Annotated in this window: 52 protein-coding genes, 2 tRNA genes and 1 pseudogene (1 of these 55 only partly in view); 32 read left to right on the top strand and 23 right to left on the bottom strand. The window is 59.3% G+C overall.

The window, feature by feature from the left end:
• Positions 1-93: 93 nt before the first annotated feature.
• Complete coding sequence (locus tag DI396_RS13925; RefSeq protein WP_110796803.1) at positions 94-615, bottom strand: MarR family winged helix-turn-helix transcriptional regulator; 522 nt, start codon at positions 613-615, stop codon at positions 94-96.
• 126 nt (positions 616-741) lie between these two features.
• Between DI396_RS13925 and DI396_RS13920 the strand changes: the two genes are divergently transcribed.
• The 4 genes from DI396_RS13920 (at position 742) to DI396_RS13905 (ending at position 5400) form a co-directional block, all read left to right on the top strand.
• A complete protein-coding gene (locus DI396_RS13920; RefSeq protein WP_110796802.1) occupies positions 742-1470 on the top strand; it encodes an HAD family hydrolase in 729 nt (242 codons plus the stop codon).
• A 218-nt stretch (positions 1471-1688) separates the two neighbouring features.
• Entirely contained in the window at positions 1689-3629 is a 1941-nt protein-coding gene (locus DI396_RS13915; RefSeq protein WP_162617233.1) for a DUF4153 domain-containing protein, read from the top strand.
• A 135-nt stretch (positions 3630-3764) separates the two neighbouring features.
• Positions 3765-4352 (top strand): heme NO-binding domain-containing protein, encoded by a 588-nt coding sequence (locus DI396_RS13910; RefSeq protein ID WP_110796800.1) that lies wholly within the window; start codon positions 3765-3767, stop codon positions 4350-4352.
• Between the two features lies 1 nt (position 4353).
• On the top strand, positions 4354-5400 hold the full coding sequence (locus DI396_RS13905; protein WP_235851884.1) for a GGDEF domain-containing protein: 1047 nt from the start codon (positions 4354-4356) through the stop codon (positions 5398-5400).
• 385 nt (positions 5401-5785) lie between these two features.
• Here the strand turns inward: DI396_RS13905 and DI396_RS16455 are convergent, their stop codons facing one another.
• The 6 genes from DI396_RS16455 to DI396_RS13880 all read right to left on the bottom strand — a co-directional run bounded on the left by DI396_RS16455 (position 5786) and on the right by DI396_RS13880 (position 10920).
• Entirely contained in the window at positions 5786-6205 is a 420-nt protein-coding gene (locus tag DI396_RS16455; protein ID WP_162617232.1) for a hypothetical protein, read from the bottom strand.
• Positions 6206-6451: 246 nt separating this feature from the next.
• A tRNA-Glu gene (locus DI396_RS13900) sits at positions 6452-6526 on the bottom strand.
• Between the two features lie 143 nt (positions 6527-6669).
• The gene (gene recJ, locus DI396_RS13895; RefSeq protein ID WP_110796799.1) at positions 6670-8418 is read right to left on the bottom strand and encodes a single-stranded-DNA-specific exonuclease RecJ; all 1749 of its coding nucleotides are present in this window, start codon (positions 8416-8418) and stop codon (positions 6670-6672) included.
• A gap of 89 nt (positions 8419-8507) precedes the next feature.
• Positions 8508-9794, bottom strand: a complete 1287-nt coding sequence (locus DI396_RS13890) for a homoserine dehydrogenase (RefSeq protein ID WP_110796833.1) — start codon at positions 9792-9794, stop codon at positions 8508-8510.
• Between the two features lie 119 nt (positions 9795-9913).
• On the bottom strand, positions 9914-10171 hold the full coding sequence (locus DI396_RS13885; RefSeq protein WP_162617231.1) for a hypothetical protein: 258 nt from the start codon (positions 10169-10171) through the stop codon (positions 9914-9916).
• Positions 10172-10311: 140 nt separating this feature from the next.
• Positions 10312-10920 (bottom strand): LysE family translocator, encoded by a 609-nt coding sequence (locus tag DI396_RS13880; RefSeq protein WP_110796797.1) that lies wholly within the window; start codon positions 10918-10920, stop codon positions 10312-10314.
• A 215-nt stretch (positions 10921-11135) separates the two neighbouring features.
• On the opposite strand from DI396_RS13880, the gene DI396_RS13875 reads away from it, so the two are divergent.
• Both DI396_RS13875 and DI396_RS13870 read left to right on the top strand, forming a co-directional pair.
• A complete protein-coding gene (locus DI396_RS13875) occupies positions 11136-11726 on the top strand; it encodes a TetR/AcrR family transcriptional regulator (RefSeq protein ID WP_110796796.1) in 591 nt (196 codons plus the stop codon).
• Positions 11727-12012: 286 nt separating this feature from the next.
• The gene (locus tag DI396_RS13870; RefSeq protein WP_162617230.1) at positions 12013-12546 is read left to right on the top strand and encodes a hypothetical protein; all 534 of its coding nucleotides are present in this window, start codon (positions 12013-12015) and stop codon (positions 12544-12546) included.
• Between the two features lie 550 nt (positions 12547-13096).
• Here the strand turns inward: DI396_RS13870 and DI396_RS13865 are convergent.
• From DI396_RS13865 to DI396_RS13855, 3 genes are read right to left on the bottom strand one after another with little or no spacing between them, the layout of a single operon-like run.
• Positions 13097-13675 (bottom strand): TadE/TadG family type IV pilus assembly protein, encoded by a 579-nt coding sequence (locus tag DI396_RS13865; protein WP_110796794.1) that lies wholly within the window; start codon positions 13673-13675, stop codon positions 13097-13099.
• 5 nt (positions 13676-13680) lie between these two features.
• Entirely contained in the window at positions 13681-14205 is a 525-nt protein-coding gene (locus tag DI396_RS13860; protein WP_235851883.1) for a TadE/TadG family type IV pilus assembly protein, read from the bottom strand.
• A gap of 8 nt (positions 14206-14213) precedes the next feature.
• Positions 14214-15680, bottom strand: coding sequence for a TadE/TadG family type IV pilus assembly protein (locus DI396_RS13855; RefSeq protein ID WP_110796792.1), 1467 nt, complete (start codon positions 15678-15680; stop codon positions 14214-14216).
• A gap of 432 nt (positions 15681-16112) precedes the next feature.
• On the opposite strand from DI396_RS13855, the gene DI396_RS13850 reads away from it, so the two are divergent.
• The 8 genes and pseudogenes from DI396_RS13850 to ribD all read left to right on the top strand — a co-directional run bounded on the left by DI396_RS13850 (position 16113) and on the right by ribD (position 26378).
• Positions 16113-17567 carry a Glu/Leu/Phe/Val family dehydrogenase gene (locus tag DI396_RS13850; protein ID WP_110796832.1) on the top strand — a complete coding sequence of 485 codons (1455 nt, stop codon included), beginning with the start codon at positions 16113-16115 and terminating at the stop codon, positions 17565-17567.
• Positions 17568-17692: 125 nt separating this feature from the next.
• Positions 17693-19267: pseudogene (dnaG, locus tag DI396_RS13845) on the top strand (DNA primase); the annotation flags it as partial.
• A 1177-nt stretch (positions 19268-20444) separates the two neighbouring features.
• Complete coding sequence (rpoD, locus tag DI396_RS13840) at positions 20445-22457, top strand: RNA polymerase sigma factor RpoD (protein ID WP_110796791.1); 2013 nt, start codon at positions 20445-20447, stop codon at positions 22455-22457.
• A 193-nt stretch (positions 22458-22650) separates the two neighbouring features.
• On the top strand, positions 22651-23202 hold the full coding sequence (locus DI396_RS13835) for a VPLPA-CTERM sorting domain-containing protein (RefSeq protein ID WP_235851882.1): 552 nt from the start codon (positions 22651-22653) through the stop codon (positions 23200-23202).
• Between the two features lie 82 nt (positions 23203-23284).
• Positions 23285-24274, top strand: coding sequence for a capsular polysaccharide export protein, LipB/KpsS family (locus DI396_RS13830; protein ID WP_110796790.1), 990 nt, complete (start codon positions 23285-23287; stop codon positions 24272-24274).
• Positions 24271-24693 (top strand): secondary thiamine-phosphate synthase enzyme YjbQ, encoded by a 423-nt coding sequence (locus DI396_RS13825; protein ID WP_110796789.1) that lies wholly within the window; start codon positions 24271-24273, stop codon positions 24691-24693. The genes DI396_RS13830 and DI396_RS13825 overlap by 4 nt, the downstream gene beginning before the upstream one ends.
• Positions 24694-24813: 120 nt before the next feature.
• Positions 24814-25281, top strand: a complete 468-nt coding sequence (gene nrdR, locus DI396_RS13820; RefSeq protein ID WP_110796788.1) for a transcriptional regulator NrdR — start codon at positions 24814-24816, stop codon at positions 25279-25281.
• Positions 25278-26378, top strand: a complete 1101-nt coding sequence (gene ribD / locus DI396_RS13815; protein ID WP_268876852.1) for a bifunctional diaminohydroxyphosphoribosylaminopyrimidine deaminase/5-amino-6-(5-phosphoribosylamino)uracil reductase RibD — start codon at positions 25278-25280, stop codon at positions 26376-26378. Before nrdR ends, ribD begins: the two co-directional genes overlap by 4 nt.
• Position 26379: 1 nt before the next feature.
• On the opposite strand, the gene DI396_RS13810 is transcribed toward ribD, so the two are convergent.
• The 3 genes from DI396_RS13810 to DI396_RS13800 all read right to left on the bottom strand — a co-directional run bounded on the left by DI396_RS13810 (position 26380) and on the right by DI396_RS13800 (position 31506).
• Positions 26380-28425 (bottom strand): capsular polysaccharide biosynthesis protein, encoded by a 2046-nt coding sequence (locus DI396_RS13810; RefSeq protein ID WP_235851881.1) that lies wholly within the window; start codon positions 28423-28425, stop codon positions 26380-26382.
• A gap of 19 nt (positions 28426-28444) precedes the next feature.
• On the bottom strand, positions 28445-29578 hold the full coding sequence (locus DI396_RS13805) for a polysaccharide biosynthesis/export family protein (RefSeq protein ID WP_235851880.1): 1134 nt from the start codon (positions 29576-29578) through the stop codon (positions 28445-28447).
• A 620-nt stretch (positions 29579-30198) separates the two neighbouring features.
• Complete coding sequence (locus DI396_RS13800) at positions 30199-31506, bottom strand: capsule biosynthesis protein (protein WP_110796829.1); 1308 nt, start codon at positions 31504-31506, stop codon at positions 30199-30201.
• Positions 31507-31687: 181 nt separating this feature from the next.
• Between DI396_RS13800 and DI396_RS13795 the strand changes: the two genes are divergently transcribed.
• The 7 genes from DI396_RS13795 (at position 31688) to DI396_RS13765 (ending at position 37210) form a co-directional block, all read left to right on the top strand.
• Positions 31688-32275: a riboflavin synthase gene (locus tag DI396_RS13795; RefSeq protein WP_110796785.1), complete on the top strand. Its 588-nt coding sequence runs from the start codon at positions 31688-31690 to the stop codon at positions 32273-32275.
• A 216-nt stretch (positions 32276-32491) separates the two neighbouring features.
• A complete protein-coding gene (locus DI396_RS13790) occupies positions 32492-33466 on the top strand; it encodes an MBL fold metallo-hydrolase (protein ID WP_110796784.1) in 975 nt (324 codons plus the stop codon).
• A 151-nt stretch (positions 33467-33617) separates the two neighbouring features.
• Positions 33618-34751, top strand: coding sequence for a 3,4-dihydroxy-2-butanone-4-phosphate synthase (gene ribB / locus DI396_RS13785; protein ID WP_110796783.1), 1134 nt, complete (start codon positions 33618-33620; stop codon positions 34749-34751).
• Positions 34751-35302, top strand: coding sequence for a 6,7-dimethyl-8-ribityllumazine synthase (locus DI396_RS13780; RefSeq protein ID WP_110796828.1), 552 nt, complete (start codon positions 34751-34753; stop codon positions 35300-35302). Before ribB ends, DI396_RS13780 begins: the two co-directional genes overlap by 1 nt.
• Positions 35299-35814 carry a transcription antitermination factor NusB gene (gene nusB / locus DI396_RS13775; RefSeq protein WP_110796782.1) on the top strand — a complete coding sequence of 172 codons (516 nt, stop codon included), beginning with the start codon at positions 35299-35301 and terminating at the stop codon, positions 35812-35814. The genes DI396_RS13780 and nusB overlap by 4 nt, the downstream gene beginning before the upstream one ends.
• Positions 35815-36067: 253 nt before the next feature.
• Positions 36068-36400: a hypothetical protein gene (locus tag DI396_RS13770; protein WP_110796781.1), complete on the top strand. Its 333-nt coding sequence runs from the start codon at positions 36068-36070 to the stop codon at positions 36398-36400.
• 378 nt (positions 36401-36778) lie between these two features.
• Positions 36779-37210, top strand: a complete 432-nt coding sequence (locus tag DI396_RS13765; RefSeq protein ID WP_110796780.1) for an MmcB family DNA repair protein — start codon at positions 36779-36781, stop codon at positions 37208-37210.
• Between the two features lie 20 nt (positions 37211-37230).
• Here DI396_RS13765 and DI396_RS13760 read toward each other — a convergent pair whose 3' ends face one another.
• Complete coding sequence (locus tag DI396_RS13760) at positions 37231-37416, bottom strand: DUF6324 family protein (protein ID WP_110796779.1); 186 nt, start codon at positions 37414-37416, stop codon at positions 37231-37233.
• Between the two features lie 171 nt (positions 37417-37587).
• Here DI396_RS13760 and DI396_RS13755 point away from each other — a divergent pair.
• Positions 37588-37664 (top strand) — tRNA-His (locus tag DI396_RS13755).
• Positions 37665-37703: 39 nt separating this feature from the next.
• Here DI396_RS13755 and DI396_RS13750 read toward each other — a convergent pair.
• A complete protein-coding gene (locus DI396_RS13750; RefSeq protein WP_110796778.1) occupies positions 37704-38015 on the bottom strand; it encodes a DUF6476 family protein in 312 nt (103 codons plus the stop codon).
• On the opposite strand from DI396_RS13750, the gene DI396_RS13745 reads away from it, so the two are divergent.
• The 3 genes from DI396_RS13745 to DI396_RS13735 all read left to right on the top strand — a co-directional run bounded on the left by DI396_RS13745 (position 38014) and on the right by DI396_RS13735 (position 40551).
• A complete protein-coding gene (locus DI396_RS13745; RefSeq protein ID WP_110796777.1) occupies positions 38014-39048 on the top strand; it encodes an RluA family pseudouridine synthase in 1035 nt (344 codons plus the stop codon). The two genes, DI396_RS13750 and DI396_RS13745, sit on opposite strands and share 2 nt — an antisense overlap.
• A 204-nt stretch (positions 39049-39252) precedes the next feature.
• A complete protein-coding gene (gene rpoH / locus DI396_RS13740) occupies positions 39253-40149 on the top strand; it encodes an RNA polymerase sigma factor RpoH (RefSeq protein ID WP_110796776.1) in 897 nt (298 codons plus the stop codon).
• Positions 40150-40242: 93 nt separating this feature from the next.
• Positions 40243-40551, top strand: coding sequence for a DUF4389 domain-containing protein (locus tag DI396_RS13735; protein ID WP_328588348.1), 309 nt, complete (start codon positions 40243-40245; stop codon positions 40549-40551).
• A gap of 80 nt (positions 40552-40631) precedes the next feature.
• Here the strand turns inward: DI396_RS13735 and DI396_RS13730 are convergent, their stop codons facing one another.
• The 3 genes from DI396_RS13730 to DI396_RS13720 form a co-directional block, all read right to left on the bottom strand.
• On the bottom strand, positions 40632-41804 hold the full coding sequence (locus tag DI396_RS13730; protein WP_110796775.1) for a dipeptidase: 1173 nt from the start codon (positions 41802-41804) through the stop codon (positions 40632-40634).
• Between the two features lie 135 nt (positions 41805-41939).
• A complete protein-coding gene (locus DI396_RS13725; RefSeq protein WP_235851879.1) occupies positions 41940-42200 on the bottom strand; it encodes a hypothetical protein in 261 nt (86 codons plus the stop codon).
• Complete coding sequence (locus tag DI396_RS13720; protein ID WP_110796774.1) at positions 42175-44025, bottom strand: M3 family oligoendopeptidase; 1851 nt, start codon at positions 44023-44025, stop codon at positions 42175-42177. Before DI396_RS13720 ends, DI396_RS13725 begins: the two co-directional genes overlap by 26 nt.
• Positions 44026-44223: 198 nt before the next feature.
• On the opposite strand from DI396_RS13720, the gene DI396_RS13715 reads away from it, so the two are divergent.
• Positions 44224-45054, top strand: coding sequence for a fumarylacetoacetate hydrolase family protein (locus tag DI396_RS13715; protein ID WP_110796773.1), 831 nt, complete (start codon positions 44224-44226; stop codon positions 45052-45054).
• A 6-nt stretch (positions 45055-45060) separates the two neighbouring features.
• Here DI396_RS13715 and DI396_RS13710 read toward each other — a convergent pair whose 3' ends face one another.
• Positions 45061-46017, bottom strand: a complete 957-nt coding sequence (locus DI396_RS13710; RefSeq protein ID WP_110796772.1) for an alpha/beta hydrolase — start codon at positions 46015-46017, stop codon at positions 45061-45063.
• A gap of 15 nt (positions 46018-46032) precedes the next feature.
• Positions 46033-46323, bottom strand: a complete 291-nt coding sequence (locus tag DI396_RS13705) for an SCP2 sterol-binding domain-containing protein (RefSeq protein WP_110796771.1) — start codon at positions 46321-46323, stop codon at positions 46033-46035.
• A 73-nt stretch (positions 46324-46396) separates the two neighbouring features.
• Here DI396_RS13705 and DI396_RS13700 point away from each other — a divergent pair, with 73 nt between their 5' ends.
• The 5 genes from DI396_RS13700 to DI396_RS13680 all read left to right on the top strand — a co-directional run bounded on the left by DI396_RS13700 (position 46397) and on the right by DI396_RS13680 (position 51553).
• Entirely contained in the window at positions 46397-47005 is a 609-nt protein-coding gene (locus DI396_RS13700) for a tetratricopeptide repeat protein (protein ID WP_110796770.1), read from the top strand.
• Between the two features lie 84 nt (positions 47006-47089).
• A complete protein-coding gene (locus DI396_RS13695; RefSeq protein WP_110796769.1) occupies positions 47090-49936 on the top strand; it encodes a helicase-related protein in 2847 nt (948 codons plus the stop codon).
• Positions 49937-50329 (top strand): RNA-binding S4 domain-containing protein, encoded by a 393-nt coding sequence (locus tag DI396_RS13690; protein ID WP_235851878.1) that lies wholly within the window; start codon positions 49937-49939, stop codon positions 50327-50329.
• A 73-nt stretch (positions 50330-50402) separates the two neighbouring features.
• Complete coding sequence (fdxA, locus tag DI396_RS13685; protein WP_110796768.1) at positions 50403-50741, top strand: ferredoxin FdxA; 339 nt, start codon at positions 50403-50405, stop codon at positions 50739-50741.
• Positions 50742-51043: 302 nt separating this feature from the next.
• Positions 51044-51553 (top strand): CarD family transcriptional regulator, encoded by a 510-nt coding sequence (locus DI396_RS13680; RefSeq protein ID WP_110796767.1) that lies wholly within the window; start codon positions 51044-51046, stop codon positions 51551-51553.
• Between the two features lie 74 nt (positions 51554-51627).
• On the opposite strand, the gene cobS is transcribed toward DI396_RS13680, so the two are convergent.
• Positions 51628-52392 (bottom strand): adenosylcobinamide-GDP ribazoletransferase, encoded by a 765-nt coding sequence (gene cobS, locus DI396_RS13675; RefSeq protein WP_110796766.1) that lies wholly within the window; start codon positions 52390-52392, stop codon positions 51628-51630.
• 89 nt (positions 52393-52481) lie between these two features.
• On the opposite strand from cobS, the gene cobT reads away from it, so the two are divergent.
• Positions 52482-53492: a nicotinate-nucleotide--dimethylbenzimidazole phosphoribosyltransferase gene (cobT, locus tag DI396_RS13670; RefSeq protein WP_110796765.1), complete on the top strand. Its 1011-nt coding sequence runs from the start codon at positions 52482-52484 to the stop codon at positions 53490-53492.
• 22 nt (positions 53493-53514) lie between these two features.
• Here the strand turns inward: cobT and DI396_RS13665 are convergent, their stop codons facing one another.
• Positions 53515-55395, bottom strand: a complete 1881-nt coding sequence (locus DI396_RS13665) for a monovalent cation:proton antiporter-2 (CPA2) family protein (RefSeq protein ID WP_110796764.1) — start codon at positions 55393-55395, stop codon at positions 53515-53517.
• 205 nt (positions 55396-55600) lie between these two features.
• Positions 55601-57145 carry the 3' portion of a hypothetical protein gene (locus DI396_RS13660; protein ID WP_110796763.1) on the bottom strand. 1158 nt of this gene lie beyond the right edge of the window, so only the last 1545 of its 2703 coding nucleotides appear in the window; its start codon lies beyond the right edge, outside the window; its stop codon occupies positions 55601-55603.

Raw genomic sequence — 57145 nt, 5'->3', positions numbered from 1 at the left:
CGCCGATCCCAATGGAACAGGGCGGGATTGGCGGCCTGTCTTGGGGATAGGCGCAATATCCGATGCGCGAAAGGAGCAGGGCGACTGTAGAAATTACAGCCGCGACAAATCCATGTTTTCGCCGCGGGTGAGTTTGCTGAGCAGGCGGATCAATTCGTCCTGTTCGCCATGCGATAGCCGTTGGGCCAGAACCTCGGCATTATGTTCGGCAAAGGGGGTGGCGGTGGCAATCACGTTGCATCCTTTGGCGGTCAGCTCCACATGGCGGGTGCGTTTGTCATCTTCGCCGGAGGAGCGCGCCACCAGCCCATCGTTTTCCATATGCCGCAAAGCGCGCGAGGTCGCGGTGCGGTCGATCCCGACAAATTTTGCGATATCGGATGGCTGTTGCAATCCCTCATTGCCGACGCCCAAGAGAATGCACCATGTGGTGCGGGTGAGCCCGAGCGTGCGCAAAGACTCGTCCAGACGGCGTTCTTGCAGGCGCGAGGCAAGCGAGAGGTGGTAGCCGAGAGAGTTGTGCAACCGGTAATTGCCAGATGCGGTAGGCGCTGTGGCGTCTTTTGGAGTATCTGCAGAAGAGAGCGCCGGAGAGGATGTGTCACGTTGTGTCATAGCGGTATAGGCACATAGGCGGCAGGGTGGTGTCAAGGCGACGGACGTGCAAGCGCGTGTTTCACGCTTGATCGTTCGGCGGCGGCGAGGCAGGTTGGCACTGCGGGATCGGGCGAGGGAACGAGGATGGCACCAACAGAACGCGCAGAGCGCGGCGATTTGCCGGTGGATGGGGTGTTGTTCGACAAAGACGGCACGCTTTTCGATTTTCACAAAAGCTGGGCCGATTGGACTGCCGACATGTTGTTGGAGCAGGCAACGCTTTATGGCGCAGTGCCGCAAGAGGTGGCGCGCGCAATCGGTTTTGACCTGCCGCAACGGCAGTTTTTGCCCAGTAGTCCGATCATTTCCGGCACCACGCGCGCGGCGGCGGAAGCTTTGGCCGTGGCCTTGAATGCGGCGGATGTCGACGCGCTGGAACGGCTTTTGGGCATTGCTGCGGCGGATGTGATGCAGGTGCCTGCGGTGCATCTGGAACCGTTTCTGACCGGTTTGGCCGCGCAGGGACTTGCATTAGGCGTGATGACCAATGACAGCGAATATGCTGCCCATGCGCATTTGGCGGCGGCGGGGGTTAAGGGCCATTTCGATTTCATCATAGGCTATGACAGTGGTTTCGGGGCCAAGCCCGCGCCGGAGCCTTTATTGGCTTTTGCCGCGCAGATGCGCATTGCGCCGGCGCGGGTGGCGATGGTTGGGGATAGCCTGCATGATCTAATCGCCGGGCGGGCGGCAGGGATGCGCACCATCGGGGTGCTCACCGGCATGGCGCAGGCGGCGGAGCTTGCGCCCTTTGCGGATGTGGTGTTGCCGCATATCGGGCATATTCCGAAGTGGTTGGCGGGCGGTGACTAAACCGCGCCAAGGCTGTCCACCGGCGTCGAGAACGCTGGCGCAGAACACACCGGCAAAGGCAACTGGCGACGAAGGCAACGGTGGCGGTTCGTGCGGATTTGTCCTCTGGGAGCCTACGGGGGAATGCGATAAAAGACCCAAGAACCAAGTATTTGTTGGGCAATGTGCACGATGGGCCGGATCACGGCGCCCGTGACACGGGAGAGGATGAGAGTGCGATGGGTGACAGCGAAATGACCACGACCCCTGCGAAAAACGGTGCGCAGATCAATCCTGCGGCCCCTTCAGACGCGCGCCAAGATTTTGGCCCGGACGGCGGCGCGTCGCAGTCCCCCGTGATATGGCGCATTGTCCTGACGGTGCTCGGCGGGGCGCTCGGGTATGTGACGTTTCTGGTCGGCGTGGTCTTTGAAGACTTTGCCTTGCTGCCACAGGCGCAATGGGCATTGGGCAGCGCATTGGTGGGCGGGGTGTCGATGGCTTTGGTGCTTGGCGGACCGTTGCCGTTGCGGCGCGCGGCGCTGTTCGCGGTGCTGGCAGCGGCCGTCGCGGCGGTGCTTGGCGGGCTATACGGCGGACGATTTGCGGCGCAGGACAGTTTCCAAACATCGGGGTTCGGCGCGTTGATCCTCGCGGCCTGTCTATTGATTTTTGCACCCTTTGTGATGGCAGGGGCGCCGAGAGGCGGCATGTCGGAAAACGGCGGGGCGAGGTGGCGCGATTATGCGCGGTTGTTTGATCTGTCGTGGGAAATGGTGGTGCGGGCGGCGGCAGCGGTCCTGTTCACCGGCCTGTTTTGGGTGCTGCTGATGGTTGCAGGTGGCCTATTGGAAACGGTGGGCATCCGGTTGGGCCGGTTGCTGCGGGCGTATGATTGGCTGGGGTTTGTTTTGTCGGGGCTGGCCTTTGGTCTGGCGATGGCCGTGGTGCATGAAATGCGCAGCTATATCACGCCCTATCTGTTCGTGCGCTTCGCGCGGATGATGTTGCCCTTGGTTCTGATGGTCACCGGGCTTTATGTCGTGGCTTTTCCATTCAGCACGGCGGAGCAATCCACCTTTGGTCTGTCACCGGTGCTGTCGGTTTTGGTGATGGGGGCGATTGCCATGACGGTGATTTCCGCGGCCGTAGACCGCGACGATGCCGAGGCCACGCAAAGCCGGTTCCTACGCATGGCGACGCGAATTCAAGCGGTGATCCTACCGGCGTTGGCGGTGATCGCGCTCTATGCGATTTGGTTGCGGGTGGCGCAATACGGCTGGACCCCCTCGCGGGTAATGGTGGCGCTGACCTGCGCGTTGGCGGCGGGATATGCGGCCAGCTATGCAGGGGCGGTCCTGTTGGGGTTTCATAGCAATTGGGCGGCGTGGCTGCGGCGGGTTAACCTTTATATGGCCTTGGTGGCGGCGGCGATGCTGTCGCTGTCGCTGACACCTCTGCTCAACGCTCAAGCGATTTCGGCCCGCTCGCAATCTGCACGGATTGTGGCGGCCTATTCTGACGCGACGCCACAGACACCGCAGACGCCACAAGGGGCTTTATATGACCTGAAAACGGGCTACGGCAAAGCCGGACGCCGCGCCTTGGCGGGGTTGGAGCAATATGCCGAGGTCCAAGAATTGGCCGGATTGCAAGAAGACATTGCTCGGGCCCGTAGCGCCAAAAGCCGCAGAGCGTTTGTGAACGGTCAATTTGGAGAACCGACCACAGCGGGGGCTTTGACGGAATTATTCCAAGCGATGCCGATCTATCCCGAAGCTCAGGGTCGACCAGACCACACTGGGACAAATGTGCCGCTTGGCACACTCAACCATTGGCTTAGGTCATGCAGGGCCCGGTTCGAAGATGGGCCAGCCTGCGCGATGCTGATGCTCGATGCGCAGGCCTACGCGGGACGGCAGTTCGTGGTTCTGTTGATCCGGCGGCCGGCGCAGGTCATTACGTTGGAGATCAATGAGGAGGGGACGGTGATGCAAAACGGTGCGACGCTCCGTGCCACCTCTGCCGGCGAAACCGGTGTCAAAATCGCGGATTTGATTGCGGCGGCACGTGATGGTGATTTGAGGTTGGACACGCCAAGTGGTCCCTCTGTGTTTATGGGCGGTCTCGAAATCAATCCGCGACTTTCGAGAGGGCTACGGCCGCGCCTTTTTGAGTGACGAGACCGGCGGCGCGGCAGGTATGTTGACGCGTCGCAACGCCTTGGGGTCACAAGTGCCGACAATTTTATGTGTTGGGCATATATTAACTGTCGTCGTTGCATTCTGCTGTCAGAAATGACCCGAGAGCAGGCGATGCACGGATTAATAAACACGGCTCTTCAAAGTTTTACCCGCGACATCTATGGAGATGATGCATGGGCGCAGGTGATGAATCACGCCGATTTGGGGTTTTCCGAATTCGAGGCGATGTTGATCTATGAAGACGAGCAGACCTGTGCCGTTCTGGGCGGATTGGAATTGGTGCTGCGTAAGCCACGTGAAGAGGTGCTTGAAGATATCGGCACCTATCTCGTGTCCAACCCCAAAGTCGAATCCTTGCGCCGGTTATTGCGTTTTGGCGGGGTGAATTTTATCGAATTTCTGCAATCTTTGGACGATCTGCCGGGGCGCGCACGTTTGGCCGTGTCGGATTTGGATCTGCCCGTGATGGAATTGTCGGAATACTCGGTTGAGCATTACGCCTTGACGCTTGGTGCCTCCAGCGTGGGGTTCGGGCATGTGATGCTGGGCCTGTTGCGGGCAATGGCAGATGATTACGGAGCCTTGGTTATGATGGAATATGGTGAGTTGGCGGCCGGGCGCGAACGGATCGAAATTCGACTGCTTGAGACGGATTTCACCGAGGGGCGCAGCTTTCATTTGGGCGGGAAGGCGGGCTAAAATGACGGTCATTGAAGAACAAGAGTTCCTTGAGGGTGCCAGCGCGGCAATGGATATTTTTTGCCCGATGCATATTTTCGTCAGCGCATCAGGCCATATCGATCATGTCGGGCCGACCATGCTGAAATTGCGTCCGAAAGAAGCGTTTTTAGGTAAGCGATTTTTTGAGGTGTTCGACCTTTGCCGCCCGAGCACGGCGGCGACGATGGAAGGGTTGAAGGCCCTTCATGGGCGCAAGCTGCATTTGCAACTGCGCGACGCCCCGCGCACCGACCTCAAAGGCGTATTGGTGCCGCGTATGCGCGGAGACGGGATTGCGATCAACCTGTCGTTCGGCATTTCGATTGTGGATGCTTTGGCCGAGTATCCGCTGACCAGCCGTGATTTCGCCATCACCGACCCGACGATCGAAATGCTCTACCTGATCGAAGCGAAATCCGCCGCGATGGAAGCCTCGCGCAGTTTGAACCAGCGGCTTCAAGGCGCGATGATTGCCGCAGAGGAGCAAGCCTATACCGATACATTGACGGGGTTGAAGAACCGCCGTGCGATGGATCACATCCTCGGCCGGTTGATTGAGGGTGAGAAGAGCTTTGCCCTGATGCATCTCGACCTGGATTTTTTCAAGGCGGTAAATGACACGATGGGCCATGCGGCCGGCGATACGGTATTGCAAAAAGTGGCACGTATTTTGGTCGAAGAAACCCGTGATGTCGATACGGTGGCGCGGGTCGGGGGCGATGAGTTCGTTTTGATTTTCAATCGCTTGACGGAACGTGATGAGCTTGAGGAAATCGCCCGACGGATGATTTCGCGCCTTGAAGAACCGGTGCCCCATGATGGTCAAATCTGTCGTATCTCGGGTTCGATTGGTACGGTTATATCGACGGATTATGAGGCCCTTGATGCGGTGCGTTTATTGTCGGACGCCGATATTGCCCTCTATGCGTCGAAACATAAGGGGCGGGCGTGTCATACGTTTTACAGCGATGACTTGCTCGAGGATGGACGCAATCTGGCTCCGCCGGTGGGGCGCGAGGCGAGTTAGTGCTCCGTCGGTAAGCCGCGATGGATATCGTTCGTGCGAATTGAGTTTAGCCTGTGCTGAGGATGTGTTGTCGCACGGTGGCATTGAAAAAGGCATGGCGACCGCATAGAAATTGATACGCCTCCGGCGACGGGGGAACGACCATGCCGCCTGTGAAAAATAGCTCGCATTGACGACGTGCTCTAACCCGCTGGGGGCTTCCCAGCCTGTCAGGTTTAGGGTCGCACAAGGCCAGACCCTGCGACAAGCGGCTGTTGCACGGGGCGTTGACCCCGACGCCGACCGCTTGATTGTGGGTATCCCCGCAGCCTGTTTTTAGCGATCATCCTTGGGCCACTTGGAAGCTAACTGCCCGGATTGCGGCGAAGCTCCGGGATCCTTTTTGTCAGTCGCTATTTTTAGAGCAAGCAACGGCTATTTGTTTGTATCTTCCTTGATTTTCATTTGGATACAAAGTTGGCGAGGTATTTTCTACGAATGTTGAAATGAACATCGAAGTGAAATGTGATACTTTTGGAATAATGTAGTGATACGTCGTTGTCCCGTCGGCTCTTTCGAAAATACTTGCACACAATACTGTTTGATCAGTGTCGTTCTTAAAAGTGTCGCATTTCACTTCGAGAATTTCCCGCTGGCCGTTGTATGCTTTATATCCGTATGCCCCTGCGGGACCGTCAACAAACAGTGTTTCGCCAATTCCGTAAGGGTCATCCCCAATCCGCTTGCAACTGATAGCCGCACTTGCTTCCGAAGAAATTGGAATAGCCAAAACTAATGATAAAAAAAATGTGCAGGTATTCGACATCGAAGCTCCTTTCTAAGCCGGTTTACGACTAGGCTATCGATTTGCGGGCATAAGAACAGCCCTACTTCGCTACAAAGGCGGCACCAATCCAAAATCATTGGGCGGATTAGTGCGGTGTTCACGAATATGAGATAGCTTTGCAGGGTTTCGATAGGCTCGAACCGATCATTTTTCGCTATAGTAGTTTTGTAGTAGGATTTCGAGGTTTCAAAAAACACTATAAAATCAAACATGTGCAAGGATAAATGGCAGCCCGTAGGGGAGTCGAACCCCTCTTTTCAGGTTGAAAACCTGACGTCCTAACCGATAGACGAACGGGCCATGCCTTGGCGTGAGGCGGTGTTTAAGCAAACCATGCCCGCCGCGCAAGAGGTAATTTCCGACTTTTTGCAGATTTTTCTCATCGTTTGAAAAACGGCGATTTTACGGGGATTTGGCCCCGATTTCACCGCCATGTTAGGCGCCTATGGGCGGTGTGCCTCTGCCGCATCTTCGAGACGCAGCTGCACCTGTCGGCGCCCCCCCCATTCATTGATCTCCAGACGGCCGGCCAAATGGAATCGCATTCCGTTGTGCTCGAGCAACCGCGGCCCAAGGTCGGTGTCAAAGGCGCCAAAGCAAATCGCGTCGATGCGCGGGCCCATACCATCGGTAAAGCTGATCTTGAGGTGGCTGTCTCCGACGCGTTTGGCGAATTTGATTGCCATGTCGGCAAAGACATAACGCGGAGCGGCGGCCGATGCGCCAAAGGGGCCGGCGGCTTCGATCTGTTCGATAAGCGCCACAGTCGCGGCCCCCGGCATCAACATTCCGTCGAGCTTCAAGTCGGCAGGGCCGGCATTGCCCGCGCCCTGTTTGGCCAGTAACTCGGACAGGCGCGCCATGGCCGGTTCCAATTGATCGCGCGCCACCGACAGGCCCGCCGCCATTTTATGCCCGCCGCCCTTGATCAAAAGTCCTTCCGCCGCAAGCTTTTGGACCGATGCGCCAAGGTCCACACCGGAAATCGAGCGGCCCGATCCCTTGCCTTCGTCGCCGTCCAAACCAATCACCACGACGGGGCGGTTGGTAGCCTCTTTAATGCGGCTGGCGACAATGCCGACAACACCGGGATGCCATCCTTCGCCCGCCGCCCAAACCAAGGGCGCATCAAGCCCGCGCTCTTCGGCCTGTGCCATGGCGGCGGCCCGCACCGAGGTTTCGATATCGCGGCGTTCGGTGTTGAGCATGTCGAGCCGTTCCGCCATGGCTTTGGCTTCATGCATGTTGTCGGTGGACAAAAGTCGTGCGCCAAGGTCGGCCTGCCCGATGCGCCCGCCCGCATTGACGCGGGGGCCCAGCAGAAAACCGAGGTGATAGGACGCGGGCGCGGTGTCCATCCGGCTGACATCTGACAACGCCACAATGCCGGGGCGTGCGCGCCGCGCCATGACCTTCAGGCCTTGACGCACCAATGCGCGATTCACGCCGATCAACGGGGCAACATCTGCCACGGTGGCCAAAGCCACCAGATCGAGCAGCGACATCAGGTCAGGGCCTTTGATCTTGGCCTCGCGCAGCTGTCTGTTGGCCTCGACCAACATCAAGAACACCACACCAGCGGCACATAGATGCGCCAGATCGCCGCTTTCATCCTGACGGTTGGGGTTGACCACCGCGAGAGCGGGGGGGAGGGTCTCGCCGCCCAAGTGGTGGTCCAAAATCACCACATCCGCGCCCGTGGCTGCGGCGACGGGGCCGTGGCTGACGGTGCCGCAGTCAACACAGAGGATCAGATCGTGATCCTTTGCCAATGCTTCCATCGCGGGTTCATTTGGCCCATATCCTTCGTCGATCCGGTCCGGCACATAGAGCGTCGCGGGGTGCCCCATATCGCGCAGCCACCAGATCAACAGCGCCGCAGAGCTGCCGCCATCCACGTCGTAATCGGCGAAAATCGCGATGCGCTCTTTGGCTTTGAGGGCGGCCAAAAACCGCGCTGCGGCTTTTTCCATGTCCTTGAGGCTACGTGGATCGGGCAGCAGGTCGCGCAATTGTGGGGCGAGGAAGGCGTCGGCCTCGGCGGCGGACACACCGCGCCGCGCAAGGGTTTGGCACAGCGGACGGGGCAATCCGGTTTCCTGTGCCATTGCTTCGCCCGCGCGGTCGATTTCGATCCCCGGACCAACCCAGCGCCGCCCCGACAACGAGCGCTCAACATCCAAATAGCTCATGCCTGCTCCTCATGCTTGGCCCGTTCTAACGCGGGGCGCGCGGCGGAGCCAGTGGGATCAAGCCCGCAAAATCAAGCCGGCCTGCCGGATCAGACGGATTCAATGCGCAACGCCACAGGCGTGCCTTGAATATCGTCCAAATTCGTCATCGCCGCCAAGGCCGCATCAAGATCGCGGCGCGAGGTTTTATGCGTCACGATCAGGACCGGCGCATTCTCGGCATCATGGTCGTATTGGCGCATCCGGTGGATCGAAATGCCCGCCTCGCCCAAGGCTTTGGTGACCTTGGCCAAGGCGCCCGGGCGGTCTTGCAAGGTCATGCGCAAATAGTAGGGCGCCGGGGTTGCGGCAACGGCGGCGGGTGCGACGGCGAGGTTTGCGGCCGGCTGGCCGAAGGTGGGGATGCGCAAGCCGCGTGCAATGTCGCAAATATCCCCCAACACCGCAGAGGCCGTCGGCCCCATGCCCGCACCGGCCCCGCGCAGAACGATTTGCCCGACTTCGTCGCCTTCCAGCACCACCATATTGGTGCCGCCATCAAGTTGGCCCAGCGGCGATGTCGCAGGCACAAGACAAGGCGACATGCGCTGCTCCAGACCGCGACCGGTCATCTGGCTGACGCCCAGAAGTTTGATTTTATACCCCATATCAGCGGCTTGGCGGATGTCCTCGATGGTGATGCAGCCGATGCCTTCCAATTCGACCGCGTTGAAATCCACCTTTGTGCCAAACGCGATCGTCGCCAGCAGGGCCAATTTATGCCCTGCGTCCACGCCGCCCACGTCCAAATTCGGGTCGGCCTCCAGATAGCCAAGCGCGTTGGCCTCGTCAAAGACCTCCTGGTAGGTTAATCCGGCATCCTCCATCCGTGTCAGGATGTAGTTACACGAGCCGTTCATCACCCCCATCACACGGGTGATTTCATTGCCGGCAAGCCCTTCGATCAGGGTCTTGATCACCGGAATGCCGCCCGCGACGGCGGCCTCGAACCGGATCACGCGGCCGGCCGCTTCGGCGGTTTCGGCCAAGGTTTGGCCGTGATGCGCAAGCAGGGCCTTGTTGGCGGTGACCACGTCTTTGCCTGCGGCAATCGCGGCTTCGGTCGCGGCTTTGGCCGGTCCGTCCGATCCGCCCATAAGTTCGACAAAGACATCCACATCGTCGCGCTGCGCCAAGGCGACGGGATTGTCTTCCCAGGCATAGCTGGTCAAATTCACGCCGCGATCCTTGCCCTTATTGCGGGCACTGACGGCGGAGATGACTACGGGACGGCCACAGCGCGTTTCCAAAAGGGCGGCTTTTTGACGGATGATTTTGACGACGCCGGCGCCGACCGTGCCCAAACCGGCAATCCCTAAGCGCAAAGGTTGGGTCATGGTGGCCTCCATTCATGAAACAAGGGCGCGGCGCGGGGGCCGCAGTTACTGTCGGGATTTAGCGAAAGCTTTGCTGCTCTGCAACGCGGCATTTGCCGGGCGGGGGGCGGGCAGGGTGTTTAGGCGTCCGGCCCGGTTGTGATGTCGGTGTGCTCTGCCGCACCCACCGGGGTGTGGCGCAGACGCGCGGCGCGGGTCCGCAGGGCGGCAGCACGGGCAAGCAATGCCTCTTCGGTGGTGTCGGTGATCTGTTCGCCTTGCGCCACAAGCAGTCCCTCGACCGGGACCAAAGCCGGATAGGCGGCGTCGCGCTCGGCTTGGGTGATTTGGCGCCCGCCTTCGGGGGGGGCGCCGCAACCCGTTAGCAGCGAAACCACCAAGCCCAGCGAGAGGGCGTGCGTAGCGCGACAGGAAGGACGGGGAAGAGCAGGGCGCATGAAACATTCCGATGCCAATGGCGGGGGCGAGCTTGGCCTTTTTACCGCCCTAGGCGCGCGATGTGCAAGGGCGCGCCTGATCAGGTCGATAAAGCCAGTTTTGCGCCCAGAAAGCCGAAGGTTCCGGCAAAGCTGCGTTTGATCCATTTCATCACCGACGGGCGGTGGATAACATAATCGCGCGCCAGAGAGGCACAGGCTCCGTAAAGCACGAAAACCGCAAAGGTCATTCCCATGAACACCGTGGCCAAGCCGACCAAAGCCGCAGTCGCATCGGGCGCGGAGAGGGCGATGAATTGCGGCAGGAAAGCAAGGAAAAACAGCGAGAGTTTCGGGTTTAAAATATTGAGCAGCGTCGCCGTGGTCAGGATGCGGGTATGGCTGGCGCCCTGTGCGGTGTCGCGGACCTTCATCATCGTGCGATCCTGCAAAACCCGCCAAGCCATATAAAACAAATAGGCCGCGCCGAGATATTTGATCGTGTGGAAAACCATCGCGCTGGTGTGGAGCAGGGCGGCAAGCCCGATGATGCTGGCCGTTGCGGCGGGAAGAATGCCAAGGGTGCAACCCAACGCCGCCGCGACGCTGGCTTTGAACCCCTGTCCGAGGCCGACAGCCACCGTATAGAGCACCCCGGTGCCTGGCAAAAGCACCACAACCAGCGAGGTGAGAAGAAATTCGAATGACATCGCCACAGGCCTCCTTGATCTGGCGTGATCGGGGCCATTCTGGCAGGGATGGGCGAAAGGTCAACGATAGCGCGGCGATATGGATAAGGGGCGGCGCTTCAACCGGCATCATGAGGGCGGATTAAAGGGCATGACCGCGCCGCCATTTTTGGCGGTTGCGCGGGTCGCATGAAACAGCGCTTTGATCTGAACATATGTTCAGTTAAAATCGCCCTATGGCACGAACCATTGGCTCTCATTCCGATATTACCGGCCCGCGTGTGCGCGAGGCTGCATTGACGTTATTCGCGCGTCACGGGTATGCGGCGGTCTCAATGCGCCAGATTGCTGCCGAGGTCGGGGTGCAGGCCGGGGCGCTTTATAATTACACCCCAGACAAGCAAAGCCTTCTGGCTGATCTTCTGGCGGCGCATATGGATGAACTTTTGGTCGCCCACACTGCGGAAACCCCAAAGAACAGCGCGCCCACCGATGCGTTGGAACATTTCACCCGCTTTCACATCCGGTTCAATGCCGCCCGCGCCGATGCGGTGTTCATTTCCTACATGGAGCTGCGCAATCTTAGCGCCGAAAACTTCGGGCGGATCGAAGCCTTGCGCCGTGTCTATGAAGGCCGTCTCGAGGCGATTTTACGCGCAGGCGTCGCCTCCGGTGCTTTTGATATCCCTGACCCCAAGATCACCGCATTGGCGCTGATTGCGATGCTTACCGGCGTCAACACATGGTTTCGCGAGGCGGGGCGGCTTTCGCTTGCCGAGATCGAAGAAATCTATTGGGGCATGGTGCGTAAAACCGTCGCCGTTTGAACCTGTGCCAACCTGCAAAATCCGGCTTCCATATAGCCTCGGTATGGCGTCGGTGTTGCGGCGCTGCGGGATCTGCGTCTCGTTGCTGTTTTCTGCTTTCTCTAAATATCCCCGCCGGAGGCTTCTGCCCGCGCCACATGCGCGGCGGCAGGCGGCTTAATGCGCGGGTCTGATGAAGGCTCCGTTGCGCAATGGTGGCCTGCATGTTGTTTGCAGCGGACGGGTGCGGGCGGCTCTCGCATTGGCGTTCAAATCACGCTATTGCGACGACAAAGGAGACGGCGATATGACAGAGCAACAAGAGGGCGGAGCAGCCGACACAGGGGCGCAGGTTCTGAGCCGTGTGCAGGCGTCCAAGCCGCGGCGGGTATTCGGGGTGGCGACGCTTGTGCTTTTGGGCGGGATATTGCTGTATATCGGGTTTGGCGGCGGCTCCGAGATGGGGTTTGGCTGGCGGCTTTACATATTGGTATTGGGCGCGGCGGCGCTTTGGGTGGCGCGCATCATGCAGCGGGCGACGCGCGGGGCGATTGTATTGACCGAGGCGGCGTTGCTCTTTGAGGACGGCACCGGCGACTTTTCGGTGATTGTGCCGCTTGCGGAGGTCACGGCGGTCGAACGCGGCACCTTTGCCAATAAACCCTCGAATGGTTTCTCTTTGCGCCTCGGGGCCAAGCAGGACCGCGCGTGGCAGCCGGGCCTGTGGTGGCGCATGGGCAAACGCATTGGCGTGGGCGGCGTGGCCGCAGGGGCAGACACCAAGGCCATGGCCGATATGATCGCGGCGATTGTCAATGCGCGCACCAGCGGCGCAATATGAAGCGATTGGCGGCGGCGCTGATTTGCGTGTTGCCGGCGCGATGGGTTCGAGAGCCTGCGGTTGGTAAAGAATTTGACGCGATGCCGCCCCGTGCCACCCCGCCGGTGGTGGGGCTTGCAACAACCTCCTGAAGCTGGCTCCGCGCTCTTCAGCGCCTCTCTTTGGTCTGCCGATCCGGTAGAGCGGTCAGCGGCCATATTCGACCATGGTGGAGGATGGCGTAGGCCGCCTCTTCACCCGACGTCTTGTGGCAGGCACCCTTTGGCGGCCCTGTTTTTTGGGTCAAGCGACCGGGCTTGATGCGACGCTTGGTTGTGAACACGCTCTGCTGACGCGCAAGAAGTGTTGTTTGGAAACGATATGCCGGCTTGGCATTCTGTCTCGCAGCGCGGCGATATGGTCGTGGCGTTCTGACGATCCGGAGGGGCAGGCGCGGCGTGCTTCAAGCGCAATAGCCGCTGGCCGCGTGGCTGGTAGGGGGAGAGAGGCGATATGAGACAAAAGGCAGGTCTTGCGACCTGCCTTTGGCTTTGCTCTTAGGGGCGGCGGCTTAGCTTTCCCACTTCAGTTGCGGCGCAAAGCGCGGGCGCGAGAAGACGAAGCTTTCCATATCGTGCTCATCAATGCCGATTTTGAAAACCGGTTTGAAGTGCACACCGGTTTCAACCACGATCAACCGGTCGGTGTCGGGCATATTCGGCAGCCTGTCGTCCCAATCCGCGATCGGGCCTTCGGCAAGCCCGCCGCGCCCGCCGCGCCCTTCGGACCAAATGACCTTATAGGTGTCATCCGATTCATCCCAACGCACCACCGAAACGCGCAGTTGCGGATTGTTGGTGCGCGTCAGGAAACCCAGCAATTCATGCGTGTTGTTGAGGTAGATATTGTTGATGTTGAGGGTTTCGCGGCTGAGCATATCCGCGATGGTGAAGGCAGCTTTTTCCGCGACCGAGCGTTGGCGATAGGCGTCGAAGAACCCGTAGGAGGCCATGAAGGCCCAGAACAGGATCGGCAGGATCATCGCGGTTTCGACGGCCACGGAGGCGCGGGTTTCGTTTTTGAAACGGCGCAACTGGGCGCTGATCGCTGCGACGGGGCCGGGGGCTGGCGTCGGGGTCATGTCATCCATCTCGCTTACCTCGGTTCTTGCACATAGGCAGTGGTTGCGATCATCGCGGCCTGTCCGCCGTCTTGGGTGGCGAGATCCTTGCCCAAGCCGGACAGGGGGAAGACCGGATCAAATTTGAAACAGGCGCGCAGAACCATTGTGGTGTTTGCGCCGCCGGCCTTAAAATTCCGCACAGGCGAGACTTCATCGGCCTTGTCGGTGCAGTCGCTGTCGCCCGGCATCGAGGTATAGTTGCGCATATCCACCTGCACCATTTCCAGTTTCAGGCTGTTTGTGCAGTTGGGGAGGAACCCCGCATAGGTGCAAACGCTTTCCTTCAGCTCGCCGTGGGACGGGGCAAAGGTTGGCCCGATGCGCAAGTCACGCACGGCCATGTCCAATCCGCGTTCGAGCAGCGAATGGCGAAAGTTGATCATCCCGATCTCGACCCCGGAGAGCAACATGAAAACAAACATCGGAAACATGATGGCGAATTCGAGCGTTGCTGTCCCGTCTTCTCGGCGGCGGAACCCGCCGAGGCGTTTTTTCAAGGACCAGATCATTGGGTCAATCTCAGCTGGTTGATTTGGCGTGCAATGGATTTGAACGCTTCTTCGATTTCGATGCCTTCAACCCGGAAGAAGTGGCTCGGAGACGAGGCGCAATCTTCCATGACATTGGCGCCGGTGTCGGTCACTTCGAAACCGATCGACCAGATTATAATGCCCTTGTCCTTTGCGGCCTCGCACACGTTGTGGAGAAATGCGTCGCCTTCAGAGCGTTGATATGTGGTGTAGTAGTAGTTGCTGCGGCGGTAGCTGCGCACATGGTTATACAGGTAGTAGTTAAAGTTGTAATTGTCCCAATGTACGTAGTCGCTTTCGCTGTCATAAGCCCAATCGGCAATCCGTTTTGTCCCTGTGTTCTCGCCATCGGTCATCAAGATGACTGTTTTGAGGGTTTCGACGTCGCTGTAGGATTTCGGGCGCCCGTCAAAGGCGGGATCGGCGTTTCCATTCGAGGTCAGCCCCGAGACGATGCCTTGGGTCGAAGGATCAAGCAGCGCCACACCCCATTTCATGCCCTGATAGATTGCGGTGCCCGAGATCGGCGTCAGCGAGTCGATCTGCGCCTTCAGGGCCGATGCATCCTGGCTATAGGCCGTGATCTCGTTGTCAGACCGCGACCGGTTGTGCCGGCTGGAGAGCGGAAGCGGGCAGACCGAATCTTCAAGCAAGTTGTTGCGCCCGTCATAGTTCCAGGTGAAGTGCTGCATCTGGTCATAGCGATACGAACTGCTGATTGTGGTGGAGCTGAAATCGCTGTTGCGCATTTCGACGCAATGGCTGAAATCATGGCGGTGGTTGGTGTTCGGGATGAGGTCAAAGATCTCTTCGCCGACGTTCACATGTTCCGAATAGGGCACGATGCTCAACGAAATGCGGTCTTCGTTTTCGTCGCGGATCACAGTGTCCACGAAGGTTTTCGCGGCGGTGCGCAGGTTCGGCAAACGGTTGTTATTTTTCATCGAACCGGACACATCGAGCACCAGCGAAATTTCCACATTGCCGATTCTTTCTTCGGCCGCGCCGTAAGCGGGGGCCTCGAATGTGTCGATGCCGACCATATGGATGAATTGGGTTTTGACACGGGCGGTGGCGCGGGCGGATACTGTGCGATAGTTGACGCCCTGATCTACTTGCACATCCGAGAGGAATTGCTCCATTCCCGATTTTTGGAAGTAGTCGGTGACCACATCTTCGGGCGTCAATGTCTGATCAATGTCCGCCGCTGCAAGCACCGCGCGGTCCAAAGTATGTTGCAAACGGGTGCGGTTCATCTCGAATGCCATTAGGTCAACCCCAATGCCTCCGACGACCATCATAGCAAGAAAGATATAAACAGCCAAAGCCACCATTGTGCCGTCTTCGCCGCGCACAAAGTTCTTTAGAAAAGCCTTGTCTTGAATGCGGCATGCGTCACCCAACGCCTGCTGCTTCTTTGCCCCGAAAGCTGTCCGTTTCATTTCAATGCCCTTTACTCGTTTCGCATCACATCGGGATTCTGCCGCAATGGACGCTTTTCGCACCCCTAATATATGCGCAACCAGTGTGGCGAGAATGGGGCGTCGGGGTGCCCAAAACGAGAGCTTTACAGGCAAATTAAATGACATTGAGGGGGTGCGAAGGTCATTGTTTTCAAGGGGGAAACGATCCAGAGCAATTGAGGCAGCCCCGCGCATATTTCCATCTGCCGCAGGGTGATTCGGCTGCAGGCCTGCCGCGCAAAGATAACTTAAACGTTAACCAGACCAAAAAATGTCTCGACCCGGATGGATTTGGCATTAACCTTCTTCTCATGTGTTGAAGTCACTATTTGCAAGGCAACGTCTGTTCCCGCCTGCGGGGCGGCAGGCCAATGGCGCGGAGCGATTCGGCCGCAATGAGGAGAAATGGTGATGAGTGTTTTAGATGTGATTGAGGTTCAAGAAATGAGCGAGCCGAGTTTCCGCGAAAGTGTGGATTTGATGTTCAATCGTGCAGTGGCGTTGATGGACCTCGCCCCCGGGCTTGAGGAGAAAATCCGCGTCTGCAATGCGACCTATACGGTGCGGTTCGGCGTGCGCCTACGTGGCAAGGTCCAGACCTTTACAGGATACCGGTCGGTGCATTCGGATCACATGGAGCCGGTCAAGGGCGGCATACGCTATGCGCTCAGCGTTCATCAGGACGAGGTCGAAGCTTTGGCGGCATTGATGACCTATAAATGTGCGCTGGTTGAGGCGCCGTTTGGTGGCTCCAAAGGGGGGCTTTGCATTGATCCACGGATGTATGACGAGCACGAGTTGGAACAGATCACCCGCCGGTTTGCTTATGAACTGGCCAAACGCGATTTGATTCATCCCAGCCAAAACGTGCCCGCCCCCGATATGGGCACTGGCGAGCGCGAGATGGCATGGATTGCAGATCAATACGCGCGGATGAATACCACGGACATCAACGCCAAGGCCTGCGTGACCGGCAAGCCGCTCAATGCGGGGGGCATCGCCGGACGGGTCGAGGCGACGGGGCGCGGGGTGCAATATGCACTGCGCGAGTTCTTCCGCCATCCTGCCGATATTGCTGCGGCCAACCTGGTCGGCAAACTGGGTGATCAACGGATCATCGTGCAGGGTTTGGGTAATGTGGGCTATCACGCGGCGAAGTTTCTGTCCGAAGAGGACGGGGCGAAGATCATCGGGATCATCGAACATGACGGTGCCCTGCATGACCCCGAGGGTCTGAATGTCGATGCTGTGCGTGATTGGATCGTCAAGCACGGTGGCGTGGAGGGATACCCTGACGCGGTCCATGCCAAAGAGGGCGCGGAGGTCCTGGAAGAGGCTTGTGATATTTTGATCCCCGCGGCGCTTGAGGGGGTGATCAATCTGACAAACGCCGAGCGGATCAATGCCAAGCTGATCATCGAGGCGGCCAATGGCCCGGTCACGGCGGGGGCGGACGATATCCTGCGCAAAAAGGGCGTGGTGATCATTCCCGACATGTATGCCAATGCGGGCGGGGTGACGGTCTCCTATTTTGAATGGGTCAAGAACCTGTCGCATATCCGCTTTGGCCGGATGCAGCGCCGGCAAGAAGAGGCGCGTCACCAATTGGTGATTGACGAATTGGAGCAGCTTTCCGAAGTGATGGGGCGCACATGGTCGGTGTCCGACGGCTTTCGCGAGAAATACCTGCGCGGCGCGGATGAATTGGAACTGGTGCGTTCGGGGCTCGATGACACGATGCGCATCGCCTACCAAGCCATGCGCACGGTCTGGCACGGGCGCGATGATGTCGAGGATTTGCGCACGGCGGCCTATTTGGTGGCGATCGAAAAGGTCGCTGCGAGCTACCGCGCCAAGGGGTTGTAGCGTTTCGACCCGCGCGCGCTTGCGCGGGGGTTATCCACAGAAACCTCGCGGGCAGGGAGGGCAATGCGCCTTTCTGCCCGCGCTGGGCTCTAGACTCTGCGCGCGCGCGTGCCAATATAGTGGGCATGAGCCTACCACCCGGATTCTTGGACGAGTTGCGCAGCCGAACCTCGCTTAGTCAGGTCGTCGGGCGCAAAGTCATGTGGGATCCGCGCAAATCCAATCAAGGCAAGGGCGACATGTGGGCGCCATGCCCGTTTCACCAAGAAAAATCCGCCTCTTTCCACGTCGATGACCGCAAGGGCTATTATTATTGTTTTGGCTGTCAGGCCAAAGGCGATGCGATTACCTTTATCCGCGAAACCGAGAATGTCGATTTCATGGAGGCGGTGAAAATCCTCGCCGAAGAAAGCGGCATGCAAATGCCCGCCCGCGATCCGCAGGCGCAGCAAAAGGCCGACAAGCGCACGCAGCTTGTCGAAGTCATGGAAATGGCGGTGCAGTTTTTCCGCCTTCAATTACGCACCTCGGCTGCGGGACCGGCGCGCGATTATCTGGCGCGGCGCGGATTGGACGGCGCGGCGCAAGAGCGTTTTGGCATCGGATTTGCGCCGGACGGTTGGCAAAACCTGTGGGATCATCTGACGGCGAAATCGGTGCCCGAAGAGTTGATCCTCGGCGCTGGGCTGGCCAAAGCCTCTGCCAAGGGCAAGAAACCCTATGACACGTTTCGCAATCGCATCATCTTCCCGATCCGCGATGCGCGTGGCCGCGCCATTGCCTTTGGCGGGCGGGCGATGGATCCGGGGGACAACGCCAAATATCTGAACTCGCCCGAAACCGAATTGTTCGACAAGGGGCGTTCGCTTTATAACCACGGCCCCGCGCGCGAGGCGGCAGGCAAGGGGCAGCCCTTGATCGTGGCCGAAGGCTATATGGATGTAATTTCCTTGTCCGAGGCCGGATTTGGCGCATCGGTCGCGCCCTTGGGCACGGCGGTGACGGAGAACCAACTGGCGCTGTTGTGGCGGATTTCGCCCGAACCGGTGATTGCCTTGGACGGCGATGCGGCGGGGCTGCGTGCGGCGATGCGGGTTGTCGATTTGGCGCTGCCGCTGTTGGAAGCGGGTAAATCCTTGCGGTTTGCGATCATGCCAGAGGGCAAAGATCCCGATGATGTGATCCGGGCCGAAGGGGCAGGGGCCATGCAGGCGGTGATTGAGGGCGCTGTCCCGATGGTGGATTTACTGTGGCGCCGCGAGACCGAAGGAAAGGTTTTCGACAGTCCAGAACGCAAGGCGGCACTGGATAAAGTGCTGCGGGACAAGATCAAATTGATCCGCGACCCGTCGATCCGTCGCCATTATGGCGAGGCGATCAAAGATTTGCGCTGGCAATTGTTTCGGGGCCGGCGCGGGCCGGGCGGTGCGACCCATGGGGCCGGATCAAAACCATGGACGCCGCGCCGTGCGGGGGCGAAGGGAAAATGGCAGCCGCCGCCCGAACCTGCAACGTCGGGCACAAAGGCCTCCGTTCTGGTGGGCACAGATGCGCGCACCCAAGACCGTATCCGCGAGGCGGTGATTCTTGCCACCGTGATTGCCACGCCGCAGATCCTGCCGGAATTTCGCCGCCGTATTGCGCGCTTGGAGTGCCTTGGCGCCGATCACGCCCCCCTGCGCAACCTGATTTTGGAACATGCCGAGGCGGCGGTTTTACAATGCGCCTCCTCTGCGCCTGTGCCGGCCTCTGCTCCGGCGCCGAACACCGCGCAGCACGGGCCAGCGGTTGAGGCTGCGGCGAAGGATGGTGATCCGCAGTCCGGTGCCGCGTCTGGCGTGCGGGCGCTACCTGCGGATGCGGCTTCTCCATCCTATCCACCGGTGGATTATGATGCGGTTTATGGCGCGGCGCCTGATCCCGACGGGTTCGCTGACGAGATGCCGCAGATGGCCGACATGCCCTTTGAGATGATCCCCGAAGATGCCTATGCAATCGAGGGCGATATGGATCACACCGGCCCCGAAGCCGCCGGCGAAGAGGCGGTCGCGGCGCGGTTTGCCGAAAGCCTCCGGGTGCCGGATGCGCCGTCCAATGCGCCGCCGAGGCTTGGGGCGGTTGCGCCGGACCGGATCGACGACAGTGCGGGCGGCATTCCTGCGGTATTGGCCGCAGGGCCTCGCAATCCTGCTGCAGAGGTGCTTTGGCAGCGGATTTGCGAAATAATTGGTCGGGAGCCTCTTGATCGGTTGATGGCGCAGCCCCATGTCCGCATTTGCCCGCCCGTGCGTCGACCCGGCGATCTGGATCGCGCGCAAATGACATTGGCCGAGGAATTGGCAAAACTGGAAGCCGCTCGCGGGTTGGAGGCAGAGCGCCGTGAGGCGGAAGAGGAATTCATTCATGTTGAAGACGAGACTTTGACATGGCGGTTGGCACAGGCCACCGAGGCACATGACCGTGCCGCACGCAGCCAGCAAGAGGACCGCGCCGAATATGACATGGGCGAGAATGGCGCGCCGATCAACCGTGATGAGCGCTCGGCTTTGGATGCGTTGATGCAAACCATCCGGTTTGAGAAAAAACGCTAACCGGTCAGGCCCGGACATGGGGCAAAGAGAGCCCCCGATGGAGATTATTTAAAATGTGCGAGACGAGATTTGGGGGCCGACAGGCGTATTTCTGCGGCGAAACCCGGGAATTTCGGCCTCGACGGACACAAAACGCGCCCTATTTGCCACGGGGCACGAGCATGATGACGATTCGGTAAACAAATCGGGCTACTCGGGACGTGCGAATCAGCATGATCCGCGTTATTGATTCGGATTAAACGAATCGAATCACCCGCCCGCCAAAGCGCTAGCGCAGGAGCACCATATGGCCGCCAAAGACAACGACGACGCCAAGACCGACGATCAGGACGCCGAGGGTTCGCTCGACATGAGCCAAGCTGCGGTCAAGAAGATGATCGCGGAGGCGCGTGAAAAAGGCTATATTACCTACGATCAGCTCAATCAGGTTCTGCCCCCCGATCAGGTGAGTTCGGAACAAATTGAAGATGTGATGTCGATGCTGTCGGAAATGGGCATCAACATCATTGAGGATGAAGACGCAGAGGAAGAAGACGGCAAATCGACCGCTGTGGTCGATGCCAGTTCCAACCGCGATGTCACATTGTCCTCGGGCACCTCCGAGAAATTGGACCGGACCGATGATCCGGTGCGGATGTATCTGCGTGAGATGGGCTCGGTGGAGCTTTTGTCGCGCGAAGGCGAGATCGCGATTGCCAAACGCATCGAGGCGGGTCGCAATACGATGATCCTCGGGCTGTGTGAGAGCCCGCTGACCTTCCAGGCGATTACCATTTGGCGCGACGAACTTTTGTCCGAGGACATTTTGTTGCGCGATGTGATCGATCTGGAGACCACATTTGGCGACCAGATGGGCGAGGAAGAAGACGGCGCGCCTGTTGTTGCGGCGAATGTCGGCGCGGCCCCCGGCGGCGCGGCAGCCGGCGGTGTTGCGACCCCCGCTGCGAGCGAGGAAAGCAAGCAAGAGCTCGACGCGGACGGCAATCCCATCGCCGATGACGATGACGACGATGAGGATGAACAGGCCAATATGAGCCTCGCGGCCATGGAAGCGGCGTTGAAACCAACGGTGTTGGAAACCCTCGACCGCATTGCCGATGATTACGCGCGTCTGTCGGCAATGCAGGACAGCCGGATTTCCGCAACCTTGAACGAAGACGACAGTTTTTCGGATAAGGACGAGGCCACCTATCAAAAGCTGCGCTCCGAGATTGTTGAATTGGTCAACGGGTTGCACCTGCACAACAACCGGATCGAGGCCTTGATCGATCAGCTCTACGGCATCAACCGCCGGATCATGCAGATCGACAGCGCCATGGTGAAATTGGCGGATCAGGCACGGATCAACCGCCGCGAATTTGTCGACGCCTATCGGGGCCGGGAGCTTGATCCTGCATGGCTTGAAGAAATGGGCGAAAAGGCCGGTCGCGGTTGGCAGATGTTCATTGAACGCTCTTCGGATAAAGTCGAAGAATTGCGCGCCGATATGGCGCAGGTCGGTCAATATATCGGTTTGGATATTTCAGAATTCCGCCGCATCGTGCAGCAGGTTCAAAAGGGCGAAAAAGAAGCCCGTCAGGCCAAGAAAGAAATGGTCGAGGCGAACCTGCGTTTGGTGATCTCGATTGCCAAGAAATACACCAACCGCGGCTTGCAATTCCTTGATCTTATTCAGGAAGGCAACATTGGCCTGATGAAGGCCGTGGATAAGTTCGAATACCGGCGCGGGTATAAATTCTCGACCTATGCGACATGGTGGATCCGCCAGGCGATCACCCGGTCGATTGCCGATCAGGCCCGCACCATCCGTATTCCGGTACACATGATCGAGACGATCAACAAATTGGTCCGCACTGGCCGTCAGATGTTGCATGAAATCGGCCGCGAACCGACGCCGGAAGAATTGGCTGAAAAGCTGCAAATGCCACTTGAGAAAGTGCGCAAGGTGATGAAAATCGCCAAAGAGCCGATTTCCTTGGAGACGCCAATTGGCGACGAGGAAGACAGTCAGCTGGGCGACTTCATCGAGGATAAGAACGCGGTTCTGCCTCTGGATAGCGCCATTCAGGAGAACCTCAAAGAAACCACAACGCGGGTTTTGTCCTCACTCACGCCGCGCGAAGAACGGGTTCTGCGGATGCGGTTTGGCATCGGTATGAACACTGACCACACTCTTGAAGAGGTCGGCCAACAGTTCAGCGTGACCCGCGAACGGATCCGGCAGATCGAGGCGAAGGCGCTTCGCAAGCTCAAGCACCCGAGCCGATCACGCAAGCTGCGCAGTTTCTTGGATCAATGATGTAGAGCGCCCCCATTTGGGGGCGTTTTCGTTTTTTGGCCGCGCTCATTACCGGGCGCAAAGCAGCATCTATTGCTCTTTGAGGAGCAATCGGTAAAAAAAATCCCGTTAGCGATGTATTTCTCTTTTCTTAAGTCAGCCAAGTCTCCATCGTAACCAAAGATGGTTTTTTGAATGAGTAAGGAGGATACCCGTGAAGTTTCATTGTTCTGCGGCTGCCGCCCTGGCGCTCACGATCGTCCCCGTGATGGGGCAGGCAACGACAGCGCCGCGGCAGGTTCACGACGTCAGTTTCCGTGCCTACGGGTTGATGGATGGCAGTTTTTCCGCCGAGGATTTGAATGGGGATGGTCGAATTTCCCTTGATGAAACCTACAACTTAACCGCAGCGGCTTACAATTATGGCAGTGGCGGCGGCGGCAATTGGTATGCTGAACTTTCGGCGGTATATACCTTGGACATCGCAATCGGTAGCAACCGTTTCGACAGCCTGACAGCAGATTTCGACATTCCGATCTATCGCTGTGGCTATGATTCGCCGCCGGACTGTTTTGAAGAATACGGTGCAGATGATATTATTGGCCATTGGACGCTTTCATTGTACGAATGGGTGCAGCTTGAGCAAATCGAGGCGTCGTGGCAAAGCTATCCGGCAGTTCCGCTACCGGCCAGTTTTGCGCTTCTGCTTGGCGGCTTGGGCGCATTTGCAGTCGGCGCGCGGCGTAAGGCCCATACCGCCCCTTAAGGGAGGTCACTGAAACGGGGTGAGCCAAAGAGAAGTCCGGCGCCCTTGCGCGGGGTGAACGAATTGGGCCACACTTGGCCTTATGTCTGCATCCGCTCTCACGTTGATTGATCGTCTTGGTCAAACTGATTTTGGCAAAGGTCCGGTGATTGTGCATGCTTCCGAGACGTGGTTTCGGGCCCTGCGCGAGGGCCGCTTTGCTTTTTTCAACAAGCTGGCGGCCAAGGCGCGCATCGAAGGGCATGGGGCATTTTTAATCCGTGCCGAACGCAAAGCTGCGCAGCGGTTGTTTGAAAAACCCTATCTGCATATCGTGATCGGGCCGATCACACCGCAGGGGCCTCATATATTGCATGCGCATCCGCATTATATTTGGGGGTTCTGGATGTTGGACCCGAGCGGCGTGCATGGCCGCGCGGCGCAGGCAGATCGGGTGTTTGATCCCGATGTGATTGACCACAGGGCGGCACGTTATTTTTTCAACGGGGTTACCGGACATATGCGGCGCGAGAATGTCAGTAAGTTGCCGCAACCCGCGCGCGCGCAGATTGACGGCGCCTACGCGACCATTTTCGCCCAAGATATCGAGCATTTCAAACAGCCGCTTCACTATGTTCCGATGGCGGAGGTGATCACCCGCACGGCGCAGGCGGCACAGGGGCGGCGGGTCTATCTTAAATTGCATCCTGCGGGGGACGCGGCGCGCAATGCGACTTTGTCGGAGGTGGCGCGCGGGTGCGGCGTCACCGTCAGCGCCGCATCGGTGCATGATTTGATCGCGGTCAGCGACCGGATCGTGACCCAGACCAGCGCCGTGGGATTTGAGGCGTTGATGCACAAAAAGCCAGTGATTCTATGCGGCAGAACCGAGTATCATCACGCGGCTTGGGTTGTGGAAGAGGGCGTCGATTTGCCCCGCGCGCTTGAGGCGGCGCCGGTGGCTTTGGCGAGCTTTCCATATGAAGATTATTTTTACTGGGCCTTGGCGGTGCACGGGTTCGAGCCGGCGAAAGAGGAGTTTGCAGACCGGGTGTGGGAGCTGTGCAAGGCGCATATGCCGGGGCAGCCATGAGGCAGCATGGGTTCACCATAGGCACCTGCGGACAGGGGCTGTATGAATTTACCAGTGATGTCGCGGCATGGGTTGCTGCGACTGGGGTTGCCGATGGCCTATTGACCCTATTCGTGCAGCACACGTCGTGTTCGCTGTTGATCCAAGAGAACGCCGATCCGGAGGTGCAAACCGACCTGCGCGCCTATTTCGCCCGGTTGGTGCCGCCCACCAGCGATCCGTCGATGGCCTATCTGACACATACCTATGAGGGGCCCGACGATATGCCCGCCCATATCAAGGCAGCGATGATGCCGGTGTCGGTGTCGATCCCCGTTGCTGACGGGCGGATGCGGCTTGGGACATGGCAGGGAATTTATCTGTTTGAACACCGCGATGCCCCTCACAGCCGCCGGATCGCGGCGCATCTTGCGGGCTGACTTTTGCTCTACCCAAAGGATGGTGGCTGTCCTATAGTGACGGTGGACAGGCGGAGGGGCGCCGCAACATCCGCGCACTCCCCGCATATGATTGCATGAAGTGATAAGAGGATCCGGCTGATGCGTTGCCCGTTTTGTGGAAATATGGACACTCAAGTGAAAGACAGCCGGCCGGCTGAGGACCATGTTTCGATCCGTCGCCGCCGGTTTTGCCCTGCATGCGGTGGCCGCTTCACCACCTATGAACGCGTGCAGTTGCGCGATCTGGTGGTATTGAAATCCAACGGTCGGCGTGAGGATTTTGACCGCTCCAAATTGGAACGGTCGATCCGCATTGCGCTGCAAAAGCGCCCCATCGAGCAAGAGCGCATGGACCAGATGATTTCGGGGCTCATTCGCCGGCTGGAAAGCATGGGCGAAACGGATATCCCGTCGAAACTCATTGGCGAGATCGTGATGGAGGCTTTGGCCCGCATCGATACCGTTGCCTACGTGCGTTTCGCCAGCGTTTACAAGAACTTCCAAGCCGCAGACGATTTCGATAAATTCGTCTCCGAACTGCGCCCGAACGTCGAACCGGACGAGTGACTTCGCACGATCACCGTTACATGGCGCTCGCCCTTTCGTTGGGGCGGCGCGGGCAGGGGGCGACATGGCCCAATCCTGCTGTGGGCTGTGTGATAGTCAAAAACGGGCGCATTGTCGGACGTGGCTGGACTGCGGCGGGCGGGCGCCCGCATGCAGAGCCGATTGCTTTGGCTCAAGCGGGCACCGCCGCGCGGGGTGCCACCGCTTATGTCACCCTAGAACCCTGCTCCCATCACGGTAAAACGCCGCCCTGCTGCGACGCGCTTATTGCGGCGGGCATCGCGCGGGTTGTCGCCCCACTCGAGGACGTTGACGCGCGGGTTTCGGGGCAGGGGTTTGCCATGTTGCGGGCGGCAGGGATCGAGGTCACCACCGGGATATTGACCAGCGAAGCGGCCCGCGACCATGCCGGTTTTTTCATGGCCCGCGAGCAAGGCCGGCCCTTGGTGACGCTGAAACTCGCATCCAGCTTTGACGGGCGCATTGCCACCGCGTCGGGCGAAAGCCAATGGATCACCGGCCCCGAGGCGCGCCGGTTGGTGCATCTGCAGCGCGCCGCCCATGACGCGGTGATGGTCGGGGGGGGGACGGCGCGCGCCGATGATCCGTCTTTGACGGTGCGCGGCCTTGGCATTGCGCAGCAACCGGTGCGTGTTGTGGTGTCGCGGCGGCTTGATCTGCCGCTGTTGAGCACATTGGCACGCACCGCCAAAGAGGTGCCTGTCTGGCTCATTCACGGACCCGACGCCGATCCGGCGCTGCGCGAGGCCTGGGCCGGGATCGGGGCGACTCTGATCGAGGTGCGGGCCGACGGGCGGATGTTGGATGCGGGCGATATCCTGGCCAAGCTTGGCGATGCCGGATTGACGCGGGTGTTCTGCGAAGGCGGCGGAGCTTTGGCCGCCTCGCTTTTGGGCGCCGATCTGGTGGATCAATTGATCGGCTTTACCGCAGGTCTGGCCTTGGGCGCGGAAGGGCGGCCCAGCCTGAGCGCGATGGGGATAGAGCGTTTGGCTGATGCACCGCGCTTCAAACTTTGCGAAGCGCGGACGGTGGGCAATGATCTGCTGCATATCTGGCGGCGCGCCGAGCTTTGATCTAGCGCCATAGATGCGCGCGGCTTGCCAATATGCCTTGCAATTTTGCGAGCACTCTAAGTGCGGGGGCTTTGCCGCCAGTTTGCCCCGTGGAGAGGCGATCGACCACCACTTCGGGCGGGCAGGGATGGCGTGTCACCGGATCAAAATAGCGCGGATAATCAATGAGGACCGCATGGGCGAGCGCCAGAAGGCGCACCGGATTTTGTGCGGGGCTGCGGACCCGGCGGGCGGGGACCGTACCCAGATCGCAGGTCAAACCCCAACCGGCATAGAAGGGCGTGCCAAGGCAGGTGACAGGCACGCCGCGCAGCAAGGCTTCGAACCCGAGGCCGGAGGTCATGGTCCAAACTTCATCGACATGCGCCAAAAGCGCGGCAGGATCGGTGCCGGACAAAACGCGGGTGGCCAGATCGGCCAAGGCTTGTTGCGACACCGCACCTTTGCGCAGGCCTGCCTCGACATCAGGGTGAGGTTTGTAAAGGATCACCGCATCGGGATGCGCGGCGCGGGCGGCTTCCAAAAGCGCGAGGTTGGTGGCAACCTGACCGCTGCCAAGGCGGATCGACGCATCGTCCTCGACCTGTCCGGGCACAAGAATACGCGGCGCATCGGGCAGCCCCTCCAAATCCGGTGCTGCGGCGCCCAGATTATATTTGCTCAATCCGGCTTTGCCGAGCTGTGTCATGAGCCGTTCGGCGCGCAGGGCTTGATCGGGGCGTAAGATATCGGCGCGGGCGTGGATGAGCCGTTCCAGGCGGCTTTCGCGGGTTGGATCGTAATACATCCCCAGATCATCGAGCACTAAGGACAGGGGCGGGGTGAGCGCCGCGCCCAGTCCGGCAGAGCGCAAAAACCCGTCCTCAAGGCGATATGTGCCGTCCGTAGCCGGCGCCATGCCCCAAACCATGTGGTTGCGGCCCTCAACCGCTTTGTCCGAAAATCGCATTGGTTTTTCTGTGCCAAAGAACCTTTGCAACGGGCGACGTTTCCACAGACGCATGTGCCCTGCGCTCCATCCGGTGCGATCCTCGCGGTCGCTGCGGGTTTCGGCTTCGAGCGTCGCAATCACATCCTCGATCTCGCAGGATTTGTTGCGGTAAGGATCATACCAATGCGGGTAAAGCATCATAACGCCGGCGAACAGTTGCACCCGCGTCAGCGGACGGTTGCGGCGGGTCAGCGGATTGGGGTGGCGATCCTCTGTCAGCCCCCAGCCGCTATAGAACGGCAGGCCGAAGACCTGCGGGCGGTGCCCCGACAGGATCGCGTCAAACCCGAATTGCGAAGTAACGGTATAGACCGCAATCGCGCCTTCGAGCAGGTTTTGCGGGCTATGCGGCGCGGTGATCAGTTGCACCCGGCCTTGGGCATCGTCTGGGCTGAAATAGCCCGCGCGATGACCGGCGGCGGTTTCGGGATGGGTCTTGATCAAAATACGCGCGGTGGGGTGGTCCTCCATCGCGTAGTAAAGCATTTCGCGAAAGCTGTTGGCATCGGCCCCGCCAAGGCGCACCGAGGCATCGTCGCGGGTTTGGTCAATCACCAAAACATACCCCGGATCGGGCGGGGGCAGGGCAGGGTCATTGGCGCTGTATTTGCTTAAATGCGCGTCCCTGATGCGGGCCATTGCGCCGCGCGCGCGCGAAAGAACTGCCGCATCATCCAGCGGGTCGGTCATCAGAAGATGTTCGAGATCGGAGGGTTGGCGGGCATCAAACATTGCGCCGCGCGTGTCGATGGTTAAGCCAAGCGGCGGCTCTCCCTGCCGTCCCGGATGCAGCGACCGCAGCGGCGCGTCCTCGATCCGGACCAGAGGTAAGCCGGTCTTTTTGGCCCAAGCTTCGCCCCGTTTGGCATAGGGGCTGTGCCCCCAAACACCGATCACGTCACCGTCGCGTGGCCGCGTCAGATAGCCGAAAACCGGGTCATATCCCGCACCGCGCAGAATGGCGCGCAGGCGATGTTGCCGCAAGAAACCGAGAGTGTAATAGAGCAGCCGCCGGTTGGAGAGACCGGCGGCTGGCTTATGTGGGTCATCCATCATGTTGGACGTCCCTCGAGGTTTAGTTGCCCGCGAGCGAGTTGATCGAATTGATCGGGGTGAGCGAGCCGGTGATCGCACCAATGGTTTTGTTCCACTGGGTGAACGGCGCTTCGGTGACATAAAGTGTATCGTCATCGCGGATGACAAAGTCACGGGCCATGAACATGCCGTTGGGTTTGGTCAGGTCAAGCACATAGACAAGGCGCTGCGCGCCGACCAAATCGGTGCGGCCCATGACCATATTGGCGATTTCGGCAGGTTCATTGCGCAGGACAAACACCCCGGTCGGATCTGCCGCCGTGGGGACAAGGCCGCCGACTTGGGCGATGGCTTCAAGTGCGCTGAGCGTTTGGGTTTCGAATGTGACGCGGGCTTGGCCCGATGTGGCGCCAAGCGCGGTAAAGGCGCGAGTGTCGGCTTCGACCAGAATGCGGTCGCCGCCGCGCAGGGCGATGTCATTTTCCGGGTGTTCATAGAGGTCTTGGAGCCAGATCTCGCCGCGTTCCTTGCCACGGATCACGGTGATTTGTGCGGTTTCGGGCTCAATCGTAATGCCGCCCGCGCGGGCCAGCATCGCCGAAAGCGTGCGGGTGGGGCGTTCGATGGCATATACCCCTTGGCCCCCCACGGCGCCGACGAGATTGACGGTCGATCCGTCACCGGCGAGGCGGCGCACCTGAACTTGTGGGCTGGGGGTTTGGCCTTCGAGCTTGGTCGAAATGATCCGGCGAATGGCCTCGGGTGTGTTGCCTGCGGCGCGAATGCGGCCTGCATAGGGAACGAAAATGAAACCGGCACCGTCGACTTGGACTTCTTCAAGCACCGCAGAGTTCTGTCCTTCGCCGACCAGGAGCCCGTCATCGACGTTTTCCCAAACCGTCAGGCCCAGAGTATCGCCCGGGCGAATGGTATCCGATCCGATTTGGCTGGCGTTAAGAAAGGCATCGGAAAATCCAAGCGCGGGGGTGAAGGCGGTGGCACGGGTCACGCGGTCATTAACCGCAACGATGAAGGCGTCGCCTTGGTTTTGTACGGACCCGGCATAAATTTCGCGTTTGTTGGGACCCACGCGCGGTAACCCGCAGGAGGAAACGACGGCCAATGCGGCCAAAAGCGCGATACCACGCGCCCATTTTTTTGAATGGGTATTCACTGCCTCGGGTCTCCTCGACCTGATATTTCTGCCTCTGCGCGCCTCATTTTTTCGGGCGCTTTGGCAGCAGGCTAGCCTACCCATTCGCAAAAATCCAGCATTTGCGCGGCGTTGGGCCGTTTTCCGGGTTGTATGTGTGGCTTCATGGTCGCGCGGCGGCGCGTGCGCTACGAGATGCTGTGGGGTATTCTGATCGTGCCGCTAGATATGGGGTCTGTGAGGCCCGTCGTGCGCGGGGGTGCGACGCGGCCATCATTGGATGATGGCGATTACTTAACGGCGTGTCACTAACGGCACCCCGTTTGCCGGCAAAGCGCCGCCATAGAGCGCTGCGCTCTAGGTCTCTATCGTGCTCAGCTGTATGTCGGCACAGATGAAAAGACGGCTGCGGCGCCAAACATCAGGCCGATGCGGAGCGCGCGCCCGATGGCCCGCAAGCGCAGCCATGACATATGAAGTGGCTAAGACACCCTCTGGCGGGAGATAAATCAGTGTTCTCGCCGTGGAAGATCTAAGGGGCGATTGTTTGTCCGGCCCTATGGGGGCGGGCATATGCTTGAAACCTTGTGGTTTGCCGGTTTGCACCTTGGCATTATCCGGGAGCCTGGCCGCTTTGGGGGTCAGTTCACCAGTCGAAGCGATTGTCGCGGGGCGGCGCTGCCGGAGGCAAGCGCGTCGTAGGGGTCTTCGGGCGAGAGCATCATATCGACGACTTGGCGCATCAATTGCCGCCGGCCGCGCGCCGAATAAAACCCGCCTGCGATCTGGCTGGTTTCCAATAGGTAGCGGCGGTAATCGGTATAGGCGCGCCGGTCGGGGCGACCTGCGCCGGCGAAAAATTCGGGCAGCGGTTGGGTCGATACAAACTCGGGTTTGGCGTAGACCGCATCGCCAAAGGTTTTGAGCGGAATGCCGCGCCACAGGACTTGCTGCGCGGCGGTGGAATTGACGGTTACTGCGGTGCGCGCGTCATTTAATAGCTGTGCCAGCTTGCCGCCGCGCACCCAATGCACGCGGCCGTTGAGGCCATAGGCCTTGGCCAACTGCTTGATCTCACGGCGCAGAGGCGCACGCCCATCCTCAAGCGGGTGGGACTTGAAAACCAAATGGTGATGGCCCGGCGCGCCTTCGGCAAAACCACGAATCACCACGTCGAGAAAATCGGTCATCGTGGCGAAGGGCGAGTGCATCTGAAACGAGCTGTCATGCTCAAGCTGCAGCAGGGCAAGATGGTAGGGAAAGCCGCCGCTGCGGATGCGGAAGGTGGCGATCATCCGGTCCAATGCTTGCGCCGGCATGAGCAGAAGGCGCTTGACATAAAGTTGAAATTCCTTGGCCACGCTCAGAGCGCGATGAGGGCGGAAATTGCGATAATTGCCGTTTCGGAACATCACGAACCAATGGTAGAGCGCGCCATAGAAAATGTGGTGGCGCGTGTCACCCCAACGGGCGGGCGGCACCGGTGTGTCCATATCGGAGTTCGCCAAAACGCGGCGCATATCTGCAACACTCATATCCATGAGCCGCGAATGGCCGTTCGATCCGCCGCGTTCATAGGTAACCCAATAGGGGCGCATGTAGCCTTCTTCGAAAACATGCACCGTCAACCCCGCAGCCCGGGCGCGGGTCACGGCCTCGGCATGAATTGGGCGGGTGTCGCCATAAAGGACAATGTCGGTGATGGATTTCTCGGCGCATAGCGCGTCGAATGTCGCGGGCCATTCGTCTTGCGCGCCGTGGAACGGGATGTAGGAGGCGGAATGAAACCAAAAGGCGCGGTCCCCGGCATTGAAGCCGACACGCCAAACCTCGGCTCCGGCGAGGCGCAGCATTTTTCCCAAGCTGTGGAAAAACGGCCCGTGTGGTCCCTGTAGAAATAGAAAATTACGCCGTGCGGGCGGCTCTGCCTCGGTGGGTCTTAACGTCATCTCACTGTGATCCGTATCGTCCATGCCATGTGTTACCGCACAAGTTCTTTCAAACAGCTTAGCGCAGACCTTCGGCAAAATTAAGGCTTCGGGCCCCGCGACGCCGCAGGTGCTTGTCAAAATGTTGCAAGGAGGCTACCTCAAGAGGCGAAATTAGGCGTCTGACCGAAGGAAACACCGCATGTTTACGGGTATTATCACCGATATTGGCCGCGTGACGGCATTGGAGCAACGCGGCGACCTGCGTGTGCGGATTACCACGGGCTATGACACCGGCGGGATCGATATCGGGGCCTCCATCGCCAGCGATGGTGTCTGCCTGACGGTGATCGCGCTTGGCGATGACTGGTATGACGTCGAGGTCAGTCGTGAGACCGTCTCGAAAACCAACCTCGGCGATTGGGTTGAGGGGCGGCGGGTAAACCTCGAACGGGCGCTCAAGGTTGGCGATGAATTGGGCGGGCATATTGTGTCGGGCCATGTGGATGGCGTTGCCGAGATCGTGGCGTTGCAGGACGAGGGCGACAGCACCCGCGTTACCCTTTGCGCTCCGGAGGCCTTGGCGCGGTTCATTGCGCCCAAAGGGTCGGTGGCGCTCAACGGCACATCCTTGACGGTGAACGAGGTCGATGGGTGCGATTTTGGCATCAATTTCATCCCCCACACCAAAGAGGCCACCACATGGGGGGATGCCAAAGTCGGAGATCGCATCAACCTCGAAATCGATACACTGGCCCGCTACGTGGCACGGCTGCAAGAATTCTCCTGATCCCGTCGAATGGTGGTGCATTTGGCCGATTGCGGATGCCTCCGGCGGGGATATTGAGAGAAAGCAGAATAGGCGCGCGCGCGTTCTATTTTCCGAAAATATCCCCGCCGGAGGCATGAAGCTCTTATCTTTGGTGGACGCGGCAGGACACATTCATTAATTGTGTTGCGTTGTTGTCTGGGCGCTCTATCGTGGGCGACAGTAGGGAGAGAGATCATGTTATTCACCACACCGAACCGGCGCGCGCTTTTGAAACTGGCAGCGGCATTGCCCGCCTTTGCGATGGGGGCGGGGCCGATGCAGGCAGCGGTTCTGGGCGCACCGGACGGCGGTAATCCCGGTCATTTTCATTTTACCTTGGGGGAGATGAAGCTGACTGTGCTGTCGGACGGGCATTTTGCGCTGCCGACTTCGGGCCTTGGGGTGAATGCGCCGCGCGAGGCGGTGGCCGATTTTCTGGCGCAGCACTACCTTGATCTTGAACAGGGCTATTCGCATACCAACCACTTGTTTGTCGATACAGGCGCGGCCCGGATTTTGGTCGATGTCGGATCCGGTACCCGTTGGTTTGGCTCTACGGGGCGACTTTTGGCGAATATGGAAGCGGCGGGGATTGATCCGGCAAGCATCACCCATGTGGCGATCACCCATGCGCATCCTGATCATATTTGGGGCATTCGCGATGATTTCGACGAGGCGATTTTCCCGCAGGCCGAATATATCATGGGCGCGGCCGAGCACGCCTATTGGATGCAGGATGGTTTGGCCGAGCGCGTGGAGCCACAGGCGCAGCAATTCGTCGTGGGGGCGGTCAATTCGATCAATTGCGAGGGTGTGAAATGGGTTTTGGCCGATGCGGGGCATGAGGTCGTTGCGGGCGTGCGGCTGATCTCCACACCGGGGCATACGCCGGGGCATATGTCGCTACATCTCGAAAGCAACGGCCAGCAATTGATTGCGCTCGGCGATAGCATGACCCATGCGCATCTCAACTTTGCCCATCCCGAATGGTATAACGGCACCGACAGCGATGGTGACCTGACCGTTCTCACGCGCAAGCGGCTATTGGCCCGTGCCGCTGCCGACCGGATTGCAGTTCTGGGCTATCATTTTCCCTTTCCCGGCGTCGGACATGTGCGGGCCGAGGGCAGCAGTTACCGGTTTTTGCCTGCGCTTTGGCAATTCGAATAGGGCGGGTTCCGCATTCTCTTGGCACGGGGCGTGAACGGGGCATACCGCCGCGCCGAGACGCAGCGGCGCGTTGCCCCCAGACGTTGCGGGCCTAGCCTTTGCTGGCGCTCTGGGGTATCTGCCGGTTACGCGCAAAAAAGAGGGAAAGCCGATGCCCGATTCCGTACCATTTGAAACGCCCGGACCTGTTGAAGAGAACTGGCGTGATGCGATTTCACCGATTGACGAGATCATCGGGGATGCGCGCAATGGCCGTATGTTCATTTTGGTTGATCACGAGGACCGCGAGAACGAAGGCGATCTGGTGATCCCCGCCCAAATGGCGACGCCCGAAGCGATCAATTTCATGGCGACGCACGGGCGCGGGTTAATTTGCCTGACGCTGTCGTCCGAACGTATTGACGCGCTCGGCCTTGAATTGATGTCGACGAATAATTCTTCGCGCCACGAGACGGCTTTTACGATTTCCATCGAGGCACGCGAAGGGGTTTCGACCGGCATTTCTGCCCATGACCGCGCCCGCACCGTGGCGGTGGCCATCGACGCCAGCAAGGGCCCGCAAGATATCGCCACACCGGGCCATGTGTTCCCGCTTCGCGCCAAGGATGGCGGTGTGCTGGTGCGTGCCGGTCATACCGAAGCTGCGGTGGATGTGTCCCGTTTGGCGGGGTTGAACCCCTCGGGCGTGATTTGCGAGATCATGAATGATGACGGGTCGATGTCACGTTTGCCTGATCTGGTCGGGTTTGCGCAAAAGCACGGGCTGAAAATCGGCACGATCTCTGATTTGATTGCCTACCGGCGCCGTCACGACAACCTTGTGAAACGCGTGCGCGAGGCGCAGGTGACCTCGGAATTCGGGGGCACATGGACCATGCATGTCTACCGTGATGTGACCCAGGACACCGAGCATGTCGCGATGATCAAAGGCGATCTGTCGGGGGATGCGCCGGTCTTGGTGCGGATGCATGCGATGGATCCGATGAAGGATATGCTGGGTCTGGAAGGCGCGGGCCGGGCGAGCGAATTTGCAGGTGCGATGCGCGCCGTGGCCGCAGAGGGGCGCGGCGTTGTGGTCCTGTTGCGAGATATGCAGGCCAAGCTGACCGCCGAGGGCGACAGCCACCCGCAGACTTTGCGGCAATACGGGCTTGGCGCACAAATCCTGTCGCAACTGGGCCTGTCGAAGATTGATCTTTTGACCAATTCGCCCAAACCCAATGTTGTCGGTCTTGATGCATACGGGTTGGAAATCACCGGCACCCACAAAATCGGAGGCGTATGATGGCCGCAGCAGAGCAACATTACATTCTTCCACGGCCTACATTCGACAAGCCGGTGAAAATTCTCATCGTGGTATCGCCCTACTACAAGGATATCGCCGACAATATGATCGCAGGGGCCAAGGCGGAGATCGACGCCTGTGGCGCGACTTATGACATCGTCGAAGTGCCGGGCGCATTGGAAATTCCCACTGCGATCGGCATTGCCGAACGGATGAGCAATTTTGACGGCTATGTTGCGCTTGGATGCGTCATTCGCGGCGAGACGACCCATTACGAGACCGTGTGCAACGACAGCAGCCGCGCGCTGCAACTTTTGGGATTGCAAGGGCTGTGCATCGGCAATGGTATCCTGACGGTCGAGACCCGCAAACAGGCCGAAGTGCGGGCCGATCCGGCGGATCAAAATAAGGGCGGCGGGGCGGCCGCTGCGGCCTTGCATCTTGTCGCGCTGACCCGTAAATGGGGCGCTTCGCGCAAGGGGGTCGGATTTGTCCCCGCGCAAGACGAATACCAAATCGCAGGCACCAGCAAGGGCACCCCAACCGCATGAGCAACGACGACCACATAGACCCATCCGCACATACGGGCCGGGGCAGCAACCTGTCCGGCAACGCCAAGCGCAAGATGAAATCCGCCGCGCGGCTCTATGCGGTGCAGGCCTTGTTCCAAATGGAAAGCGCCGGGCAAACGGTCGAGCGGGTGATCGTGGAATTTGAAGACCACCGGTTTGGCGCGGTCTATGACGGCGATGAAATGCAAGAGGGCGACCCACGCCATTTTCGCACGGTGATGCAGGATGCGGTGAATTTCCAAGCCCCGATTGACCAGATGACCGATCGCGCGTTGGTGGCGAAATGGCCAATCAACCGGATCGATCCGACTTTGCGCGCGCTGTTCCGCGCGGCGGGTGCGGAATTGACCCAAGGTGACGCGCCGCCCAAGGTGGTGATCACCGAATATGTCGATGTCGCGCGGGCGTTTTTCCCCGAAGGCAAAGAGGCGAAATTCGTCAATGCCGTTCTGGATCACATGGCACGCGAGGCCAAGCCCGACGCATTTTGATGCGGGGGCGCAGGTTTGCGCAGCGGCACACCGTCGCGCGGCACAGATGGCGGCGTTTCATCGGGCCTGCGGATATATGAGCCACAAAATGGGCACGAATGGCTTTGAAACGAGCAGGTTTTGGCTCATTTTACGTTCGGTTGAGGCAAAAACGCGCGGCGTAGGGATGTGGGCTTGTGACGGGTCAACTTTGCGATATGGTTGAGGGGCAGGGTGGTTGATACCCCTGCTCCCCTTCATTTGGAGCGCTAAAATGCCCAAACTTATCCGTCTATACATCACCCATTGTGCCATCGGTTTCGCCATTTCGGCGGCTTTCGTGTCGATGCTCTTGTGGTTCAATATCGCCAACCTGTGGCATTTGGTTTCTCATAGCCCTTCAGGTATTTTGGCGGTGCTGGTGCTTTGGGTGTCGAATGGGATTGTCTTTGCCGGGGTGCAATTCGCCATTGCAGTGATGCGCCTTAAGGACGATGATACCGGGCCGCGCGGCGGTAAACGCCAACCGGTTGCAACGCTCGAACCGGCGATGGTACGGGCGCAAGCGCCGGCACGTTCCGGCGACAGGTTCCAAAAACGTCAGTGAGCGGTTCTTTTACGGGCGCCCGAACAGTGGTGCCCGATCACGATTGCCCAAACATTCGCGCATCGCAGGCGTTCGTGTGCTTGGGCGATGGTGTGGTGAAGTGGCGGGCCCGCAAACGCAACCGTCCGGATATCTCATTCCCGAGGACCTGTATGTACAGGTGGGCGCCAGATAAAGAGGCCAGGGCCAAAACAGAGCCAGCTCCCTCGGAATTGCTTAAGGCCACCGGAATGCATCCAATAACGAGAAGGGCAGAACCCGCCGCCTCTTGATGTAGTCCTCGCATCGGCATCCGGCAAGGGGCACACTGCAGATGACGTCGAAAAACCGCGTGCGCGCGGGGCTTGCTATTTTTCGGGCGTCGTCCAAGATAAATCCATGACAGAGTTTTTACAGCCCGGACAGCTGTTGGCGCGTGGGGTAAGCCGCCATCTGCTCAGCTATGATTTCGTCTCGGTCGAAGAATTCGTGCCCGAACGCGGCCGCCGCGTGGATGTTATGGCAATGGGTCCAAAGGGCGAGATTTGGGTGGTCGAGTGCAAATCCTCTCTGGCGGATTTCCAATCGGATTCGAAATGGGAGGGCTACTTGCCGTGGTGCGACCGCTTTTTTTGGGCGGTGGATGCGGTTTTCCCCGTCGAAGTATTACCCGATGATACCGGATTGATCCTTGCGGATGCTTATGGTGCGGAGATTATACGCATGGGGCCAGAGGGAAAGCTGCCGCCCGCACGGCGCAAATCTCTCAGTTTGAAATTCGCCCGCGATGCGGCGCGTCGGTTGCACCGGATGCGTGATCCGCGTCCCTGACGGCAAGACGGGGCAGGGATTTATTTGATATTCCGTGCCGTGCCTGCCGCAGCGCGAATTTCCTCGGCGATCTCTTCGGCCTCTTCAGGAGTAAAATCCATCGGAATTTCAACACCTTGAGATTCGATGTAAATACGGACCATGCCGTGATCCGTTGGCCCGATTTGCAGATTCGCTTCGACGTCGACTTCGCTGTTGATCCCCATGGGCCATCTCCTTTTTGAGTTCATTGAGCTACTCCGAGGGGGGGTGATTTGCAAGTCTTTGAACCGCAGGTCGATTTTTCCAAGTGTGATGGGATTTGCAGGGCTTTGTGGCATTTTTTCGCGCAGATCAGTCTTGCATTTGCTTGGCACAGCCGCTAAATCCGCCCCAGTGCCGCCTTAGCTCAGTAGGTTAGAGCGCTTGATTGTGGATCAAGAGGTCCCTGGTTCGAGACCAGGAGGTGGTACCATTACCCCCCGCCGATAATTTGAGTTGCCATCTGGCGGCGCTATGGTGTGGTGATGTGCACGGTTTGGCGCAGATCGCCGGTGGCGGCGTCAAAAATCAAAATGCGGTTGTCTTGCGTGACCACGGCCACCCAATCATTTCCGCGTGTAAATGCCGTCGGCTGGGCGCCATCAGGCAGAGCGATGGTTTCAGGTAAAGGTGGCATCGCCGCGCGTGGCTCGGACGAGAAACGGATGACAATCAACGCGATGATGATTAGAAGCCCCGCTATCATTGTGCCTGTCAGGACCGTCACCAAGAGGCGCAGAAACCGCAAGTTGGCCGGCAATTCCGGTTGAGGATCATCACTCATGGGCAACACGCGCCTTTCCGTTCGTATTAGCGCAGACCCTGCGCCCCGCCTTGATAAGGCGCTTTCGCGCGATGTGCCAGTGGAGGCGTCGTTGTCGCGCACACGGCTGGCGCGGTTGATTGCGGCGGGGGACGTCACGCTCAACGGCGTAGTGACGACCGATCCCAAGGCCAAAGTCGTGGAGGGTGATATTATCGATATCACCGTGCCCGTGGCCGAAGACAGCCATATCGGACCCGAGGATATCCCGCTTGATGTGGTGTTCGAGGATGACGATTTGATTGTGATCAACAAACCGGCGGGGATGGTGGTGCATCCGGCCCCCGGCACGCCGTCGGGCACATTGGTCAATGCGCTGTTGCATCATTGCGGTGATGATTTGTCCGGTGTGGGGGGCGAAAAACGCCCCGGCATCGTGCACCGGATCGACAAGGAAACCAGCGGGCTTTTGGTTGTCGCCAAATCCGACCGCGCCCATCACGGGTTGGCCAAGCAATTCGAAAAACACACCGTCGAGCGCTATTATCTGGCGGTGGTGTATGGCACGCCCGATGCCAATGATCCGCGGTTGCGCGGGGTGCGCGGTGTCAGCTTCGAGAGCGGCAATATCATGCGGATCACCACGCAATTGGCGCGGCACAAACATGACCGGCAAAAGCAGGCGGTGTTCTTCACCGGCGGGCGGCACGCCGTGACCCGCGCGCGGATTGTCGAAACCTTTGGTGCGCCGGTGGTGGCGACGTTGGTTGAATGCTGGCTGGAAACAGGGCGCACCCATCAGATCCGTGTGCATATGGCCCATGCAGGGCATAGTTTGATCGGCGATCCGACCTATGGCAGCAAGCGCAAGCTGCCCAAGGGCGCATTGGCGCAAACCGCAGTGGATGCGATTTCAAGCTTTGCGCGCCAGGCGTTGCATGCGGCGGTTTTGGGATTTGAGCATCCTGTCAGCGGCGAGATGATGCGCTTCGAGGCGGCATTGCCGCAAGATATGGCGCAGTTGATGGATGAGCTGCGTTTGCCAGCAAAATAGGCGGTCTCAACGCGCCTCGTTAAATTTTCCATGTTTCTGCCGTGCACAAACGCGTGAAAACCGCGGAAATGCCGCGCAGCAGCGACGGAAGCACGGTATACATTCGTTAAACAATCAATCCTCAGCGCCTTGAAACTGCGCTGTTCAGTGCTTAATTCAATGTTACGCCCTTTAACATAAGGGCCCCAGATAGGGGGACACACCTTGAGTAACTATGCAAATCTGCCGGCACCAACGCCGGAAGGCGGTTTGAACCGCTATATGCAAGAAATCCGCAAATTCCCGCTCTTGGAGCCGGAAGAAGAATACATGCTGGCCAAGCGTTGGGTCGAGGAACAAGACACGGCGGCCGCGCATAAAATGGTCACATCGCACCTGCGTTTGGCGGCGAAGATCGCTATGGGCTATCGCGGCTACGGATTGCCGCAAGCCGAAGTGATCTCGGAGGCCAATGTCGGTTTGATGCAGGCGGTCAAACGGTTTGACCCGGAAAAAGGCTTCCGGTTGTCGACCTATGCCATGTGGTGGATCCGCGCCAGCATCCAAGAATTTATCCTGCGCTCATGGAGCCTTGTGAAAATGGGCACCACCTCGGGACAGAAAAAGCTGTTCTTCAATCTGCGCAAGGCCAAGGCCAAAATCGGCGCATTTGAAGAGGGCGATTTGCGCCCCGAGAATGTCACCAGAATTGCGACCGAATTGGGCGTGACGGAAACCGAAGTGATCTCGATGAACCGGCGGATGTCGGGCGGGGATGCGTCCTTGAACGCGACGGTCGGCTCCGAAGGTGAGGGCACGATGCAATGGCAGGATTGGCTCGAAGATGAAGATGCCGATCAGGCCGGCGATTACGCCGAAAAAGACGAGCTCGAAACCCGCCGTGCGTTGCTTGCGCAATCGATGGACGTATTGAACGAGCGCGAGCAGGACATCCTGACCAAGCGGCGATTGCAGGATACGCCGATGACGCTCGAGGAATTGAGCGTGGTCTATAATGTCAGCCGCGAACGTATCCGCCAGATTGAGGTGCGCGCCTTTGAAAAGCTGCAACTGCGGATGCGCGAATTGGCCGATGAAAAAGGCATGATCGAAAGCGCTTAAACCTGCCAGTGGCATCGCGCCGCGATTGTGGCGCTTGAAAACAAACGCATCGGGCGGCACAGTCGCGCCCGATGCGTTTTTCTTTTGGGGGCCATGGATATGAATGATGACGAGAAAGTAGAGGGCCGGTTGCACGGCGAACAGTTCGAACCCGACGCGCCCGAGGGGATGCTTGTCCGGATCGTCTATGTGATCCTGATCGCATTGATGATGAGCGTGTCACAAACAATTTTGGCAGTGGCGACGATCGTGCAATTGGTCCTGATGGCGTTGAACAAGGGCGAGCCGAATGAGAATCTTGCCCGTTTCGGCACGGATCTTGGCGTTTGGATGGCCAAGGCGGTGCGCTATATGACCGCCGACAGTCGGGTCAAACCCTGGCCCTGGACCGAAATCGATTGATCTCAGGGCCAAGGTTTCAAGGTGAAGGGATTGACCGCAACAGCGCGCACGGCGTCCCCTGCTGTTTGGCTGCCGCAAGATTAATTCAGCCGTGCGCGGATCACCCGTTGCATATTTTCACCCATGACTTTCGCGATTTGCGCCGGGCTGAGACCGGCCTCGAGCAAGGCATGGGTGAGGGCGGGCAATTCTGACGTGTCAAAGGCCGTTTCGACCGACCCGTCATAATCAGAACCCAAGGACACCGCATCTTCGCCCACCGCTGCCACCGCCGCGACAATCATTTTGGCGATGCCTTCGGGGGTGATCTCGCCACAGGCCACCTCGGCCCAATAGCCCATGCCGATGACCCCGCCACGCGCCGCGACCTCTTTGAGCAGGGCGTCGGGGATGTTGCGTTTGACCTCGCAATGCGAATGCAACCCGGTATGAGACACCACGAGCGGGATATCGGTGCGCGCGAGCACATCGATGATGACCTGTTGGCTGGAATGGGCCAGATCAAGGATCAGCCCGCGCCGCACCACTTCATCGACCACGGTTTCGCCGAATGCGGTCAGTCCGGCGTTGCTAGTGCCATGCAGCGATCCGCCCAGAGCATTGTCAAAGAAATGTTGCAATCCGATCAAGCGATACCCGGCCTCTTCAAGGCGGGCGAGATTTTCGATTCTGCCTTCCAAGGGGTGCCCGCCTTCGACGCCCAAAAGCGCGCCGATCACATCGCGGTCAGAGGCGCGGGCGGCGATCAGCGCGTCCAGATCTGCCTCGGATTTGATGATTCTAATGCGGCTGGGGTCGGCGTCGCGAAAGGCATGCAGGCGCATGGCTTGATCCTCGGCGCGGGCCAAAAGCGAGGTCCAGGTTTTGATCGGGCGCAATTGGCCGAAGGATAAAAGCGTAATGTTGTCAAACGCTTCTGCTGAATTTTCCTCATAGTTCAGGCCCGCAGGGCTTTTGGTTACGGCGGTGAATACCTGTAGTGCGACGCCGCCTTGGCGCAGGCGTGGAAAATCGACCTGACCATAGCCGACCGTGTTGAGGTCGCGGTCCCACAAAAGGCTATCGGCATGCCAGTCCCCGACAAAAAGCGTGTCGTGCAAGGCGCGCGCGCTGTCTGAGACGGGATAGGGATCATGATCGATGACATTGTTGGATTTGTTGCCAACGTAATCGGCCAGAAACCCGAAAAACCCGATGGCGCCGACGACGATCAGTGCCAGAACCAAAACCCCGAGCCGTTTGAGCCATGTCATATCCGTATCCTCCCTAAAGGTCTGGGGAGGAGTAGAGAGCAAAACAACCGGTCTGGCTATAGGTTGCGTGATGTCGAAGGGTGCCCTTGCCACGGGCGAGGGGGCGCAGGCAAAGCATGAGCTTGGCGCGGCTGGTCAGTCGCGCCCCGATATCCGTGCCCAAAGCGGTTTGATATCTAGTGCCGCAATGCCGATGCCCAGCGGGACCATCCAAAACCCCAAAACCGGCAAGAACCCCAATATTCCCCCAGCGATGAGCAACCCGCCAAGCACAAGCCGCAAACCCGCCGGCACGTTGCGCCGCACCCGCACCAACATGCGGGCGAGACGGGCGCGCAGCCCGTGGCCCCCGCCCGAGGCAGGGCGCGCCTTAGCCTTCCATCGCTTCCAATTCATCAATGAACCCTTCGATCATTGCCAAACCCTTGTTCCAGAAAGCCGGATCGGTGGCATCAAGTCCGAAGGGGGCAAGCAGTTCCTTGTGGTGCTTCGAGCCGCCCGCCTTGAGCATGTCGAAATATTTCTCTTCAAAACCCTCGGGGCTGTCTTGGTAGACCGCATAAAGCGCGTTCACGAGGCCGTCGCCAAAGGCATAGGCATAGACATAGAAGGGCGAGTGGATGAAATGCGGGATATAGGCCCAAAACGTCTCATACCCCTCCATGAATTCAAACACAGGGCCAAGGCTTTCGGCCTGCACCGACATCCACAATGCGTTGATGTCCTCGGGGGTTAATTCGCCCGTCCGGCGTGCGGCATGCAGCTTGCATTCGAAATCATAAAACGCGATCTGGCGCACCACGGTGTTGATCATATCCTCGACCTTACCGGCAAGCATCACCTTGCGCTCTGCAGGGGTTTTCGCCCCGTCGAGCATTTTGCGGAACGTCAGCATTTCACCAAAGACCGATGCGGTTTCCGCCAAAGTCAGAGGCGTCGAAGAGAGCATTTCGCCCTGCTCGGCGGCAAGAACCTGATGCACGCCGTGGCCCAATTCATGCGCCAAGGTCATGACATCGCGGGGTTTTCCCAAATAGTTGAGCATCACATAGGGGTGCACATCTGTCACGGTCGGATGGGCAAAGGCGCCCGGTGCTTTGCCCGGTTTAACCCCCGCATCGATCCAGCCTTTGGAAAAGAACGGCGCGGCGATTTCGGCCATGCGCGGATCAAAGGCGCCGTAAGCCTCCATCACGATTTTCTCGGCGGTGGGCCAATCAACGGTGCGCGTGTCCTCGATCGGCAGGGGCGCGTTGCGATCCCAAACCTGCATGGTTTCGAGGCCGAGCCATTTGGCTTTGAGCTTGTAATAGCGGTGCGACAGGCGCGGGTAGGCGTTGACCACCGCATCGCGCAGGGCCTCGACCACCTCGGGTTCCACATCGTTGGACAGGTGGCGGGAAAATTGCGCCGAAGGCATGTTGCGCCAACGGTCGTAAATTTCCTTTTCCTTGGCTTGGGTGTTGTGGACGCGGGCAAAGGTTTTGATGTTCTCGCCAAAGACGCGGGCCAATTCGTGGCTGGCGGCTTCGCGGCGGCTGCGGTCGGGATCGGTCAGAAGGTTCAGCGTGCCTTCGATGTTAAGCGTGTCGCCTTCGCCCGCGACATCAAATTCCAATCCGGCAATCGTTTCATCAAACAACTTTTCCCAGGCATCCCCGACGACGCCGAGATCGTGCAAGAACCGTTCCATCTCGTCGGACAATTGATAGGGGCGCATGGCGCGGCGGCGGTCCAGAACGGGGCGATAGCGGCGCAGGCCCTCGCTGTCCTTCATCCATGCTTCATAGGTTTCGGACGATACCTCGTTCACTTCAAGCCAGTAAAACACCAAGGCGGAAGAGGCATTGATGATCCGCTCTTGCATGTCGGACATGAATTTGGCGCGGTCCGCATCGACGGTGTTTTGGTAATAGCGCAGACCGGCAAAAGACATGATACGTCCGGCGATGGCGTCCATTTTCTCGGACCGCTCGATAGACGCGAGGAAACCGGCGGCATCTAGACCGGCTAGTTTGCCCTCGAAATCGGCGGCAAATTTTTGCGTCTCCGCCTCGAACCATTCGAGATCACGGGCCAATTCCGGCGCGTCTTCACCGCTGTAGAGGTCACTTAAATCCCATTCCGGCAGCTTCCCGAAATTGTCCTTTCCCCCGCCGGCATGGGCGTCACGCAAAAGATCGCGGGGCTGGTCGCAAAACGAAGAGGGAAGCTGAAACATGGGAACGTCCTTTTATTGGTTGGTCAGACATACGCGCTCCATTGGGCGCTCTCAAGGGGCGGGGCGCGGTTAATGGCTCCGGGGACCGGTGATGTGGCGGGCAATGGCTTGCGGGCGCGAAGCGGATCGGCAAGATAGGGGCGTCGATTGGGGCGGTGATGAAGCCGGCACCAGAGGGCGCAACGCAGGAGGAGTGTTATGCGGTTTGTACGATATGGTGCGGTGGGCGCCGAAAAACCCGGCGTGTTGGATGCAGAGGGAGGACTGCGCGATTTGTCTGAGGAGATCGATGATCTCAGCGGCGCGGTCTTGGCGGATTTGCCTCGGATTGACCCCGAACGCCTGCCGTGTGTGGCGGGCAACCCGCGGCTCGGCGTGCCGGTCGGGCGGATCGGAAAGATCATCTGCATCGGCCTCAATTACTCCGACCACGCTGCCGAAGCGGGCATGGAAGAACCGGAAGAACCGATCGTGTTTATGAAGGCGACCTCGGCCTTGAACGGTCCGAACGATCCGGTGCTGTTGCCGCGTGGATCGCAGAAATCCGATTGGGAGGTCGAATTGGGTGTGGTGATCGGGCAGGAGGCAAAATATCTAAATGAAGACAATGCGTTGGATTGTGTCGCGGGCTATACGATTGTCAATGATCTGTCCGAACGCGCATTCCAAACCGAACGCGGAGGGCAATGGACCAAGGGCAAAAGTTGCGACACATTCGGTCCGGTTGGCCCATGGTTGGTGACGCCGGACGAAGCGGGCGATCCACAGAATTTGGCAATGGAGTTGGACCTCAACGGCGCGGCGGCGCAGCGTGGCAATTCGTCGGCGATGATCTTTACCGTGACGCAGATTCTCGTGCACCTGAGCGAAATGATGCGGCTTGAGCCTGGCGATGTGATTGCCACAGGAACGCCGCCCGGTGTGGGCATGGGGATGAAACCGCCCCGGTTCTTACAAGAAGGTGACGAAATGGCGCTGCGCATTGCCGGTTTGGGCGAGCAGCGCCAGAAGGTGATGCGGGACGCATAGCGCGGTTTACATCGCCGCTTGCGCTGGTGAGAGCTGCGCGTCGAACAAAGCCGCCACGCCATCAAAGAACCGTGCGCGGGTCTGTGGCACTTCCATCATAATTTCGTGTTCAGCCTTCGGAATAATATCAAGCCGGCCCTTGGGCCAGTCGTCCATCCGCGCCGCAACGCGGTTGGTATCGACGATGCGTTCATCCGCGCCCAAAAAGGTCACACAAGGCAGATCCGGGGCGGGGGCTTGCATCAAGCGCGCGGTTTCCACCAAGCCCTCGTAAAGCCATTTGAGCGACGGACCGCCAAGGCCGAAGCGCTCGACCGATTGGGTTTGGCGCACCATGTAATCGAACATGTCACGGTCCTTGGTTAATTTGTTGTCCTCGAAACCTTCAACAAGAACGTAGCTGTCAGGTTTGGTTCCAGGGGTAAAAAGATGCCCCATGCCCAACATCGCACCGCTCCAGGATAAGCTCCAGGCGACGGGGCGTAAAAAACCGTTGATCCGGATGCCCCACATGGGGGCGGAAAATGCCGCTGCGGCGACCGGCAGGCCGTCGTAGACGGCGCGTAGACCGATGCAGCCACCCATGGAATGCCCGATCAAGAAGAAGGGTTCGGGCAGATCGAGAGCGCGTGCGGCAGCAAGAGCGGCCTTCACGTCCTTTTGATAATCGGCAAAATCGTCGATATGGCCGGTCATCGGATTGTCGGTGATCCGGTCGGCCAATCCCTGACCACGCCAGTCGATCGCAACCATTGCATAGCCGCGCGCGGCAAGGTCACCCGCCGCGCGCCCGTATTTTTCGGCATATTCCGTCCGTCCAGGAAACAACAAAACCGTGCCTTTGGCACCGGTCTTGGGCCAAACCGCAACCCGAATTCGCACCCCGTCCGATGCTGTCGTCCAATAGGCTCTTGCGCCTGCGGGCCCTTCGGCCAGTTCATCGTAAAAGGGAGCGTTTTCCATGTCTTACCTGTATGTTTAGCTGAGGGTCGATGCCAAAGCCATCGCTTTGGACATGTCGCCGTCGATGCTGAGTTTGCCACTCATGAAGGCGCTTGTGGGGTTAAGATTTCCTTCCATCATATCTTGGAACGTGTCCACGTCAGCGGTTAATGTGACGTCGGCTTCGTCGTCCGAGGCGCGCGCGCCCGATCCGTCGACGACAACCGATCCTTCGCCTTCAATGATGAATTTCGCCGAACCGTCAAAATCGGATCCGCGCATTTTCTCGGAAAGTGCGGCCACAGCCGCCGTGATAACATCGCTCATATTTGCGCCTTTCTGGTTTGCTTCTTGCCATGCGGGGCTGACAATCCCTACGCGCTGGCGATAGAATGAAATTATGGGCGTGGATCGATTCAATTTCAAACCTATCGTGGCGACAAGTGTCGCCATAGTCATGTTTTCCCTATCTGGTCCGTTTTTGCGGGCGCAGGAGGGTGCAGATTTGCCGGTAAGTGCGGCGCAGCCGGGCAACTCGGCGCGGGTTGAGCGGCTTTTGTCGGAACTGAAGCAGGCCGAGGGCGGCGCGGCAAAGCGGATCGCCAGCGAGATCGCGCTTGAATGGTCGAAATCGGGATCGCCGGTGATGGATTTACTGCTCAAACGCGGCCGCGATGCGTTGGAGCGGGGCGAGCTTTCTTTGGCTTACGAACATCTTACCGCGTTGACCGATCACGCGCCGCAGTTTGCCGAAGGCTGGCACATGCGCGCGATGGTGCTTTACCGGCAGGACAGATATGGATTGGCTTTGCATGATTTGGGACGCGCATTGAACCTTGAACCGCGCCATTTCGAAGCGATGATCGGGTTGGGCGCGATATTCGAACAATTGCAGCGCCCGGCGCAGGCATTGCAGGCTTATACGCTTGCCGCCGCGCTTTATCCCGCGCATGAACAGGTGACCGAGGCTTTGGGGCGGCTGGCGCGTCATGAGGGCGAGACGCTCTAACCGCTCCCTCTCTCGCCCGTATTTTGCCCCTCCATCACCGAGAAAGAGCCAGACGTGACATCCTATAGCAGCACGCAAAGCGGGATGAACCGGCGGGTGATCGCCGTTCTGGGCCCGACGAACACCGGCAAAACCCATTATGCCATCGAACGGATGCTGGGATACAACAGCGGCGTGATCGGCCTGCCGCTGCGGCTTTTGGCGCGCGAGGTCTATGACAAAATCGTCGCCCTGCGCGGGCCGTCGGTGGTGGCATTGGTGACGGGCGAGGAGCGGATCGTGCCGCCGCGCACGAAATATTGGGTTTGCACCGTCGAGGCGATGCCGCCGGCCATGGGCACGGATTTCCTCGCAGTGGACGAGATCCAACTTTGTGCCGACCCCGAACGCGGCCATGTGTTTACCGAACGATTGTTACAGGCGCGCGGCACCCATGAGACGCTGTTTATGGGGTCCGACACCATGCGCGGCGCGATTGCGGAATTGGTTCCCGAAGCTGAATTCGTGCAGCGACAGCGTATGAGCGAATTATCCTACGGAGGTTCGAAAAAGATAAGTAGAATGCCATCGAGAAGTGCGATTGTCGGGTTTTCGATTGATAATATCTATGCGATTGCGGAATTGCTCAAGCGCCAGAAAGGCGGCGCTGCGGTGGTTATGGGCGCGCTCAGCCCCCGCACCCGTAACGCGCAGGTGGAGCTTTACCAAAACGGCGATGTGGATTTTTTGGTGGCAACCGATGCCATTGGCATGGGGTTGAATTTAGACATCAATCACGTGGCGTTTTCCTCGACGACGAAATTTGACGGGCGGCGGATGCGGCCTTTGGCGCCCAATGAGTTGGCGCAAATCGCGGGGCGCGCAGGGCGCGGCATGTCGCACGGCACATTCGGCGTCACCGGCGAAGCGCGCCCATTGGACGAGGGCACGGCGCAGGCGATCATGGATCACCGGTTCACCCCGATCAAGAAATTGAACTGGCGCAATACGGACCTGCAAATGGGCACGCCTGAGGCCTTGATCGCCTCTCTTGAGGTGGCGCCGCAGGATGAATGGCTCATCAAGGCGCGGGAGGCCGATGACCTTATGGCGCTGAAAACCCTTAGTGGTGACGCGGAAACACGGGCGCGGGCGTCGGACGGGGCATCCGTGCGCTTGCTTTGGGATGTCTGCCGTATTCCTGATTTTCGTGGAATCAGCCATGCCGAACACACAAGCCTGTTGGAGGCCATTTATGGGTTCTTGCACGAAAAAGGCAGCATCCCCGATGATTGGCTGGCGCGGCAAATCAAGCGAATCGACCGTATGGATGGCGATATCGACACAGTTTCAAAAAGATTGGCCTATATTCGCACTTGGACCTATGTCGCGCAGCGCAAGGGATGGGTAAATGACGAAAGCCATTGGCGCGGGGCGACGCGCGCTGTAGAAGACGCCTTGTCGGATGCGCTGCACGAGCGTTTGACGCAAAGATTTGTGGACCGGCGCACAAGCGTGCTCCTGCGCCGGCTCAAACAGAAGGAAGCCATGTTGGCCGAAGTAAGCAAAGAAGGTGACGTGACCGTCGAAGGACAATTCGTCGGGCGTCTCGAAGGGTTCCGCTTCCAGCAGGACAAAACCGCCACAGCGGAAGAGGCCAAAACATTGGCCGCCGCCGCGATGGCCGCATTGACGCCGGAGTTCCACCTGCGGGCGGACCGGTTCTATAATGCGCCCGATACCGAGATCGATTTTACCGAGCAGGGCGGCCTTATGTGGGGCAACAACGCCGTGGGTAAATTGGTTGCGGGGGCGGATGCGCTCAAACCGCAGGTCAAAGCTTTTGTCGATGAAGAAGCCGGCGACGACGTGGCGCAAAAGGTCACCCGCCGTTTGCAGCATTTTATCGATCGCAAAATTGCGACCCTGTTTGAACCGCTTTTGAACATGTCGCGCGACGAGGCCCTGTCGGGGTTGGCGCGCGGATTTGCCTTTCAACTGGTCGAGGGTTTTGGCCTTTTGCCACGTGCGCAGGTCGCGGATGACGTCAAGGCGTTGGACCAAGAGGCGCGCGGCGCATTGCGCAAACATGGCGTGCGTTTCGGTCAATTCACGATCTTCATGCCGCTTTTGTTGAAACCTGCCCCGACGCGGTTGCGGTTGGTTTTGTGGTCGCTTTCCAAAGGCTTGCAAGAGTTTCCTGAGGCGCCTCCTCCCGGGTTGGTCACCGTGCCAACGGGCGAAGGCACGCCGGATGGCTATCATTTGATGTCGGGATATCGTGCCTCCGGGGCGCGGGCGATCCGCATCGATATGTTGGAACGTCTGGCCGATATGCTGCGCGGCGAGGACAGCCGTGGCGGGTTTGAAGCCAAGGCCGATATGCTATCGATCACCGGCATGACGCTGGAGCAATTTGCGGATTTGATGCAAGGGCTTGGCTATCGCGCCGAGAAGGGCGAGCGGGTAAAGGTCAAGGCTGCACCCGTCGCACAAGCGCCTGCGGCACCGGCGGATGACGCGGACACCGCAACCGCAACGCAGGGTGATACCCCCGCAGAAGAAGCCCCCGCAGAGGATGCGCCCGCCGAGGCGATTCCGGTCGATGCGGCGCCTGTTGCTCCGGTGACGGACGTGGCCGAGGTGCCTTCGGAAGAGATCGTGGCAGAGCCTGCCGAGACGCCTGAAATGGAAGTGTTTTATACATTTGCATGGGGCCGGGCGCGTGGCGGGGACCGCTCCGGCGGTCGCGGTGACGGGCAAGCACGCGGCAAACCGCAAGGCAAGGGGCGTCCGCAGGGCAAGGGCAAGCCGCGTGGCAAAGGCGGGCCCAAGGGCGGGGATCGCGGCGACAAAGGCAGCAAGAATTTTGAAGCGCGCCCGCCAAAGAAAGACAGGATTGATCCGGATAATCCCTTTGCGGCGGCGCTTATGGGCCTGACCAAGAAATAGGTGAGCTTTGCGCCAAAGGTGACCGAGAATATTGGTAAAATTCGTGTCGACAAATGGCTGTGGCACGCGCGGTTTTTCAAAACCCGTTCGCTCGCGGCCAAGGTTGTGTCCGGGGGGCACTTGCGGCTGAACGGCCAAAAGGTGCTCAAACCGGCGCAACCCGTGACCGGCGACGACGTGCTGACCTTTGCGCAGGGGCGTGAGATTCGGGTGATCAAGGTTCTGGCCCTTGGCACGCGGCGCGGTCCGGCCTCCGAGGCGCAGGCGCTCTATGCCGATCTGGAGCCTTTGGCGGAAAAACCAAAGGAGGTTATTCCACCTGCGCCGCGATTTGAGGGAGGCGGGCGCCCGACCAAGCGGGATCGAAGGCAAATCGATCTCAACCGACCTTAATTTGTCGCGTTGCGCTTGAATGATTTCTGCACCTGCACTAGCTAGGGCGGGCGTAAAAAGATGGAATACGAAGATGACCTATGTCGTGCTCGACAACTGCATTGCCTGTAAATACACGGATTGTGTTGAGGTTTGCCCTGTAGATTGCTTCTACGAGGGTGAAAATATGCTGGTGATCCATCCCGATGAATGCATTGATTGTGGTGTTTGCGAACCCGAATGCCCCGCCGATGCGATCCGTCCTGATACCGAACCGGACATGGAAAAATGGGTCGAGTTCAACCGCAAGTATTCCGAATTGTGGCCGGTGATCATCTCCAAGAAAGACGAGATGCCGGAGGCCGCAGAACGTGACGGCGAAGCGGACAAATTGAACAAGTACTTTAGCGAAGCCCCGGGCGAGGGCGGCTGATTCGTTTCAGCACAGCAAGTGTTGCCTGTGGTGCTGTGAGCGGCACGTTTTGATCAAATCATAAGGGTTTGTTCCCCTGATTCTCGGGGCCGGTAGGTGAATAGACACGCAACCGCTTCCGAAGAAGCGGATTTTGTGATATACTCCTGTTACAAATGATGAAATCTGCCTGCTTTCCCGCCGCTAGGGCTGTACTACGGATCGGGATCACATTGTGATAAAAATCGTCTGGACGCGGTCATCTCTTTGACCACGCCCAGCTTTTTGTCGCCCGTGACAGGTGGTTTACGAGGAAGAACCGCATGACCAAATCTAAGAAGAACGAATTTCGCCCCAACGATTTTATCGTGTATCCGGCGCATGGTGTGGGCCAGATCATGTCGATCGAGGAGCAAGAAGTCGCCGGTCTCAAATTGGAGTTGTTTGTCATCTCCTTTGAGAAAGACAAAATGACGTTGCGGGTGCCGACCAATAAGGCAACCGATATCGGCATGCGTCAACTGTCGAGCCCCGATGTGATTTCGCGTGCCATGACCACGTTGAAGGGCAAGGCCAAGGTCAAACGCGCCATGTGGTCGCGCCGTGCGCAGGAATATGAGCAAAAGATCAACTCGGGTGATTTGATTGCGATTGCAGAAGTGGTGCGCGATTTGCACCGCAATGATGACCAGCGTGAGCAAAGCTATTCCGAACGCCAGCTTTATGAAGCGGCTTTGGAGCGGCTGACCCGCGAAGTGGCAGCCGTCAGTGGCGGCGACGAGGTTGCAGCGGCCAAGCAAGTGGACGAGGTTCTTTTGTCCCGCGCGGCCTAACACCGCATTAAACCCACAAAAAAAAGCCGCGCAACCGATTGGCTGCGCGGCTTTTTTGCGTTTGCATGCGGGTTTTAAAGAGCCGCGCAGAATGCAAAGAGCGTTGTGATTTCAATGATTTGCTGCGCCGCTCCGAGGGTGTCGCCAGTTTGCCCGCCGATTTTGGCAGTGGTGATCTGCCGCCAGATCAACAGCATCACTGCTGCGGGCAACAGGGCAGATGCGCCGCCGGCGGCTACGGCGAGGACAACGGCGAAAAGCAGGCCCAAGGCGGCACGTTCGCCCGATGCCCGGCCTTGGGCATGGGATAATCCGTCGCGGCGCGCATGGGGTTGGCTGGCCATCAAGACCGGCATCGCCCCGCGGGAGAGAACCGCCGCCGCGATCAGCGGGGCGAAGACCAGATCGGCTTCCAGCATGAGCGATAGCGCCGCCCACCGCGCGGCCAGGGACAAGGCCAAAGCAATGACACCATAGCTGCCGATATGGCTGTCGCGCATGATGGCAAGACGGCGGGCGGGATCCCATCCGCCCCACAGCCCATCGATGCTGTCGGCCAATCCGTCTTCATGTATGGCGCCGGTCGTGACGATGCAGGCGAGCAAAATAACCAGCGCGGCCAAAGGCGCGGCAAGCCCGATGGCTAAGGCAAACGTCCCGAGCATACCGGCAATCAATGCAATACCGAACCCGACCAAAGGGTAGCTCCAGATCGCGGCGGCGCCGCGGGAAAAATCGGCGTGGCGTGCGATATACGGCAGCCGCGTGAGCAAAGCAAAGCCGGTGGCCAGTTCGGCCAGAGGCCGGCGGATCCATGAGATGTGCTGCGCGGGTGTCATTGCTGCGCATTCCTTTCTTGCTCTTCACGGCTCCTGCGGTAAACACGCGGGCACGTCCTGTCCACTCAATGTCTACATCGGGGAAGAAAATGAGCCTAGATTTCAATACGCTTGAGGAATTTTCCACGTTATTGGCGGCGGCTCCGACCGAGGACGGCGCGGCGCGCCAAGCCGCACGGGACCGCAATGAACAGCTGACCAAACCTCCGGGGGCCTTGGGGCGGCTGGAGGATTTGGCGATTTGGTATGGCGCATGGCGCGGCACGGGCCGTCCCGCGATCACATCGCCGCAGGTGATTGTTTTTGCGGGAAATCACGGTGTCGCGGCGCGGGGCGTTTCGGCCTTTCCGCCGGAGGTCACGATGCAGATGGTGGCGAATTTCGAACATGGTGGCGCGGCGGTGAACCAATTGTCCAAGGTGTTTGGCGCGCGGATGGACGTGCACGCGCTTGATCTGGACCGACCCACGGCGGATTTCACGGCCAGCCCTGCGATGGATGAGGCCGAGGTTATCGCGGCGCTGCGCTGCGGGTGGGAGGCGGTTGCGGCGGGCACCGACCTATTGGTGACCGGAGAGATGGGAATCGGCAATACCACCTCTGCGGCTGCGATCGCGATGGCCCTGTTCGGCGGCGCAGCGGGCGATTGGACCGGGCGCGGGACCGGTGTGGATGATGCGGGGTTGGACATCAAAACCCAAGTCGTTGCAGAGGGTGTGGCGCGCCATGCCGGGGTGTCTGGTCTAGAGGCGCTGCGCTGCCTTGGCGGGCGCGAGATTGCGGCGATGGCGGGGGCGATTGCGCGGGCGCGGGTGCTGCGCATTCCGGTGATTTTGGACGGGTTCATCTGCTCCGCTGCGGCGGCTTGTCTTGAAAACGCGGTGCCGGGCGCCTTGGATCATTGTGTTGCAGGCCATGTCAGCGCCGAGCCGGGGCATTCCAAGGTGTTGAACAAAATCGGAAAAGACCCGCTTTTGGCGTTGGGAATGCGTTTGGGCGAAGGGTCTGGCGCGGCATTGGCAATGGGGATCATCAAGGGCGCGGTCGCCTGCCATTCGGGCATGGCGACCTTTGCCGAAGCGGGCGTTTCCGAAGGATAATGCGCCCGCCGGCGCTGTGGGGCTAATCCGTAGTCGATCCTGTGTCACGGGCGGCGTAAATCTGTGTCATCAACGCGGTTTCCAGTTCTTTCTCCAATTCTTTGGAGCGCGCGATATAGGCGGCGTTGTCCCCCGGGGGAAGGTCGGGATCCCACAGTTTCGCCAATTCCCGCACGGTCATTCGGTCATGGTGGAAAAAGGTTTTCTCGGCTTCCGAAGCTTCGTAATCGGACAGGCCGACATTCTCCAGAACATAGCGTCCGGCGCGCAGACTGCTGTCGAAAGTTTCGCGCACGATATCATTGGCACCGGCTTGATACAGCTGGTAAACATGATTGCGGTCACGGGCGCGGGCGATGATATGCAAATCGGGGCGTTCGCGGCGCGCATAGGTGATCAATTTCGTTACGGAGTCGGGATTGTCCATCGCTGCAACCAGAACCCGTGCCTTGGACAAACCTGCGGCATGTAGCAATTCGGGGCGGGTGGGATCGCCAAAAAAACCTTTGATGCCAAAGCGGCGCATCAATTCGATGGTCTTCATATCGTTATCGATCACCACGGTTTTGAACCCGCTCGATTGTACCAAACGGTTGACGATCTGCCCAAAGCGCCCGATGCCCGCGATGATCACCGGCCCTTGTTCGTCAATCTCGTCATCCTGTTCGGTCTGCGCGGCGTCCTGCGTCCGTTTGGCGAGGATATCATGCAAGATGAACAACAGCGGCGTGATCAACATCGATAGGGCAATCACCAACAAAAGCGTTTCGGCAATCTCGTCGGGCAGCACATTGGTTTGGGTTGAAAACGAGATCAGCACAAAACCGAATTCGCCGGCTTGGGCAAGGCCGAGGGTGAAAAGCCACAGATTGCGCCCGCGCAGACCAAAGGCGCGGCCCAGAGGAAACAGAATGCCGCCTTTGAGCAAGATCAGTGCGGTGGTGAGGCCGGCAATGGTCAATGGATCGCCAAAAAGCACTTTGAAATCAATACTTGAACCCACGGTGATGAAGAACAGCCCCAAGAGCAATCCCTTGAACGGCTCGATATCACTTTCAAGCTCGTGTCGAAATTCGCTGTTGGCCAGAACCACACCGGCAAGGAAGGTGCCAAGCGCCGGCGACAGGCCAACGGCGGTCATCAAAAAGGCGATGCCGACGACGATCAACAGCGCCAATGCGGTGTACATTTCGCGCAGGCGCGCGGCATGGATGAAACGGAACAGCGGGCGGGTCAGATAGACACCGGCAAGGATCACCAGAGCCACGGCGGCCAGCGTGACCAATGTGACCTGCCAACCGGGCAGACCTTGAACCAGTGAAATGGAATGATGCGCCTCTTCGGTCAGGCGATGATTGATCGAGCCGTCCGGGTTGATATTGGCAAGCTTCGGCAGCGCCAGAAGCGGCAACAGCGCCAGCATCGGGATGACCGCGATATCCTGGGTCAAGAGCACAGAAAAGATAGAGCGCCCGCCCGCCGTCTGCATCAACCCTTTTTCCGTCAGGGTTTGCAAAACGATCGCCGTTGAGGAGAGCGCAAAAATCATTCCGATCGCCACGGAAATGCTGGGCGGTTGGCCAAGCGCCATGGCTCCGGCCGTGATCACCGCCATGGTGGCAAGGATTTGCAATCCGCCCAGACCGATCAAACGGTGCCGCATGTTCCAAAGCGCCCGCGGCTCCAATTCCAAGCCAATAATAAACAGCATCATCACGACGCCGAATTCGGCAAAATGTTGTAGATCCGCGCTTTCGCTCGCAACCAATCCAAACACCGGCCCGATCAAAATGCCTGCGGCCAGATAGCCCAAAACCGATCCCAACCCGAGCCGCGCCGCCAAAGGCACGGCGATCACTGCGGCAGCAAGGTAGATCGAGGCTTGAAATAAAAACCCTTCCACGCGCGCTCAGCCTCTCAGCAAAGCATGGCGCGGATCGGTGATCCGGCCAAAGGGGGTGCAGGGGCATAAGGGATCATTCGGGCAATACATTTGACTGTTCTATCCTGGCATAAAGAGAGCGGGTATCGGGGAGTTCGAGAGCGGAGCGGGGCAACACCCTTTGGACGGTGCGGTGGTGATAAGAGAGGCGGGGCGGAAAAACCATCTAGCCTTTGGGCATTTGTAAAACCACGTTACGGCCTTTTTTCGAATATCGTAACTCGCGTTCGCCAATGGCGACGACTTTGCCGCCGTCGATGCGGTCGCCGACTTTGACTTTCTTGATCCGGCCATTCGACATCCGTACCAGGGCGCTGCGCGACGCAGGTTTGCCCGAAACGCCAATCAAATTGACTTTGCGCAGGTTTAGCGCGCCGCGCACCGTGGCCTGTTTCGCCACCGAGGCGGAGGAGGGGATCGACGGCGCGACCGTGCGTGGCGCGACCATGGCGGCGGTTTGCACGGCGGCGGTTTGCTTTTCGGCGCGGGCGACGATTTTGGCGATGCTGCGCGGGCGCTCCTCGGGGCGTTTGGAGATCAGAACCGCCTGTTCGGTCGGGGTTTGGTTTTGCTCTTCTTCGATTTTTTGCGCAGGCAGATCGGGGCGGATTTTCGGGCGGAAGGCGGCCAATTCCAAACGGCTGCGCCCGCCAAGCTGGCTGCGTTCGCTTTGCTCGATCAAATCGACAGGGCGCAGGTGCGGACGGATCGTGGCCAATCGTATGATCGACGCGGTTTCGGCCTCGGTCGGGGCGGGGGCTTGGGTCAAACGTTGCGGCAATTGCGGGGGCTGCGAGGCGGGTTTGCCCGCGTGCACCAATACGCCTTCGGGGGTTAGGGCCCCTTGGGGGGTGGCGCGCACAAATCCGCGCGCGTCGAGGGCAAATCGTGTGCCTGCCGCCGCAGGAGAGGCGCGGTTGCCCGGCAACACGTCGCTGAGCGCGGCCTTGGGGCTTGGCAGGGCGAGCGCGTCAAATACCGGCACTTTGGGGTCAATGGATGTATGGTAAAGCGTGTCGATGCTGTCGGGCATTGGGGATTGCCCTGCGACAGGCGCGCGTTGCCAGATGCCGGTGGCGGCATAGGCATCGTCGATCTGTGCATCGCTCATCTCACTCTGCGCCTCTTCTTGCACCGGGATTTGCACTGGGATTCCCAAGTCCAGAGCGGGCGGGGGGAATTGCCCCTCGCGCGGCGCATTGTCTGGTTGAGGCTCCGGCGCCACCTTGGCCTCGATCGGATCGGGGGGGGGAGTTTGCGGTAGGGCCTCGGGGGCAACGGCAAGGTCTATGTCAGCATCGCGCCCCAGAAGCCCGGAAACATTGTCGTCCATGAACAGCGAGGTCCATGCCGCGACAGCAGCGAGAAACAGCAAGAGCGCCGCAGTGAGTATCAAGCCAAGATGTTTGGGTTTGCCACGCGCCGCAATCTCGGGATCAGCGGGGACGAGCGCCGTGCTGCCAAGGCCGATGCTCAGCCGCCTATGGGGTTTTTCCGGGGTGGTTTGCGCAGGCGCAGAGGCGCGCGCGCGGGCCGCTGATGGGGCGGTGGCAGGCAACGGATGCGGCACGGCGGCGCGGCGGGACACAAAGGCGGCGTCTTCCCGCGTCTTTTCGGCGGCGGGAGTGGTATCCGATCCGTCATGCTTTGCGGCGTTGCCGCCAGAAGGGCTCTGATCTGACGTAGTGGTGGCTGCACCCGACGGCGGGTC

This window comes from Litorivita pollutaquae, assembly GCF_003205515.1.
In the GTDB taxonomy this organism is placed as follows: Bacteria; Pseudomonadota; Alphaproteobacteria; order Rhodobacterales; family Rhodobacteraceae; genus Litorivita; species Litorivita pollutaquae.
This window is presented reverse-complemented; position numbering and strand designations above follow the sequence as displayed.

Excerpts from the sequence above, each read along its gene's own strand:
- DI396_RS13925 (WP_110796803.1), bottom strand. The coding sequence starts at position 615 with ATGACACAACGTGACACATCCTCTCCGGCGCTCTCTTCTGCAGATACT.
- DI396_RS13920 (WP_110796802.1), top strand. The coding sequence starts at position 742 with ATGGCACCAACAGAACGCGCAGAGCGCGGCGATTTGCCGGTGGATGGG.
- DI396_RS13915 (WP_162617233.1), top strand. The coding sequence starts at position 1,689 with ATGGGTGACAGCGAAATGACCACGACCCCTGCGAAAAACGGTGCGCAG.
- DI396_RS13910 (WP_110796800.1), top strand. The coding sequence starts at position 3,765 with ATGCACGGATTAATAAACACGGCTCTTCAAAGTTTTACCCGCGACATC.
- DI396_RS13905 (WP_235851884.1), top strand. The coding sequence starts at position 4,354 with ATGACGGTCATTGAAGAACAAGAGTTCCTTGAGGGTGCCAGCGCGGCA.
- DI396_RS16455 (WP_162617232.1), bottom strand. The coding sequence starts at position 6,205 with ATGTCGAATACCTGCACATTTTTTTTATCATTAGTTTTGGCTATTCCA.
- recJ (WP_110796799.1), bottom strand. The coding sequence starts at position 8,418 with ATGAGCTATTTGGATGTTGAGCGCTCGTTGTCGGGGCGGCGCTGGGTT.
- DI396_RS13890 (WP_110796833.1), bottom strand. The coding sequence starts at position 9,794 with ATGACCCAACCTTTGCGCTTAGGGATTGCCGGTTTGGGCACGGTCGGC.
- DI396_RS13880 (WP_110796797.1), bottom strand. The coding sequence starts at position 10,920 with ATGTCATTCGAATTTCTTCTCACCTCGCTGGTTGTGGTGCTTTTGCCA.
- DI396_RS13875 (WP_110796796.1), top strand. The coding sequence starts at position 11,136 with ATGGCACGAACCATTGGCTCTCATTCCGATATTACCGGCCCGCGTGTG.
- DI396_RS13870 (WP_162617230.1), top strand. The coding sequence starts at position 12,013 with ATGACAGAGCAACAAGAGGGCGGAGCAGCCGACACAGGGGCGCAGGTT.
- DI396_RS13865 (WP_110796794.1), bottom strand. The coding sequence starts at position 13,675 with ATGGATGACATGACCCCGACGCCAGCCCCCGGCCCCGTCGCAGCGATC.
- DI396_RS13855 (WP_110796792.1), bottom strand. The coding sequence starts at position 15,680 with ATGAAACGGACAGCTTTCGGGGCAAAGAAGCAGCAGGCGTTGGGTGAC.
- DI396_RS13850 (WP_110796832.1), top strand. The coding sequence starts at position 16,113 with ATGAGTGTTTTAGATGTGATTGAGGTTCAAGAAATGAGCGAGCCGAGT.
- rpoD (WP_110796791.1), top strand. The coding sequence starts at position 20,445 with ATGGCCGCCAAAGACAACGACGACGCCAAGACCGACGATCAGGACGCC.
- DI396_RS13830 (WP_110796790.1), top strand. The coding sequence starts at position 23,285 with ATGTCTGCATCCGCTCTCACGTTGATTGATCGTCTTGGTCAAACTGAT.
- DI396_RS13825 (WP_110796789.1), top strand. The coding sequence starts at position 24,271 with ATGAGGCAGCATGGGTTCACCATAGGCACCTGCGGACAGGGGCTGTAT.
- nrdR (WP_110796788.1), top strand. The coding sequence starts at position 24,814 with ATGCGTTGCCCGTTTTGTGGAAATATGGACACTCAAGTGAAAGACAGC.
- DI396_RS13810 (WP_235851881.1), bottom strand. The coding sequence starts at position 28,425 with ATGATGGATGACCCACATAAGCCAGCCGCCGGTCTCTCCAACCGGCGG.
- DI396_RS13800 (WP_110796829.1), bottom strand. The coding sequence starts at position 31,506 with ATGACGTTAAGACCCACCGAGGCAGAGCCGCCCGCACGGCGTAATTTT.
- DI396_RS13795 (WP_110796785.1), top strand. The coding sequence starts at position 31,688 with ATGTTTACGGGTATTATCACCGATATTGGCCGCGTGACGGCATTGGAG.
- DI396_RS13790 (WP_110796784.1), top strand. The coding sequence starts at position 32,492 with ATGTTATTCACCACACCGAACCGGCGCGCGCTTTTGAAACTGGCAGCG.
- ribB (WP_110796783.1), top strand. The coding sequence starts at position 33,618 with ATGCCCGATTCCGTACCATTTGAAACGCCCGGACCTGTTGAAGAGAAC.
- DI396_RS13780 (WP_110796828.1), top strand. The coding sequence starts at position 34,751 with ATGGCCGCAGCAGAGCAACATTACATTCTTCCACGGCCTACATTCGAC.
- nusB (WP_110796782.1), top strand. The coding sequence starts at position 35,299 with ATGAGCAACGACGACCACATAGACCCATCCGCACATACGGGCCGGGGC.
- DI396_RS13770 (WP_110796781.1), top strand. The coding sequence starts at position 36,068 with ATGCCCAAACTTATCCGTCTATACATCACCCATTGTGCCATCGGTTTC.
- DI396_RS13765 (WP_110796780.1), top strand. The coding sequence starts at position 36,779 with ATGACAGAGTTTTTACAGCCCGGACAGCTGTTGGCGCGTGGGGTAAGC.
- DI396_RS13760 (WP_110796779.1), bottom strand. The coding sequence starts at position 37,416 with ATGGGGATCAACAGCGAAGTCGACGTCGAAGCGAATCTGCAAATCGGG.
- DI396_RS13745 (WP_110796777.1), top strand. The coding sequence starts at position 38,014 with ATGGGCAACACGCGCCTTTCCGTTCGTATTAGCGCAGACCCTGCGCCC.
- DI396_RS13750 (WP_110796778.1), bottom strand. The coding sequence starts at position 38,015 with ATGAGTGATGATCCTCAACCGGAATTGCCGGCCAACTTGCGGTTTCTG.
- DI396_RS13735 (WP_328588348.1), top strand. The coding sequence starts at position 40,243 with ATGGATATGAATGATGACGAGAAAGTAGAGGGCCGGTTGCACGGCGAA.
- DI396_RS13730 (WP_110796775.1), bottom strand. The coding sequence starts at position 41,804 with ATGACATGGCTCAAACGGCTCGGGGTTTTGGTTCTGGCACTGATCGTC.
- DI396_RS13725 (WP_235851879.1), bottom strand. The coding sequence starts at position 42,200 with ATGAATTGGAAGCGATGGAAGGCTAAGGCGCGCCCTGCCTCGGGCGGG.
- DI396_RS13720 (WP_110796774.1), bottom strand. The coding sequence starts at position 44,025 with ATGTTTCAGCTTCCCTCTTCGTTTTGCGACCAGCCCCGCGATCTTTTG.
- DI396_RS13715 (WP_110796773.1), top strand. The coding sequence starts at position 44,224 with ATGCGGTTTGTACGATATGGTGCGGTGGGCGCCGAAAAACCCGGCGTG.
- DI396_RS13710 (WP_110796772.1), bottom strand. The coding sequence starts at position 46,017 with ATGGAAAACGCTCCCTTTTACGATGAACTGGCCGAAGGGCCCGCAGGC.
- DI396_RS13705 (WP_110796771.1), bottom strand. The coding sequence starts at position 46,323 with ATGAGCGATGTTATCACGGCGGCTGTGGCCGCACTTTCCGAGAAAATG.
- DI396_RS13700 (WP_110796770.1), top strand. The coding sequence starts at position 46,397 with ATGGGCGTGGATCGATTCAATTTCAAACCTATCGTGGCGACAAGTGTC.
- DI396_RS13695 (WP_110796769.1), top strand. The coding sequence starts at position 47,090 with ATGAACCGGCGGGTGATCGCCGTTCTGGGCCCGACGAACACCGGCAAA.
- fdxA (WP_110796768.1), top strand. The coding sequence starts at position 50,403 with ATGACCTATGTCGTGCTCGACAACTGCATTGCCTGTAAATACACGGAT.
- DI396_RS13680 (WP_110796767.1), top strand. The coding sequence starts at position 51,044 with ATGACCAAATCTAAGAAGAACGAATTTCGCCCCAACGATTTTATCGTG.
- cobS (WP_110796766.1), bottom strand. The coding sequence starts at position 52,392 with ATGACACCCGCGCAGCACATCTCATGGATCCGCCGGCCTCTGGCCGAA.
- cobT (WP_110796765.1), top strand. The coding sequence starts at position 52,482 with ATGAGCCTAGATTTCAATACGCTTGAGGAATTTTCCACGTTATTGGCG.